Genomic DNA, 45787 nt, shown 5'->3' on the forward strand with positions numbered 1-45787 from the left:
AGATGTGTATAAGAGACAGCATTTGGAGCTTTTCAGCCCGGGGCTTTTCGGGCTTAATGCGGCGCTGATTATGAGCAAAACTGCATTATTGTTTGCGGGACAGGGCGCCCAGGTGGTGGGGATGGGCAAAGATTTGGCGGAGCAATATCCTGCGGCGCGGGGCTGGTTTGAGCGGGCCAATGCGGCGCTGGGGTATGATCTGGCTTCGATTTGTTTTGAGGGGCCGGAGCCGGAGCTGACCAAGACGGAGAACGCGCAACCGGGGATTTTTCTGGTGAGCTGGGTGGCGCTGGAGTTGTTGAAGGAGCGGTGCCCCGGGCTGCGTTTTGAGGCCACGGCCGGGTTGTCGCTGGGGGAGTTCACGGCGCTGACGGCCGCCGGGGCGATGGATTTTGCGGATGGTTTGCGGGTGGTGCGGCAGCGGGGGCGTTTTATGCAGGAGGCGTGCGATGCCACGCGGGGGGGGATGGCGGCGGTGATGGGGCTGGACGAGGCGGTGTGCCGGGAGATTTGCGCGGCGACGGGGGTTTCGATGGCGAATTTGAACTGCCCGGGGCAGATCGTGCTTTCCGGGGCGGCGGAGCAGATTGCGCAGGCGTGCGAGCTGGCCAAAGCGCGGGGGGCGAAGCGGGCGTTGCCGCTGGTGGTGGCGGGGGCGTATCACTCGCCGTTGATGGCGTCGGCGCAGCCCAAGTTGCGGGCCGAGCTGGAGCGGATTGCGCTGCGGCCGCCGGCGGTGCCGGTGATTTCCAACGTGACGGCCCTGCCGCATGGGAGCGTGGAGGAAATCCGGGCGCGGCTGGTGGAGCAGGTCACGGCGTCGGTGCGGTGGGAGGCGTCCATCCGATATCTGCTGGCGCAGGGTTTCACGCGGTTCATAGAGCTGGGGCCGGGGACGGCGCTGACGGGGTTTATGAAGCGCATCGAGAAGAATGCGGTGTGTTTGAACGTGGCGGATGTGCCGAGCCTGGAGGCGACGGTGAAGGCGTTGAGCCAATAGGGGGCGGGCGGCGGGTTGGTGGGGGGGTGGGGCAGGATTAGACAAACTTAATAAGCATTGACCGGGTCAGGGGCGCCGGTCATATTAGGCGGACCGGCCGCCCGCAGGTGCAATTGAATGTCGCGGCCCGGAAATGAGTCATAATAGTAGAACGTGAGCAATTTATATGGAATCGAATAAGAAGCATACCACGGCCGGCCCGATGACGCGCCGGAATTTTTTGAGACAAACCGCCACGATGGCCGGTGCGGCCGCGGCGGCGAGCTGGCTTAGCGGCCCGTTGTACGGGGCGGATGGGGTGGCGGGCGCCAACAGCCGGCTGGTGTTGGGCTTTATCGGGGTGGGCAACCAGGGTTATGGGAGTCATTTGCTGCCCATCTTGAAGGAGAAGGACAAATATAATGTGGCGGTGGCGGCGGTATGCGACGTGTCGAAGACGCGGCGGTTGCAGGCGCAGCAGGCGGTGGGGGAGGGTTGCAAGGAGTATGAGGATTACCGGAAATTGCTGGAGGACAAGAGCATTGACGCGATTGTGTGCGCCACGGTGGATCACTGGCATGCGCCGGTGACGATTGACGCGCTGAAGGCGGGGAAGCATGTGTATGTGGAGAAGCCGATGTGCCGGTATTTGCCGGAGGCGTTTGCGATATACGATGCGGTGAAGAGCAGCAAGAAGGTGCTGCAGGTGGGGAGCCAGGGGTGCTCGGATCAGAAGTGGCACGCGGCGGCCAAGTTGATCAAGGACGGGAAGATTGGGGCGGTGGTGATGTCGCAGGGTTCGTACATGCGGAACAATCCGAAGGGGGAATGGAATTACAACATCCAAAGCTGGGCGACGAAGGAGGATGTGAACTGGCAGCTCTGGCTGGGGCCGCAGATCAAGACGCGGAAGCCGGAGTTTGATCCGGATGATTATTTCCGGTGGCGCAAGTATTACCGGTATTGCGCCGGGTTGCTGGGGGATTTGTTCCCGCACAAGCTGCATCCGTACATGCTGGCGACGGGCAATCCGCAGTTCCCGTTGCGGGTGGCGGCGATTGGGACGCGGAAGGTGATGACGGACAAGCTCACGCCGGGGACGCCGATGCGCGATGTGCCGGAAATCATCCAACTGATAGCGGAGTTTCCGGATGGGATGGTGATGCACATCACCAGCAGCAGCGTGAACGAGCAGGGCACGCAGGAGATGATCCGCGGGCAGAAGGGATCGTTGTACATGGCGGGCAACCGGGTGGAGCTGAAGCCGGAGAAGCCGTTCACGGAGGAGATTGATCCGGAGACGGTGGGGCCGTTCCCGGCGGAGTCCATTCCGGCGCATCATCAGAACTGGTTTGACAGCATCCGGGCGAACAAGGAGCCCAACTGCGGGATTGAGCTGGCGGTGCGGGTGCAGACGGTGGTGTGCCTGGGCGAGATGTCGGACCGGCTGAGCACGATGTGCGTTTTCGACGAGAAGACGCGCAAGGTGATGGACGGGATGGGGCGGGAGCTGCCGATCATCAATTACGGGTGGAAGGACGGATTGTCCTGAGCCACGTGAAGCGGGTTTGAAACGGGTTCCGCCGGGCGCGCCGGCGGAACCTTTTTTATGCCGGGGTGAGACCTGAATTGACATATCCGGCGGTGCTGCTGGCGCGGGAGGCGATGGCCACGCGGTTTGAGCTGGTGCTGCCGGGCACGCCCACGCCGTCGCTGCGGGCGGCGGGGGAGGAGGCGCTGGGGGAGATTGCGCGGCTGGAGGGGCTGCTGAGTGTGTACCGGCCGACGAGCGAGATTGCGCATGTCAACGCCTGCGCGGCGCGGGAGGCGGTGCGGGTCAGCCCGCCGGTGTTTGCGGTGCTGGAGCGGGCGCGGCGGTGGCATGAACTGACGGGCGGGGCGTTTGACATCACGATTGGGCCGCTGTTGCGGTGCTGGGGATTCATGGGGGCGGAGGGGGCGATGCCGGAGCCGGCGGCGGTGGCGGCGGCGCGGGCGGTGACGGGGATGCAGTGGGTGGAATTGGACGCGGCGGAGATGACGGTGCGTTTTCGCAAGCCGGGGGTGATGGTGGATTTGGGGGGCATCGGGAAGGGGTACGCGCTGGATTGTGCCATTGAGCTGCTGCGCGAGGCCGGGGTGCGGGACGCGCTGCTGCATGGCGGGACCAGTTCGGTGTATGCGCTGGGCGCGCCGCCGGACACGGGGGCGTGGCGGCTGGGCATCGAGTCGCATCCGCTGCGGGCCGGGGGGCCGAAGATACCGCTGGCGGTGGTGGAGCTGCGGGATCAATCGCTGACGGTGAGCACCGTGTGGGGGAAACATTTTCAGCGGGAGGGCCGGACGTATGGGCACATTTTGGATCCCCGCACGGGGGAGCCTGCGGAGGCGGCCGTGGTGAGCGCGGTGCGGTGCGCTTCGGCCACGGACGGGGACGCGCTGGCCACGGCGTTGATAGTGGACGGCAGACAACGGCATGGGCAGTTGAGCCGCTGTGTGCCGGGGCTGCAGACGCTGGTGGCGTGGGAGGCGCCGGAAGGCGGGCGGTTGCAGGTGGCGGCGCACGGGCTGGCCCTGTTGCCGGACGTGGCGGCCGAGGTGGTGTGGCAGGAGAGTTGAAGGGGCCGATCATGATGAGACTGGCCATCAGCTTCTTGAGCCAGGGGCGCCGGCTGGCGGCGCTGCTGCTGGGCGTGGGGTGCCTGGGCCAGCCCGGCTTGTGGGCGGCGGAGGGACTGCCCGGGCCGTTTGTGACCAATCAGGCAGCGGCCACGTTGGAGGAGCTGGCGAAGCTGGATCCCCGCCTGGCGCGGGAGCTGGAGCAACTGAAAATCCGGCGGTGGGATCTGAGTGTGAACGTGGCGTTGGGCGCGGGTTACAAGGACAATGTGTTGCTGAGCCATGAGCGGCGCGAGGCCAGTCCATTTGTGCGGGTGGGAGCCGAGGCCACGCTGGTGCGGCTGCCGCAGAAGGGGTGGAGCTTTGCGGGGCTGGCGTCGTGGGAGGATTTGCGTTTTACGCGGCATGTGGCGGTGGGGCAGGAGCAGGCCGGCATGGCGGTGGGGGAGTTGAAGAAGGCGTGGGGCGAGGCGGGGCATGTGGCGTTGCGGGGGCAGTACATGTATTTGGATCAGGTGCTGGATTTGAGCGATGAGCAGGGGATTGGCCAGCCGCTGCCGGTGCGCCTGCACGCGCTGCAACCGCGGTTGATCGCGCATCGGGAGCTGGGGCGAAATTTTTTTGCCGAGGTGGAAGCCGGCGGGGGGCGGTACGAGTATGAGGCGCCAGTGGATGATTATTGGGAGGGCGGCCCGCTGGGGCGGGTGGGCTATCGTTACGGGCGGCGCTCGGAGCTCAGCCTGGCGTATGATTACAATAACCGGGGTTACGACAGCCGGCAGGTGACCGATGCGGCGGGCGTGGCGCAGGGCGGGCGGCGGCTGGAATTTGCGCAGCACCGGACGGTGTTGAACTGGCGGCATCATCTGGACGAGGAGCGGCGCTGGCGGGTGGGGATGCGTGTGCGGGTGGAGCGGTCGGTGGACAATGGGGCGGATTATTACGGCTATTGGAAATACGGTTTGCAGCCGCAGGTGCGGTATCAACAGGCGCGGTGGAATGCGCAGGCGGCGCTGCGCTGGATGTATTATCATTATCCGGTGCAGACGTTGGCGCCCGGCAGCGGGGAGCGTTATGAGCGATCGGAGCTGGAGGTGAGCCTGCGCGGGGAGCTCAAGCTGACGCGGGAAACGCGCCTGGAGTGGGAGTACCAGTGGGAGGGGAATTACTCGAATCTCAAATATACGGAGTACCAGGCGCACACGGTGTGGGCGGGGGTGGCGTGGGAGTTTTGAGGGCCAAGCGCGCGGCGGCGGCGCGGCCGCGCCGGACGAAGCGCGGGCGGCGGCGGGGGGATTAATCGGCGGGCCACACGCCGAGGGGGAGGATTTGTTCCTGGCGGGTGAGGAGGTTTTTCCAGTGCGCCATGACTTCGCCATTTGGCTGGGGGCGGACGGTGACGCCGAATTTGGCGCCCAGCTCGGTGGCGCGCTTCCATTGTTTGTCGGGCTTGGCGGGGGTGAGGGAGAACTCGACGGATTGGTTGAGGTCGCGCAACGCCTGGACCAGGCGGAGGGAAGGTTCGCGGAATTGCTCGTCTTCAATGACACAGACTACGTCCACCGGGGCGTGGAGCGCGGGCAGGCGGCGGCGGGCCTTCATCAGCTCGGCGACGACGACATCGCCCATGCCGAAGCCGAGGGCGGGGAGGTCCACCTTGCCGCCGCTGATGAGGCGGATCAGGTTGTCGTAGCGGCCGCCGCCGGCGATGGCGCGGAATTCGCCCTGGCGGTCGAAGGCCTCGAAGACGGGGCCGGTGTAATAGGCGAGGCCGCGGATGACGGCGTAGTCCACCTTGACGAAGGCTTCGCGGCCGCGGGCGCGCAGGTTGGCGAGGATGCCCTGCAGCTCCGGGGTAGGCTCGCCGCGCTGGATGAATTCCTGCACTTGGGGGAGAGAGAAGCCGAGGGCTTGCAATTTGGCGGCGCTGGTTTCGGGGGTTTCGCGCTCCAGTTTGTCAATGATCTGAAAGAACTCATATTCGCGCTCGGGGGCGCCGCCGGCGCGCTGGTAGAAATCGCGCCAGGCGTTGCGGCTGGAGAGGCGGATTACAAAATCCTGCTGCTGGAGACCCAGGGCGAGGAGGGTGTCAATGAGGAGCGCAATCAATTCGGCGTCGGCCGCGGGGTCGGCCTCGCCGATCAGGTCGGCGTTGAATTGAAAGTGCTCGCGGAGGCGGCCCTTTTGCTGGCGCTCGTAGCGAAAGAGCTGGGGGATGGCAAACCACTTGATGGGTTTTTTGTAGGCGCGGTGATGGGCCGCCACGAGGCGGGCGAGGGTGGGGGTCATTTCCGGGCGCAGGGCCACCTCGCGTCCGCCCTTGTCCACGAAATGATACAACTGGGCGACGATTTCCGCGCCGCTTTTGGCGGTGTACAGCTCGAGCGGTTCGAGCGGCGGGCCGTCGTATTCGCGGAAGCCATAGCGGCGGGCCACGGCGCGCCAGGTGTCGAAGATGTGGCGGCGGAGGTCGGCACTGGCCACCTCTGGATGGGGCAGCGGTTCCGGGTAGAAATCCCGGAAACCGGGCAAACGTTCAAACGCCTTGGACATAGCGCAGGGAGGCATGAAACCCAAAGGCACGGCGGGGTGGCAAACAAAAAAAGACTTCCCGGCGTTGCGCGCTGGCCAGATTTAGTTATAACACCGTGCCGGCTCAGGAGGGCTGTCGGGCATCCAATTCAGGGTTGGGCGAGGAAGGCAGTTCTTTTAATTGCAGCACCAGCTCCCGCATCTCCTTGCCCGGTTTGAAACGCACGACGAAGCGCGGGGGTATGGGCACATTGACTTGGGGCGTATTGGGATTGCGTCCCACCCGCGCTTTGCGTTTCTTCACCTCAAAAACCCCGAAATTGCGCAGCTCGACTTTTTCGCCCCGGCCGAGGACTTCAATGATCAGCTCCAGCGCGCGCTGGAGGGCTGCCATGACGTCCTGTTGCTTGAGGCCGGTGTCTTCGCTGATCCGCACTACCAGGTCACGTTTTGTCATACGTCGCGCTTCAGGGTTGGATGAGCAACGGTCATTAGACAGCCTAACTGCTTCACTATGAGACACTTTTATGTTGCGGTCAAGCAACATAAACAAATTTTTTTTTGACCTTAAGCCGGGCTGGTGCGAGGCCGCAAAAGAGTGCGGGGGTGGCGTGTGCGGGCCAGGAGGATTTGCCGCGGGGGTTGGGATTGGAGGTGGAGTCTGCCGAAGCGATTCGACTTTTGCGGGGGATTCGCCTAGGTTGGGGGCATGAAGATTTTGTTTGTGGGCGACATAGTGGGGCAGCCGGGGCGGCGGGCGGTGCGCGCGCTGGTGCCGAAGCTGCGGCTGCGCCACGGGGTGGACTTTGTGATTGCCAACGGGGAGAACGCGGCCGGGGGCAACGGCATCACGCCGGCGGTGGCGGAGGAAATATTTGAGAGCGGGGTGGACGTGATTACGTCGGGGGATCATGTGTGGGATCAGAAGGAGGTGCTGACGTTGCTGGACAAGGAGCCGCGGTTTTTGCGGCCGGCCAACTATCCGGCGGAAGTGCCGGGGCGGGGCTGGGGGGTGTATGAGGCGGAGGGCCGGCCGGCGGTGGCGGTGATGAATTTGCAGGGGCGGACGTTCATGCCGGCGCATGAGAATCCCTTTCGGCTGGCGCAGCAGGAGGTGTTGAATTTGCGGAGCCGGACGCGGGTGGTGGTGGTGGATTTTCATGCGGAGGCGACGTCGGAGAAGATTGCGATGGGCCGGATGCTGGACGGGCTGGCGACGGCGGTGCTGGGGACGCACACGCATGTGCCGACGGCGGATGAACAGATTTTTCCGGGGGGGACGGCGTTCATCAGTGATGTGGGATTCACGGGGCCGCAGGAGAGTGTGCTGGGGCGGGAGATTGAGCCGGTGATCCGGCGGTTTTTGACGGGGATGCCGCAGCGGTTTGAGGTGGCCCGTGGGCGCACGGCGCTGCATGGCGTGCTGGTGGAGGTGGAGGAGGGGACGGGCAAGGCGACGGCCATCACGCGGGTGGTGGAGCCGCTGGCGGTGGAGGGGGGGGCCTGAGATTATGCCGCGGAAGGTGCAAAGCCAGTGGGATTTTGGGGAGCTGTTTGGCCCGCAGCAGACGCGGCAGGTGTGGACGGTGAGCGAGCTGACGCAGCGGGTGAAGCGGCTGCTGGAGCCGCAGTTTGCCTCGATTTGGGTCAAGGGGGAAGTCAGCAATTTGCGCAGCCAGCCGTCGGGCCACATTTATTTCACGTTGAAGGACGCGGGGGCGCAACTGGCGTGCGTGCTGTTTCGGGGGGAGACGGGGGTGGCGCGGCAGGTGCTGGCGGACGGGCAGCAGGTGCTGGTGCGCGGGGAGCTGACGGTGTATGAGCCGCGGGGCCAGTATCAACTGGTGGTGCGGGAGCTGGAGCCGGTGGGTTTGGGGGCGCTGCAGGCGGCGTTGGAGCGGCTGAAACAAAAGCTGCAGGCGGAGGGTTTGTTTGAGGTGGCGCGCAAGCGGCGGCTGCCGGTTTATGTGTACCGGGTGGGGGTGGTGACCTCGCCGGCGGGGGCGGCGTATCAAGATGTGTTGAGCGTGTGGCGGCGGCGGTACGCGGGGATGGAAATTATTCTGGCGCCGTGCCGGGTGCAGGGGGAGGGGGCGGCGGCGGAAATTGCGGCGGCGATTGCGGGATTGAATGCGTGGCATGCGGCGCAGCCGGCGGGGTGCGGGCTGCACGCGTTGCTGGTGACGCGGGGCGGGGGGAGTCTGGAGGATTTGTGGGCGTTCAATGAGGAGGTGGTGGCGCGGGCCATTTTTCATTCGGCGGTGCCGGTGGTATCGGCGGTGGGGCACGAGATTGATTTCACGATCAGCGATCTGGTGGCGGATGTGCGCGCGCCCACGCCCAGCGCGGCGGCGGAGCTGTTGAGCGAGGGGATGTTTCGGGCGGGGCAGGCGGTGCCGGGGTATGCGGAGCATTTGCGGCGGAGCATGGGGAGGAGATTCATGCGTTTGACGGAGGCCCTGCAGCAGCGGGAGGCGCGGCTGGAGCGGTGTCATCCGCGGCGGCGGCTGGAGCAGCAGAGCCAGCGGCTGGACGATTTGCTGGAGCGGCTGTTACGGCAGCCGCGGCGGCAGTGGCAGGCGCAGCAGGCGCATCTGGCGCGGCTGGTGCAACAGGTGCAGCGGCAGCGGCCGGCGCGATGGCTGGCGCGGCGGACGGAGCAATGGACGGCGCTGCGGCAGCGGTTGAGCAGGGGCGCGGAGCAACAGGTGCAGGAGCGGCAAAGGCGGGTGCAGCAGTGGCTGGAGCAGTTGCGGCTGCTTTCGCCGCAGCACACGCTGGAGCGGGGTTACTCCATCACGCGGGATGCGGCGACGGGGCGCATTTTGCGGCGCGCCGACGAGACGGCGGCCGGGCGGGAGGTCATCACGCGGCTGGCGCACGGGGAGGTGGTGAGCCGGGTGGAAGAGACGCGCGCGGCGGAGCCGGCGGATCCCCTGCTGGACCATGCGACGCCGGAGCAAAGCGGCTGAGGGCGGGGCTCAGGCCACGGCGAAGCGCTGGATGTCGAGCTGGCCGCGCACCGGCTCGTAGAAGGGCTTGCCGCGGCGGATGCCCACGCGGCCGAAGCTGCCCTGGGCGCTGAAGAAGGCCTGCCAGTCGCCCTTGAGTTTGGGGGCGAGGTGGAGCGTTTTGGTGACGGCGTCATAGCGGGCGCCGGTGAGGCCCTGGAGGAGGGCGTAGGAGGACATGGCGCGGGCGTACCAGTGGCCGCACTCGTATTCGTTGAAGGGATTGCGGATGCGTCCATCGTAGCGGCGGCGGCAGACGCGGACGATTTCGAGGCCTTCCTCGACGAGGCCCATGAGCATGAGATGGGAGGCCACCTGGTATTCGATGCCGGTCCAGACCTCGTTGCTGTACACGAAGGGGAGGGAGAGCTCGCCGCCCTTGGGCCAGGTGCAGAGGAGCAGGCCGCCTTCGGCGCCGCAGGCGTAACTGGGGCGCTGGGGGTTGGGGTAATCGGTCAGGTCGTGTTTGAGGTTGTAGCGGTACACGGCCCGCAGATGGCTGGTGACTTTCCGGGGATCGAGCACGGGACCGACGCCGCAGACGCGGGCCAGCCAGTCGCCGAGGACGCCATCGGCGAGGCAGCCTTTGCCGTATTGGTATTTGGGGCCCTCCTTTTCGAGGAGCTGGAGGGCCTCGGGGGAGTAGTGGCCCACCATGCTTTTGTTTTCGACGGGGTTGCCGGCGCGGAGATTTTTCCACTCGATTTTCTGGATGAAGTACTCGCCGTCGAAGAGGTCGGTTTCGGTTTTTTGGCGGCCTTTGAGGAGGAGGTTTTCGTAGCGGGCGACGTTGTCGCCGAGGGCCTGGCCCATGAGGACGGCGGCCTGGAGGGCGCCGAGGTAGAAGCTGGTGCACATGCCGTTGGGGCCCCAGAACTCGATGTCGTAGGTGTTGTGGTGGGGTTCTTCGAGCACGCCTTTTTCGGCGGGGTCCCAGGTGGCGATGCAGTAGTCGAGGCTCTGGCGGATTTTGGGCCACAAGGCGCGCAGCCAGGCGGTGTCGCCGCTGAGGCGCCATTCGCGATAGACTTTCATGATGCCGCCCAACTGGCCGTCGGCGGCGGCGTGGAAGTCGGGTTCGACGGGGCGGACGGGCAGGGCGCTGCGGAAGGTTTGATGGCCGCGTTTGTCCTGGGAGAAGTTGTATTCGGTGTCGCGCAGGGAGCGCTCGAGGTCGGGGAAGAGGTGGGGGATGGCCTGGGCGTAATTCCAGACGTGGGTGCAGGTGCCATGGCAGCAGCCGCTGCCGTCGGAGCAGCCTTCCCAGCCCCAGAGGCGGCCATCGGCCTGGCGGAGGACGGTGGGGGATTTGAGGATGGTGAGGTTGGCGGCCACGGCCTCGAGGACTTCGGGCGGGAGGGTGCTGCTGTAGAAACATTCGGCGAAGGCCTCGGAGCCGCGGCGCAGGGAGTCATATTGGGTGCGCCAGAATGCAGCGACTTCCTCGACGCCTTGGAAGCGTCCGGCGTACCAGGGGCGGTAATAATCTTTGGGGGCGGGGGCGCCGGCAGGGTCCCTGCCGATGCGCTGGTTGGTGTGGCCTACGTACCAGGCCAGTTTGACGGTGATGGTGCGGGAGGCGCCGGGGGCGAGGGTGAAGGGGACAAACAAGGTGGCGCCGGGGCTGGGGCCGCCCTCGGAGACGGGGGGGCGGTCATAGGCGGCGGCGGTTTCGATGTCCTTCCAGGCCATGGTGAGGGCGTCCCACCAACCGCCGCGGAACCATGCATGATTGACCTTCACGTCCGGCTCGTCCACGACGGCGCAGAAGGCGCCCTCCTCCCAGGGGCGGTCGGCGGGGGCGCCGCCCCACAAGAGGAAGCCGCCGCGGATGGGTTTGATGGCCTGGGGGTTGTTGCCCACGACCATGAAATTTTTGGCGTTGAAGGAGAAGATTGCTTCGAGGGGCTGGCGGGGGGGATTGGTGAAACGATATTCGAGGCCGGCCACCGGGAGGCTGGAGCTGTCGGCATCGCCGGGGATGAAGGGGCTCCAGCCGGTCAGCTCGACGCGGAGGGGCATTTTGGGGTCGCTCAGGCTGACGGTGGCGAAGGGGAAACGCGCGGCAAAGGCGACGCCACGGAAACGCGGGAGGCCATAGGTGGCGCCGGGGGCGCCGTTGCCGGTGTTGCCGGCGCCGAAGATTTTCCAGCTTTGGACGGGGCCTTCGAGGACTTTGGCGAGGCCGGGGCGGCCTTTGACGGCGACGGCGGCGAAGAGGCAGGGCTGATGGAAGACCTCGGGGCGATGGCGTAGTGAGACATGGGAGAAGGCGCCCACGCCTTCGAGGCAGATCATGCCCGCGCCCATGCCGCCCATGGGGAAGGCCACGCGGCTGAGATTTTCGCCGGTGTACACGGTGTTGAAACGGCGGCTGCCGGCGGGGGCGGCGGGGGCTTTGAGGGCCGGGGCGGCGCCGGCCAGGGGGGCCAGGCCACCGGCGGCACTGACGGCGGCCGAGGCGGCGGTGAGGGCGAGGAATTGACGGCGTTTGAGGGATCCTGCCGTGGGGGAGGACGATGCTTGGAGGGTGCGCTTGTTCATGGGCATGGGCTTTTTTCTTTGCCTACCAAAAGCCCCTGGCGGTGCACAGAAAAAAATCGTCCCTTATTTCTTCCCGCCTGGTTACGGCGCGGCTCAGGCGCGGTTTGGGCCCTTTTTGTATTTAACCGGCGTGGCGGGCGGCCGGCGAATTCTCGATGTGGGCCCCGGGTTCGGCGGCAATACCGGCCAGGCGTTGAATGGCCGCCTTGAGGTACGAGTCAGCAAACAAGCGGTTTTTGCGCTGGCCGGCATCGGCGCCCCCCGGCCAGCGCACCAGGGCCTGGCGAATGGCCTGGAGGTTGGGAGGGCAACCTTCGCGCACCAACAACCAATCCACCGTGGCCAGGAGCTCCATGCCGAGAGGGGACTGGAAGCCGTCAATCCACTGATCCACATCCTCGAGCACGGGCTGGTAGCAGCGGGCTGGGGGACTGCGCAGGAAAGCGGCGACTTGCTCCGTTTTTTCCTCTGCAAAGGCGATGGTGTCGTACGGAGTACAATCCGCAATCCGCTTGTTGGCACGCAGATAACTTCCATCCAAGGCATCAAGAAGATGATTCAGACGGGGTGAGAAGGGGCCGTAGCGATCTGCTTGGAAGTCCAGCTTCAGCACATCGTCCAACCGGCGCTGGTGAAGGGCGCGGTGCAAGAACCAGGCGAGTTTATGAATTTCCAGCAAGGTGCACTCGATGCCCAAAACCCAATACCGCCGGACGGCATCGGCCAGGAGGGCACGGGGCACCGTAAGTTTCTCCACGCCGCGCGGCTTGGGCAGATTCTGATATTGAGCGGTTGGTTCAAACGCCACGACCTGCACGGTTGGCAGCGGGGCGAAAGCCTTTTCAATGAGGGGGCGCACCTGGTTCCAATCCAGGCCGCCCTGGCCACAGCCCAGGGGGGGGAGGGCGAGGGAGTGGATGTTTTTTTCGCGGATTACGCGCACGAGGTCGGCGAGGCCGGTTTCGATCCATTCCAGGCGCGAGGGTTTCCGCCAATCTTCCTTGGTGGGGAAGTTGATAATCCAGCGCGGGCCGGTTAATTCGCCGGTGGCGGTGACAAACATGCGACCGGGGCGGACCGCGCCGGATTTGCAGGCCTGGGCGTAGGCGCGGAAGTTGTCGGGATACCGATCCTTGAACATGAGGGCGATTCCCTTGCCCATCACGCCCCTGGTGTTGACGGTGTTCACCAGGGCCTCCACGTCAGCCTCGAGCAGATTGCCTTGTCGGAAGATGATCATGTAAAATACAAGTCAGGCCGCGCCTCGACCCGCAGGGATAAATTGAGCGCGGCCAGTTCATTTTGCAAGCGCGCTTGCGCCGCGGCGTTAAAGCACACCGCGCCCAGCAGGCCGGCAATGGGCAGGTGACGATAGATTAGGGCCTCGGCCTGGTAACGCTCTTTTTTACCGGGATCATCCGGGTTATTGCGGAAATTCCGGGATTGCAGGAGGGGCCAGTCCACCTTTGTCAAATCGTCAAGTGAATTGTAAAAAGTCGCGGTTTGCACATAGGCATGGCGGTCGGTGAACACAAAAGGGATATTCAACTGCGCCACCCGCCGCAGGGAGCTGACCAGGATGACGATTTCTTCGTTGGGCAGGATGGCCACGCCGCCATGGCCGGTGCGGATGTTATAGAGCATGATCGAGCAAGGCGTGAAGTAGAAGGGCACATAATCGGCCAGCGTGCCGTAAGGGGGGACCGGCACGTGCCGGTGCTGGCGGCGCGCAATTAAATCTGGATTGCCGATGACTCGATACTGCGGGTCGCGTGGCGCAGCGTTTTGACAATGCAAACCATGCCGCAGCAGCCAGGGGACATTGTCCATGTGGGTGATGCGAAAAATCAGCGCTTTGTCAGGGTTCAGTGCGCTCATGGGGTGGCCGGAGAAGTGGGAAGGTCGGCTTGGGAGTCAAGCTGGTTCCCTGCGCGGGAGTGCCACCCGGGAAAGCGCAACAAGGCGCCTTTCTTTTTGAAGGACACCCATGGCACTGGGACGGAGTGGCTGAACATGGACGGACTATGCATTTAACACCATTCGTTGGCGGCGCACAGGAAAAAATGTCCGGGGTGGGGCGGGGCAGGGGATTTTTTTTACCACGAATGGACACGAATGGACACGAATGGGCACGAATGGACACGAATAAAAATGAGCCCTGATGAATGATGGATACGGAGGCACACGAATCTTGGCGGAGGGAAACGAAGGGAGAAGGAAAAGCCGGCAGCGGCGGAAGGAAGGGGCATGAGCCGGAGGGAGCCGCAGGGGCAGGGGCTATTGGCGGGCGAAGAGGCGGCGGACGATTTCTTCGATGGGGGGTTCCTCGATGTCAATGTCCTTGACGGGCAGCTCGTCGAGGAGGGCCTTGCAAACGGGGATGACCTGGTCGCGGGGGACGCGCAGGCGGACGCGGGCGGCGGTCAGTTCCAACAGTTCGCCGTGGCGGGCGAGGTGGGCGGCGGGGGGCGGGCCGCCGGGGCCCAGTTCGATGGTGATGAGTTTGTCGGAGGCGTAGCGTTCCAGGACTTCCTCGAGGCGGCCGTCGAAGAAGAGGCGGCCGTGATCAATGATGATGACGCGCTCGCAGAGGGCCTGGATGTCGGCCATGTAATGGCTGGTGAGGAGGATGGTGGTGCGGGTGGTGGCGTTGTGGTGGCGGAGGAAGTCGCGGACGGTTTTTTGGGAGACGACATCGAGGCCGAGGGTTGGCTCGTCCAGGAGCAGGACGCGCGGGTGGTGGAGGAGGGCGGCGATCAGCTCCATTTTCATGCGTTCGCCGAGGGAGAGTTCGCGCACCATGACGGCGAGTTTGTCGGCCACGCCCAGGAGGGCGGCAAGCTCGCTGACGGTGCGCTCGAAGTCGGCGCGGTCAAGGCCGTAGATGTGGCGGTTGAGTTCGAAGGATTCGCGGGCGGGGAGGTCCCACCACAATTGATTTTTTTGTCCCAGGAGGAGGGCGAACTGGCGGCGGTAGCCATCGGGCCGGTCCCAGGGGACATAGCCGAGGACGCGGGCGGAGCCGGCGGAGGGGTAGAGGAGGCCGGCGAGCATTTTGAGGGTGGTGGTTTTGCCGGCGCCGTTGGGGCCGACAAAGCCGACCAGCTCGCCCTCCTGGATGGCGAAGGAGATTTCCTGGACGGCGCGGACGGTTTCGTACCGGCGGCGGAAAAGGCCCTTGAGCGCGCCTGCCAGGCCCGGCTCTTTTTTGTAGGTGCGGAAACTTTTGCTCAGGTTGTGGACTTCAATGACGGCGGCCACGCGCCCACGATAGCGGGGGGTGGGCGGGGGCGCAAGCGGCAGGCTGGGGGGCGGGGGGTGCGGGGCTTACTTGACCAGGCGGTACCAGTTGTCCCGCTGGCGTGGTTCGTAGCCCAGTTCCTCGATGAGGCGGCGCATGTCCTGCTCGGTCATGCGGAAGGAGGCGCCGGCCTGGCTGACGACATTTTCTTCGATCATGATGCTGCCGAGGTCGTTGGCGCCGTAGTGGAGGGCGACCTGGCCGATGTCGGGTCCCTGGGTGACCCAGGAGCTTTGGACGTTGGGGAAATTATCCAGATAGATGCGGGCGAGGGCCTGGGTGCGGAGGTACTCGTGCGCCCCGACGGTGGGGGCTTTGAGGACGGTGTTTTCGGGCTGGTAGGTCCAGCCGATAAAGGCGGTGAAGCCGCCGGTTTTGTCCTGTTGGGCGCGGAGGCGGTCGAGGTGCTCGATGCGGTCGGCGAGGGTTTCCACGTGGCCAAACATCATGGTGGCGGAGGTTTTGAGGCCGCAGCGGTGGGCGACATCCATGACGCGGAGCCAGTCGTGGCTCATGGCTTTGCGGGGGGAGATGCGCTGGCGGACGCGGTCCACGAGGATTTCGGCGCCGCCGCCGGGGATGCTGCCGAGGCCGGCCTGGACGAAGAGGGGGATAAGCTCCTCCACCGGTTTTTGGAAGACGGTTTCGAAGTGGATGAACTCGCTGGGGCTGAAGCCGTGGATGTTGATCTGGGGGAAGCGGCTTTTGATGTGGCTGAGCAGGTCGAGATACCATTGGAGGCTCAGGCTGGGGTGATGGCCGCCCTGGAGGAGGATTTGGGTGCCGCCGAGGGCCACGGTTTCGGCGACCTTGCGGTCCATTTCCGCGAAGGAGATGACGTAGGCGTCGGCGTCCTTTTCGGTGCGATAGAAGGCGCAGAACTTGCAATAGACGTTGCAGACGTTGGTGTAATTGATGTTGCGGTCAATGATGTAGGTGACGATTTCATTGCCGCGGCCGTCATAGGCGGCGGCCTTGGCGAGCTCGCGCCGGCGGTGGGCCAGCTCGCCCAGCTCGGGCAGGGGCAGGTGGTAGAGGGCCTGGGCTTCGGCGGGGGAGATGCGTTCGCCGTCCCAAACTTTTTGTTTGAGGCTGTCGGTGGCGGTGGCCGGAGCAACCATGGGGAAAGATAGCGGGTTATGGGGCAAAGACAAGGAGGGGGGCCGGGCGGTGTCAGAACAGGAGTTTTTGCTGCCAGGTCATCAGTTGGCGGCGGGCGGCCTCGCCATCGGTGGCGAGGGCGACGAGGGTGGCGCGGGGCGCGATGAGGGTGGGGTCAATTTGGAGCCGGGCCGCCAGGGCGTCGCGGCGGGCCTGAAGTTCGTTCATGAGCCGCCGCTGGTGGGCGGTCAGGCGCAGGGTGGGCCGGCGCGGGGCGGGGGCGGGGCATTTTTCGGGGGGCAGGTGGAGGGCCTTGTCCACGGCCTGCCGGAGGCGTTCACGCCGGGCGGGGCTGAAGCGGCGGGGGATGAGGTGTTCGTAGGGCTGGCCGGCGGAGGCCAGCGCGGCCAGGGAGATCATGCCGTCGGTGGAGAGGATGAAGAAGGGGGGTCGGTTGGCGGCGGTGGCTTCGTGCTCGCGCCAGTGCCAGACGGCGCGGAGGACGGCCAGGCCGCGGCGGTCGAGTTGGCCGCAGCCTTTGACGCGCCAGACGGTGTCGGCGTCGGCGGGCGGCTCGTGGGCGCTTTGTTCGAGGAGGCGGGCGCACATTTCGCGGTGCCACTCGAGCCGGCCGCGGGCCACGAGTTCGGCGCGGAGGATGTCGGCCAGGGGTTTGAGATGGCGCGAGTCATTGCGGGCGTACTGCTCCATGTGGGGGGGCAGGGGGCGGAGGGCCCAGTTGGCTTTTTGGGGGCCTTTTTCGAGGCGCACGCCGAGGTGGCGGGCCACGAGGTCGCTGAGGCCAAAGGCCTGATAGCCGAGGAGCCGGGCGGCGAGCATGGTGTCGAAGACGGCGCCGGGGAGGAAGTGGTAGGTGCGGCGGAGGAGGCGGAGGTCGTAATCGCAGCCGTGCATGATCAATTCGCGGCCATGGAGGGCCTCCCAGAGGGGTTGGAGGGAAAACCCGGCCAGGGGGTCCACCAGCACATCGCGCCCGGGGTAACTGATTTGAATGAGGCAGATTTTTTCGGGGTAGGCATGCAGGCTGTCGGCTTCCGTGTCCATGGCCACCCAGGGACTGGCCCGCAGCTTGTCCGCCAATTCCAACAACTGTGTTTCCCGCGCAATCAAAACAGGCGGATTATGCGGAAAGGGGCGGGATTTTGAGAAGAAAAAATCCGGGGCGTGGGGAGAGGCGGGGGCCGGCGGCGGCGGGGGGGCGAGCTTTCAGGATTGATGAATGGTGCCGGCTCTCCCCATAATGCTTCATGCCATACACCGGCTGCAGGCGGGTGTTTTTTTTGCTGTGGCTGCTGGCGGGGCTGTGGGCGTGGCCCGCGCCGGCGGCGGGGCCATTTGCGGTGCGGGTGTGGGAGACGGATGACGGGCTGCCGCACAATACGGTGACGAGTCTGGCCACGACGGAGGATGGGTATTTGTGGGTGGGGACGCTGAACGGGCTGGCGCGGTTTGACGGGCTGACGTTCAGGGTGTTTGACGGGGAGAACACGCCGGAGCTGGAGGGGGGTCGGGTGGTATTTTTGCGGGCGGATCCGGCGGGCGGTTTGTGGATTGGGCTGGAGTCGGGCGCACTGGTGGAGTGGCGGCAGGGGAGATTCCACGTGGTGCCGGTGGGGCGGACGGCGCCGGAGCGGCGGCTGGTGGGGGCGGGGCGGGATGGGCAGGGGGCGGCGTGGTTTTACACGCGCACGGGGGAGCTGTGGCGGTGGCAGAATGAGGTGCTGACGCCCTATCTTTTTGCCTGGGGCCGTGAGGATGTGGCGCGTTTTCTGGTGGCGGAAACCAACGGGACGGTGTGGGTAGGGGCCGCCGGGCGGGTGGCGTGGCTGGGGCCGCAAACGGGCAACAGCTCGCTGGAGCCGCGGGTGGCGGGGGAGGCGGCGGTGCAACAGCTTGATTTTCTGTGGCCCAGCCGGGGGGGCGGGTTGTGGCGGCTGGCGGATGGGCGGGTGACGTTCTGGCGCGGGGGCAAGCTGGAGCGCAACTGGGGGGCGTATCCGTGGCGCTCGGCGCCGGTGACGTCGGCGGCGGAGGACCGGCAGGGGCAGTTGGTGGTGGGGACCAAGGGGCTGGGGGTTTTCTGGTATCGGCCGGATGGTTCGGTGGCGTGGTTGAAACGGCAGGACGGATTGAACAATGAGACGGTGCTGGCGGTGTGCGTGGATCACGAGAACAATTTGTGGGTGGGCACCGACGGGGGGGGGCTGGCGCGGGTGCGGCGGCAGGGTTTCAGCACGCTGGAGAGCGCGGGGGTCTGGCCGGTGCAATCGGTGTGCGGGGATGGGGGCGAGGGGTTGTGGGCGGGATTCAACGGGATGGGGCTGCTGCATTGGACGCCGGGCGGGGCGCGGTTCTACGGGCGGCAGGAGGGTTTGACGCGGATGCAGGTGTGGTCTGTATTGCGCGATTCCCAGGGCCGGGTGTGGGCGGGGACGTACGGGGGCGGGCTGCTGGTGTGGCAGAGCAACCGTTTTGTGGCGGCGCCGCTGCCGGTCGAGGGGCCGGCGGTGGTCACGACGTTGTATGAGGATCGGCAGCGGCGTTTGTGGGTGGGGGGTCAGGGGGGGCTGGTGGTTTGGGACGGCCAGGCGGCGCGGCGTTACACGACGAATGAGGGTTTGTCTTCGGCGGTGATCACGGCGTTGGCGGAGGATGCGGAGGGGACGATGTACGCCGGCACGTATGGCGGGGGGCTGAATGTGTGGCGGGAGGGGCGGTGGAGCGCCGTGCGCAAAGGGCCCGCGGGATTGCCGGCGGACGAGATAGCTTTTCTGCACTGCGACAGCAGCAATGTGCTGTGGGTGGGGACGGTGAGCAGCGGGCTGGCGCGGTGGGACGGCCGGCAATGGAGCCGGTTCACGGTGCGGGAGGGGCTGGCGGGCAATGCGGTGGCGTATCTGGTGGAGGATGAGCAGGGGTATTTTTGGATTGGCTCGAGTGTGGGATTGATGCGCATTGCCCGCCGCGATTTGAACGAGGTGGCCGCCGGGCGGTTGAAGGTGGCGCCGTGCCGGACGTATGCCAAGGCGGACGGGCTGCCCAGCCGGGAGTGCACCAGCGGGTCGCAGCCGGCGGCGTGGCGAGGCCCCGACGGCCGGCTATGGTTTCCGACGACGCGGGGGCTGGCGGTGGTGAATCCGGCGCAGTTGCTGCCCAACACCCATCCGCCGCCGGTGCGGGTGGAGAAGGTGCTGGTGGACGGTCAGGCGGTGGCGGTGCCGGAGGGGGTTGGGCCGGTGGTGTTGCCGCCGCGCAAGAGCCGGGTGGAGATCCATTACGCCAGCCTCAACCTGGGCGCGCCGGAGCGCGCGCGATTCCGGTATCAACTGGAGGGGCATGATCCCGGGCCGGTGGAGGCGGGGGACAGCCGGGTGGCGCGGTATGTGGTGTGGCCGCCGGGGACGTATCGTTTTCGGGTGACGGCGTGCAATGAAGACGGGGTGTGGAATGTGGAGGGGGCGGCGCTGGCGCTGGTGGTGCCGCCGCCGTGGTGGCGGACGGTGTGGTTTGTCTCGCTGGCGGGCGGGGGGGCGGTGGTGACGCTGGTGCTGCTCATCCGGCATTTTTCGACGGTGCGGCTGCGGCGGCAGCTTGAGGGGCTGCGCCAGAAGGAGGCGCTGGAGAAGGAGCGGGCGCGGATTGCGCGGGATTTGCATGATCAACTGGGGGCCAATCTGACGCAGATCGCGCTGCTCAGCGAGATGGTGGAGGCGGACCGGGAGCAGCCGGAGGAGGTGGCGGGGCATGCGCGGCAGATAGCGCAGACGGCGCGGGAGACGACGCGGGGGCTGGATGAGATTGTGTGGACGGTGAATCCGGCGAATGACACGGTGGAGGGTCTGGCCAATTATCTGTGCAAGTATGTGCACGATTATCTGACGGTGGCGGGGGTGCCGTGCCGGCTGGAGGTGCCGGCGGCCTTTCCGCCGGCCGCCATGGCGCCGGAGGTGCGGCATCATGTGTATATGACGGTGAAGGAGGCGGTGACCAATGTGGTGCGCCATGCGCAGGCGCGGCAGGTGTGGTTTCGCATTCGCGTGGAGGAGGAGGCCACGCTGGTTATCGAATTGGAGGACGACGGGCGGGGATTGGATTTGGAGCGGGTGAAGCAGACCAGCCGCAACGGTTTGAAAAACATGCAGAAACGCATGGCCGAGGCGCAGGGGCAGGTGGAGTTTCTGCCGCGCGCCGGGGGCGGGACGTGTGTGCGGTTGCGGTGCAGGATGGGGCCATGATGCCGCGGAGGCCGCGCCCAGGATGGCGCGCAGACGCCCGCCGCTCCGCACGGGAATGCATGGCGCCGGGGGTCAAGCCCGGCAGCGGGTGGCTTGGTTTTTGGCTGGCGCCGGGGCCTCAGGGTTGCGGGCGGGCGGCACGCGGGGGGTCTTCCGGCAGGGCGGCGAGGGTGGTTTCCCAGCCGCCGCCCAGGGCCTTGTACAAGGCGGCCAGGGCGGTGGCCAGGCGGGTGCGGGCCTGGGCGAGCTGGCTTTCGGCGGCGAGCTGGGTGCGCTGGGCGTCCAGGACGGTCAAATAATCGGCCACGCCGGCGCGGTAGCGTTCTTCGGCGAGGGCGCGGGCTTCCACCGCTGCGCGGGCGGCGGCGGCCAGGCGTGCTTCCCGCTCGCGGGCGCGGCTGACTTCCACGAGGGCGTTTTCGGTGTCTTCCAGGGCGGTGAGCACGGCCTTTTCGTAATTGGCCAGCTCGGCGTCGGCGCGGGCGCCGGCGGCTTTGATGCGGGCGCGCACGCGGCCCAAGTCCAGGGCCGCCCAGGAGAGGCGCGGGCCGAAGGAGTAGGCATCGGCGCCGGGGCCGGTCAAGCCGGAGAGTTGATTGGCTTCGAGCGAGAGGCTGCCGATCCAGGTGACGCGGGGGAACAAGTCGGCGGTGGCGAGGCCGATGCGGGCGGTGGCGGCGGCGAGGGTGCGCTCGGCCATGCGGACATCGGGCCGGCGGCGCAGCAAGTCGGCGGGATTGCCCACGGGGACGAGCGCGGGCATGGGGGGCAGGGCGGCCGGGGGTGACAGCTCGGGTTCGAGGGCGGCCGGGGGTTGGGCGGTGAGGAGGCTGAGGCGGTGGATGGCGCGTTGGATGGAGGTTTCGAGGGCGGGGAGGAGGGCGAGGGTGCTTTCGTATTGGGATTCGGCGCGGCGGACGTCGAGGTCGGTGCCGCGGCCGGCGGCGACGCGGGCGCGGATCAGCTCGAGCGATTCGCGCTGGACTTCGGCATTGCGGCGGGCCACGGCGTATTCCTGCTGGGCGCCGCGGAGTTCAAAGTAATTGCGGGCGACTTCGGCCAGCACACTGAGGCCGACTGCCTGCCGGTAGGCTTCGGCGCCCTGGAGTTCGGCGGTGGCGGCCTCGACACTGCGGCGGACGCGGCCGAAGAGATCCATCTCCCAGGTGGCGTCGAAGCCGGCGTCAAAAAGCTCGTATTCGCGCAGGTGGCGGGGGAGGCCGCCGGCGGCGTCCTGGCTGCGGGTGCCGCGGAGGTAACCGCCGTCGGCCCGGACGGTGGGGTAGAGGTCGAAGGTGGAGTGCTGGCGGAGGGCGCGGGCTTCGCGCACGCGGGCGGTGGCGGCGCGGAGGTCCAGGTTGGTGGCCAGGGCGGTTTGGACGAGGCGGGTGAGGGCGGGGTCCTGGAATTGGCGCCACCATTCGAGGGGGACGGGCTCGGCGGGGAAGGCGGCGTCGGCGTGACGGTAAGCGGGCGGGGTGGCGAGCTTGGGGGTATGGTAATTCGGCCCCACGGTGCAGCCGGTCAGCCCCAGGGCCAGCCCCAGGCCGATGATCCCGAGGGCCAGGCCGTGGCCGGCGGCAGGGGCGGCGGGCGAGGCGGGGTGGAAGTCGGCGGCCTTGCTTTTTTCGCCGGTCCAGCGGCGGATGACGACGTAGAACACCGGGGTGAGGAAGAGGCCGAAGAAGGTGACGCCGAGGGTGCCCCAGAAGGTGGCGGTGCCGATGGCCTGGCGGAGCTCGGCGCCGGCGCCGTTGGCGAGCATGAGCGGGAGGACGCCGAAGGCAAAGGCGAGCGAGGTCATGAGGATGGGGCGGAGGCGGAGGCGGCAGGCCTCGCGGGCGGCCTCGAAGCGGGTGAGATTGCGGTCCTGCAACTGGCGGGCGAATTCGACAATGAGGATGGCGTTTTTGCAGGCGAGGCCGATGAGGGTGACCATGCCGATCTGGGTGAAGAGGTTGTTTTCCAGGCCGCGGGCCCAGACGCCGAGGATGGCGAACAAGAGGGCCATGGGGGTGATGAGGATGATGGCCAGGGGGAGGGACCAGCTTTCATATTGGGCGGCGAGCACCAGAAACACCATCAGGACGCAGAGCGGGAAGATGAGGATGGCCGAGCGGCCGGCCAACAATTCCAGGAGGCTCAATTCGGTCCATTCGATGGCCATGCCGGGGGGGAGGAGCTGGGCGGCCAGGCGGTTGAGGATCTGGATGGCGTCGCCGGAGCTGACGCCGGGGCGGGTGGCGCCGCTCAAATCGGCGCTGGGGAAGAGGTTGTAGTGGTTGATGAGGATGGGGCCGGTGGTGTCCTTGACGGTGATGACCGTGCCGAGGGGCACCATTTGGCCGGCGGCGTTGCGGACGCGCAATTCGGTGGCGTCCGAGGGGCGGGCGCGGAAGGGGGCGTCGGCCTGGGCGCGGACCTGGAAGGGGCGGCCGAAGAGGGTGAAGTCATTGACGTAGAGGCCGCCGAGGTACACGGAGAGGGCCTGCCAGATTTCCTGGAGGGGCACCTGGAGGGTTTTGGCCTTTTCGCGGTCCACCTCCAGGAGCACCTGGGGCACCTGGGCGCGATAGGTGGTGAGCACGTTGGCCAGGCGGGGGTCTTGATTGGCGGCGGCCATGAGCTGGAAGGCGGCGGCCTGGAGGGCTTGCGGCCCGAGGTTGGCGCGATCCTGGATCTGGAGTTTGAAACCGCCCACCGAGCCGAGGCCGTCCACGGGGGGGAGGTTGAAGGCGGCGGCGAAGCCTTCGTGGATGGAGGCCAGTTTGGGGCGGAGCTGGGCCAGGATTTTATCGGCGGTGAGGCCGGATTGCTGGCGTTGGGCGTAGGATTGCAGGCGGACGATGAGGGTGGAGGCGTTGGGCTGGCTGCCGAAGTTGAGGAAGGAGAAGCCGTCGAGCTTGATGACGGCCTCGACGCCGGGGGTTTGGCGGACCAGTTGATGCAATTTTTCGCTGACGACGGCGGTGCGCTCCTTGGAGGCGCCGTCGGGGAGTTGGAGGTAGCAGATCAAGGTGCCTTTGTCCTGCTGGGGGATGAAGCCACGGGGGGTGGCGAGGAAGCCGAGGTAGGTGAGGGCGAGCAGGCCGCCGTAGAGGAAGAGGGCGATGACGCCGTGGCGGATGACGAGGCTCAGGCCGCCGAGATATTTTTGGCGGAGGTTTTCAAAGAGGCGGTTGAAGCCCTTGAAGAACCAGCCGAGGGTGAGGTCGAGGAAACGGCTGAAGCGATCGGTGCGGGCGCCGTGGGGCTGGAGGAGGAGGGCGCACAGGGCGGGGCTGAGGGTGAGGGCGTTGAAGGCGGAGATGAGGGTGGAGACGGCGATGGTGAGGGCGAATTGTTGATAGAACTTGCCCTGGATGCCCGGGAGGAAGGCGGTGGGGACAAAGACGGCGCTGAGCACGAGGGCGATGGCCACGACGGCGCCGCTGATTTCGTCCATGGCGATGCGGGTGGCGGTGACGGGGTCTTTGCCTTCGGCGATGTGGCGCTCGACGTTTTCGACGACGACGATGGCATCGTCCACGACGATGCCGATGGCGAGGACGAGGCCGAAGAGGGTGAGGTTGTTGATGCTGAAGCCGAGGGCGGCCATGACGGCGAAGGTGCCGATGAGGGAGACGGGGACGGCGATCAGGGGGATGAGGGAGGCCCGCCAGGTTTGGAGGAAGAGGACCACGACGAGGGTGACCAGGATCATGGCCTCCAGGAGCGTTTGAAAGACCTCGTGGATGGAGGCGCGGATGTATTCGGAGTCATCGCGGGGGATGCGGTACTCGAGGCCCTTGGGGAAGCGGCGGCTCAGCTCGGCCATGGCTTTGCGGACGGCGTCGGCGGTTTCGATGGTGTTGGAGCCGGGGAGTTGGAAGACGGCCATGGCGACCATGGGGGTGCCGTCGAGGTAGCTGTCGAGGCTGTAATCGCGGGCGCCCAGCTCCACGCGGGCCACGTCCTTGAGGCGGAGCAGGCGGCCGTCGGCGTCGGTGCGGAGGATGATCTGCTCGAATTCCTGTTCGGAGGCGAGGCGGCCGCGGACCAGGGCGACCAGTTGCATGGGGGTGCCTTTGGGGGCGGGGGACTGGCCGAAGACGCCGCCGGCGACCTCGACGTTTTGCTCGCGGATGGCGGCGATGACGTCGCCGGCGGTCAGGTGGCGGGCGGCGAGTTTGGCGGGGTCGAGCCAGATGCGCATGCTGTACTCGCGGGTGCCGAAGATGAAGACATCGCCGACGCCGGGGAGGCGGGCGAGGACGTCTTTGACCTGGAGGTAGGCGTAGTTGCTGAGGAAGATGTCATCGAAGGTGCCGTCGGGGGAGATGAGGGTGACGACCATGGTCATGTTGGGGGAGCGTTTGCGGACGTCCACGCCCAGGCGGCGGACTTCCTCGGGGAGGCGGGGGAGGGCGCTTTGGACGCGGTTTTGGACCTGGACCTGGGCCTTGTCAATGTCGGTGCCGACCTTGAAGGTGACCTGGATGGACATGGAGCCGTCGGCGGCGCAGGAGGAGGAGAGGTAGAGCATGTTTTCGACGCCGTTGATTTCCTGCTCGAGGGGGGTGGCGACGGTGTCGGCGACGGTTTGGGCGTTGGCGCCGGGGTACTGGGCGCGCACGAAGATGGTGGGGGGCGTGATTTCCGGGAATGAGGCGATGGGCAGGCGCCACAGGGCCAGCAGCCCCACCAGGGTGATGAAGATGGAGAGGACCGATGCAAAGATCGGCCGGCGGATGAAGAAATGCGAAAATTTCATGGTGGCCTCCAGAAGACAGCACTCAGGACAACATTCAGGCCTTGCCGGCGGGCGGTTTGGCGGCGGGGGCGTTGGTGGGGGCGGCGGGCGGCTGGCCCGGCACTCCCACCTGGACTTTCATGCCCGGGCGCAACATGAGCAGGCCGCTGACGACGACGGAATCGTCGGGGGTCAAGCCGCTCAGGATGACGCGCTGCAAGCCCTGGGGGCGTCCGAGCACGACGGGGCGGGGCTGGACGGTTTGGTCCGGGCCGAGGACATAGACAAATTTGCGGGTTTGCTCGGCGAGGATGGCGCCTTCGGGGATGAGGAGGGCTTTTTCGAGCCGTTCCACCGGCAGGCGCAGGCGGGCGAAGGCGCCCGGCACGAGGGCGCGGTCGGTGTTGGCAAACACGGCGCGCAGGCGGAGGGTGCCGGTGGCGGGGGTGAGTTGATTGTCCAGGAAATCCACCTGGCCGTGATGGAGGAAATCCGGCTCGCCATCCAGGCGCGCCTCGCACGGCAGGGCGGGGACGCCGGCGGCGCCGGCCAGGGCGAGGCCGGCCTTGCGATATTGGAAATAGGCGCGTTCGCTCACATCGAAGCAGGCGTAAATGGGCGAGTGGGTGACGAGCGTGACGAGGACGGTGCCCGGCGCCTGGCCGCCGCCCTGGACGAGGTTGCCCACGGTGACGAGGCGCCGGCCGACGCGGCCGGCAATGGGGGCGGTGACGCGGGTGTAGTCGAGATTGAGTTGGGCGGTTTTGATGGCGGCCTCGGCGGCGGCCACGGCGGCTTCGGCGGCGGCCACGGCGGCCTGGGCGGCCTGGAGGGCGGCCTCGGCTTCGCGGACGGCCTTGGTGCGGAGGTCCAGTTCCTCCTCGGAGATGGCGCGGGCCTGCTGGAGGCGGGTGGCGCGCTGGAGGTCGTTGCGGGCCAGCTCGAGGCGGGTGAGGATTTGTTGTTGCTGGGCTTTGGCCTGCTCCACGCCGGCCTGGGCGCGGAGGCGTTCGGCCTGGGCGCGGGCGAGGTCGGCGGCGAAGGGGCGGGGATCAATGATTACGAGGAGGTCGCCGGCCTTGACTTCGGCGCCGTCGGTGAAATGGATGGACTCGATGTAGCCGGAGACGCGGGCGCGGACTTCCACGGCTTCCACGGCCTCGAAGCGGGCGGGGTATTCATCGTAATTGGTGATGGCGGTCAGGATTGGCCGGGCGACGCTGACGAGGGGCGTGAGGCCCTGGGGCGCGCCGGGCGGGGTTTTGGGGCGGCAGGCGGAGGCCAGCCCCAGGGCGGTGAGGAGCGCGAGCAAGGGGGTTGCGACGCGGGTTGAACGGTGGTTATACCAAACGGTAGTACGGGTTTGCATAAAGACTTTCTCCGGTGTGGTGGTGATGGTTAAAGCATGGTGCAAGGGGTTATGGCGCCGGTGGCGGGGGCGCCAGCGGCGCGCGCATGGCCGCGGCGAAATAGGCCACGAGGCGGGGCAGGACGGATTCCGTCTGCCGCAAATCAAATTGTCCCGCGCTTTCCTCCCAAAGCCGCTGGGGATGGCCCAGGAGGTAACCCAAGGCCCCCCACAAACAGATGGTGCGCCAGCTTAGTTCCTCGCGGGTGAGGTGGGGGCAGGCGAGGGCGAGGCGGCGCAGGAATTCCTCGCGGAGGTCCTGGTGGAGCTGGCGGAGCATGGCCTGGGTGCGGGAGCTAGGCTCGGAGACGATGCGGCCGATGAGGCGGACGGTGACGGAGGAGTGGGTGGTGCGGGCGGCGAGGCGGAGGGGGGGCAGGAGCATGGCTTCGAGGACCTCCTCGAGGGTGAGGGGGCGGCCGGCGGCCTGGCGGTCTTTGGCCTGCAAGAGGGCGTAGTGCTCGTCGCGGAGGGGGCCGAAGCGGCGGCGGAAGACGGCTTCGAGGAGGCCTTCCTTGCTGCGGAAGTAGTAATAGACGGTGGGGAGGTTGACGCGGGCGCGGGCGACGATGTCGCGGAGGGAGGCGCCCTCGTAGCCGAGTTCGGCGAAAGCGGCTTCGGCCGCATCGAGGATGCGTTTTTGGGGCGGGCGTCCGGTGCGCGGTCGGGCGTTCATACCTAACGTTTGTTTATAACGTTCGTTATAATTCATACCGCATGGGGCGGGGGTGTGCAAGCACTTTTTTTCTTTTTTAAGATTGCCCGCGCCGCCGCCGCAGGGCATGAAAGGCGGCGCGCGGGGCGACGCGGTGCAGCGGGCGCGCCGTCATGGACCATGAAATTGTGTTTGCTGGGATTGCCGGAGATCAAACCGGGCAGGATTAACATCAAAGATGCGCGGCTGGACGAGGCCGATCGGCTGGTCGAGGCCAAGAAGAAGACCTATGCCCAGGTGGAGGCGGTGGGGGAGGAGGGGCTGGCGACGGCGGAGGCGGTGCTGACGACGGCGGAGGGGCGGGCGGATTTGATTTTGCGGGATTTGGAGCTGGTGGAGACGCGGCTGGCGCGCGGCCCGGGGGAGGCGGAGGGGCGGGTGCTGGAGAAATTGAAGGGATTGTTGGAGGGCGAGATTTTGCTGCGGCAGGCCGGGCTGGCGGCGGAGGAATGGCAGGCGGTGCAGGCGCATCAGTTTCTGACGCAGAAACCGGTGATTGTGGCGAGCGAGGCGGAGCGTCAGGATCCCGAGGCCTTGATCGTGCGGGCCGTGCGCGAGGGGGGTTATATCAGCTTTCTGACGGTGGGGGGCAAGGAGAATCGGGCGTGGTTGATCCGGGAGGGGATTACGGCGTGGGAGGCGGCGGGGGTGATCCACAGCGACATTCAGAAGGGGTTCATCCGGGCGGAGATCATCAGTTACGCCGATTTCATTGCGGCCGGGGGGGAGACGGAGGCCAAGCGGGCGGGCAAACTGCGGCTGGAGACCAAGACGTACGTGATGCAGGACTACGATCTGGTCAACTTCCGCTTCAACAAATAGGGGGGAGGGAGGGGATGGGCGCGCAACTTTTTGGGATTCGCTGTGTATATAACCCTGTGGCAGACACACGGGCATGACGTTCCCACCGGTCACTGAAGTGTTGGCGGCGGCGCTGCAAGTGTCGCCGTCGCAAGTGGAGACGTGGCGGTCCATCTGGCTGAAGGCCGGAGAGGACGGCCATGCGGAGCCATTGCTGGATTTTTTGTGCCGGGAGCGGGGGATGGCGGAGGAGGCGTTTTTGCAGCAGTTGGCGCGGGTGCTGGGGCTGCCGTATCTGGATTTGCCGAAGGTGGACGTGCCGACGGAGGCGCGGAACAAGATATCCACGAAGGTGGCGTTTCAATATTTTGCGCTGCCGACGGCCTTTGCGAACGGGGTGCTGCAGGTGTGCGTGTGCAATCCGTTTGACGCGGCGATGCTGAGCGCGGTGCAATTTGACGCCGGGCTGCCGGTGAGCCTGGCGCTGGCGCCGCGGGCGGAGGTGGAGAAGGCGCTCAAGAAATACTACGGGGTGGGGGCGGCGACGCTGGACGAGGTGTCGGAGCAGGAGGAGGAGATACCGGATTTTGGGCCGTTGTCGGACAAGGAGATCACGGGGGACGATCAGGAGGCCAGCGTGATCAAGTTTGTGAACCAGGTGATCTGGGAGGCGTTCAAGGATCGGGCGACTGACATCCATTTTGAGCCGGCGGAGGATGAGCTGCGGATTCGCTACCGGATTGATGGGATTTTGCATCAGACGCCGATGCCGCCGCAGTTGAAGAAGTTCCAGGCCTCGATCATATCGCGCATCAAGGTGATGAGCGGGATGAACATAGCCGAGAAGCGGCTGCCGCAGGACGGGCGGATCAACGTGCGCATCAAGGGGGAGGAGCTGGACATCCGGGTGTCCACGGTGCCGACGGTGTATGGGGAAAGCGTGTCGCTGCGCCTGCTGACGCGGGGGAAGGTGTTTTTGGGGCTGGACAAGCTGGGTTTTTCGGCGGAGCAGGAGGCGCGGATTCGGGAGATCATCGTGAAGCCGCACGGGATCATGCTGGTGACGGGCCCGACGGGGTCGGGGAAGTCCACGTCGTTGTATGCGTTTTTGAGCAGCATCAATTCGGTCACCAAGCGCATCATCACGATTGAGGAGCCGGTGGAGTACGAGCTGAAGGGGATCAACCAGATTGCGGTGCGTTCGGACATTGGGCTGACGTTTGCGGTGGGGCTGCGGCACATATTGCGGCAGGATCCGAATGTGATCATGGTGGGGGAGATTCGGGATTTGGAGACGGCGGAGATTGCCATACGGGCGGCGCTGACGGGGCATCTGGTGTTCAGCACGCTGCACACCAATGACGCGCCGAGCGCGTTCACGCGGTTGATTGACATGGGGATTGAGCCGTTTCTGGTGGCGTCGTCGGTGGAGGCGGTGCTGGCGCAGCGGCTGGTGCGGACGATCTGCCCGCAGTGCAAGGTGGAGCAGAAGGTGGAGCGGGATTATTTGCGGAAGATTGGGTTTCCGGAGGAGCACATTGAGACGGCGGTTTTTTACCGGGGGGCGGGGTGCGAGGAGTGCCGGCAACTGGGATACCAGGGGCGGACGGGGATTTATGAGCTGTTGTTGGTGACCGAGCCGATCCGGCCGTTGATCATGAATCGGGCGCCGGCCACGGCGATTGCGGCGCAGGCCATTGCGGAGGGCATGCACACGCTGCGGCAGGACGGCTGGAACAAGGTGATGGCGGGGATCACCACCCTTGAGGAGGTGCTGCGGGTGACCCAGACGGAGGAGCACCGCAGCCTGATGGAGGAATCCCGCACGGAACTGCTGGCCCGCGCTTAAGTCTATGGCGATCCCCCCCAGCAACGTGTATCAGCCCGCCGGCCGGCGGTTGTTATGGCATTTTGCGGGGGCCGGCGGGGCCGCCGCCGAGTTGAAGCCGGCGCGGGAACTGCCGTTGAGCAGCCAGGAGCCGCCGCCCAAGGCCCTGGTGGCGAAGGGGTGGAGCGCTTTTTTGAGCCGGCGGATCAATCTGGCGTGGCTGCCGGCGGGGACGGCGTTTGTGCGGGCGGTGACGCTGCCGGTGATGCCGCGGGAGGAGCTGGTGGCGGCGGTTGAATTTCAACTGGAGAAACTTTCGCCCCTGCCGCCCACGCACATTGTGTGGAGTGTGGAGCCGCTGCCGCAGGTGGTGAACGGGCAGCAGACGGTGGTGGTGCTGATTGCGGCGCGGCAGCAGGTGGAGCAGGTGCTGGGGCAGTTGGAGGCGCAGGGGTATCTGGCGGACCGGCTGGAGGCGCCGGCGCTGGATTTGTTGATGAGCGTGCCGGGCCAGGCGGAGGGATTGTGGCTCTATCCGCCGCAGGAGGGGGCGGAGGCGTGCTGGCTGGCGGCGTGGTGGAGCGGGGGGCTGCTGCGGCATGTGGGGATGATGCATCTGCCGGAGGGGGAGCAGCGGGCGCAGGTGTTGCGGGATCAGCTCCGGCTCATGGCGTGGTCCGGGGAGGTGGAGGGGTGGCTGAGCGGGCCGTGGGCGTGGCATCTGGTGGCCGACAGTGTGGCGGCGGCGTTGTGGGAGCCGCTGGTGCGGGAGGTGGCGGGGGGGCCGGTCACGGTGGTGGCGCCGCCGCCGCTGAGCCGGCTGGCCGGGCAGACGGTGAAACGCGCGGCTGCGGCGCTGGCGGCCAAACTGCCGGGGCTGCTGCCGGCGGAGGTGGCGCAGCAGTACCGGGCGCGTTTGGTGGACGGGCTGTGGATGAGCAGCCTGAGCACGGTGTTTGCGGTGTATCTGGTGGTGGTGCTGGCGTATGTGGGCTACCTGGAATTTCTGGAGTACCGCCTGGCGCGGGTGGAGGCGCAGGTGGCGGCGGTGAGCGGGTCGTACACGAACGCGCAACAGATCAAGTTTCAGGTGCAGATCCTGCAGGAGCAGCAAAATCTGAAGTATGCCGCGCTGGAGGTGTGGGATGCGGTGGCGCGGACGCTGCCGCAGGAGTGCACGCTGCAATCGCTGAATTTCTCGCGGGAGCGGACGCTGACGCTGTTTGGCACGGTGACGGAGGGCAACAACCAGGCGGTGTTTGATTTCAACAACGCCCTGAAGCAGGTGGAATTCAACGGCCGGCCGCTGTTTGCGAAGGTGTCGGCGCCCTTTCTGGACACGCGGCAGGGGCGGTGGAACTTCACCTGTGAACTGAATCGTCTGGAATGAACCGGCTGTTTGATCAACTGAATTTGCGGCCGCAGGAGCGCCGGCTGGTGATGCTGGCGATGGTGGTGCTGTTTTTGGTGATCAACCTGTGGCTGGTGTTTCCGCGGTTTGATGACTGGCGGGAGCTGCGGCAGAAACTGAGCACGGCCCAGGAGACTTACGAGCGGCGGGCGGCGGAGGTGGCGAAACTGCCGCAGTACAAGGCGAAGCTGGAGCAGCTCCAGAGCGAAGGGCAGTTCATCCCGCCCGAGGATCAGAGCACCTCGTTGATGGAGATCATCAGCCGCGAGGCGGCGCTGGCCAACATCAGTCTGAGCAAGATTGCGCCGGGGGGCGGGGGGCCGATCCCCAACAATCCCTTTTTTGAGGAGCAGCGGGTGACCCTGAACGGCGTGGCGGCGGAGGGGGATTTGGTGAATTTTCTGCGCAACCTGGGCAATCATCCGGCGCTGCTGCGGGTGCGGGACATGACGCTGAAACCTGACGCCAGCGGCAGCAAGCTGGCGGTGGATTTGACCATCGCGGGCAATTATCCCAAGAAGGCCGGGCCGCGGCCGAAGCCGGGCTTTCGCACGCCCACGAATCTTCCGCAAAGTTAACCGCCCATGCGCATGAGCTTATGAAAGAGAGTTTTGTTGTTTCCGGGTTTTTGACGCGCCGGCGCCGGCTGCTGGGGCTGGTGCTGACGGCCGGGGTGGGGGCGTTGATGGCCGCGGAGCCGGTGCCCACGCCGCCGGCGTTGCCGGCGCTGCCGCAGTTGCCGGCGCCTCCGGCTGCGCCTGCGCCGGCGCCGACTCCGGCTCCGGTGCCGGCTGCGCCTGCCGCGGGGGCGTCCACCAATGCGGCGGTGGCGCCGCCGCGGCTGCCGCCCTCGTTGAACACCGGGGCGTTCACCAATCTGCCGATGGAGTTGCGGCTGAAGGCGCTGCGGACGGCGGGGCTGACCAATGAGGCCGAGCGTTTGTCGGGACTGCTGACCAATGTGCCCGCCGCCGGCGGCACCAATGCCGCGGGGGGGGAGGAGATTTTGCCGGTGAACACGATCCGGTTGCAGACCGCCTCCTTGAACGCGGTGCTGGATGTGTATGCGATTCTGGTGCAGCGGACGATTTTGCGGCCGTCGAGCCTGCCGGACGTGACGATCACGCTGCGCAACACCACGCCGTTGACAATTGCCGAGGCGGTGCGGGCCATTGAGGCGGTGCTGAGCATGAATCAGATCACGCTGATACCGGTGGGGGAGAAGTTTGTGAAGGTGGTGCCGCAGACGGTGGCGTTTCAGGAGGCCAAGCGGCCGAGCAGCCTGGATGAGGTGCATGAGATGGAGGATTTGGGGCCGTTTGTGACGGTGGTGCGGCAGATGACCAATGCGAAGCCGAGCGAGGTGGTGCAGGCGATCCAGCCGTTTGCGAAGATGCAGGGCGGCATTGTGCCGATTGACAGCAGCGGCATTTTGGTGCTGCGGGATTACGCGGACAACGTGAAGCGGATGATGGAGCTGCTGGACAAGATTGACGTGACGGTGCCGCTGGAGGTGGAGCCGGTGGTGATCCCGATCAAATACGCGCTGGCGGGCGACATCGCGCAGGTGCTGGGGCAGCTCACCTCCGGGACGGTGGCGAGCACGGGGACGGGGGCGGGGAGCACGCGGGGTTTGAGCCGGCCCGCCACGACGACGGGGCGCACCTCGCCCTTTGGGACGGTGCCCGGCCAGCCGGGGTTCAACCCCACCACGCCGGGGGGGACGACGGGCATTACGCCCACCACCAGTCCGGGGAGCGCGCAGAGCGCGTTCCAGGACCGGCTGCGCAGCATTGTGGCGCGGGCGGCGGGGACGGGGGATTTTCAGATTTTGGGGCAGGCCAAGATCATCGCGGATGAGCGGATCAACGCGCTGCTGGTGTTTGCGGACAAGCGGGATCGGGACATGATCACGAACATCATCAGCAAACTGGATGTGGTGCTGGCGCAGGTGTTGATTGAGGCGTTGATTGTGGAGGTGGGGCTGAATGACAACGAGGAATACGGCATCAGCTACCTGCAGCGGGCGGTGAGCAAGGGCAAGTTCACCGGGGCCGGGGCCATCAACAACGCGCAGGGCAATCCGTTTTTGGATCCCAACACCATTGGGGGGGTGGGGACCAACCTGGCCGGGGGCTTCACTTATTTTGCGCGGATCGGGGATCTGGACATTGCGGCGAAGGCGGCCGCGAGCGACGGGCGGATCAGCGTGCTGTCGCGGCCGCGGATTCAGACATCGCACGCGGTGGAGGCGAGCCTGTTTGTGGGGGAGACGCGGCCGTATCCGACGGGCAGCGCGTACGGCGGTTATTACGGGGCGTACAGCACGATTCAGCAGTTGCAGATTGGCATTGAGCTGTCGGTGCTGCCGCTGATCAATCCGGATGGGCTGGTGGTGATGGAGATCCGGCAGCGGATTCAGAACGTGGGCGAGCCGGTGCGCATAGAAAACGTGGGGGAGGTGCCGACGACGATTGACCGCACGGCGAACGCCAAGGTGGCGGTGCGCGACGGGGACACCATCATTTTGGGCGGGTTCATCAGCGCGGATCACTCGCGCAGCAAATCCGGGGTGCCGCTGCTCAAGGACATTCCCGGGCTGGGGGCCCTGTTCCGCTCCTCCTCCACGAAGCGCAACCGCAAGGAGCTGATTGTGTTCATCCGGCCCACCGTGCTGGAGAATCCCGAGGCTGCGGCGAAGCTGGCCGCCAACGAGCGCGCGAAGATTTCGCCGGTGAACGCGGTGGAAAAACAGTTTGAACGGGACGAAAGGGAGCGCACGCGCCAGTTGCTCGACGAAATGCAGCGCGACGAGAAGAAGAAGAAAGGGGCGCGCACGAGCGGCGAACCGGCGGCGAACAACCTGCAATCCTTCCCGCCGATGTGAGGGCCGGCCCTGGCGGGGGGCGAGGTCATCGGGGCGCGGGAGCGGGGGCGGCGCGGGTTCCGGCTTGTCCGCGCGTGGCCGGCCGCGCAGAATCCCGGCCATGCAACGTCAGATGATCCGGCTGTGGCTGGTGGGGCTGAGCCTGTGGACGATGGCCGCGGCCGCGGCGGCGCCCAACATCGTGTTGATTCTGGCTGATGATTTGGGGTGGTCGGATCTGGGGTGTTACGGGGGCGAGATTCGCACGCCGCATCTGGATGCGCTGGCGGCGGGGGGGGTGCGTTTTACGCGCTTTTACAACACCAGCCGGTGTTGTCCGACGCGCGCCTCGCTGCTGACGGGGCTGTATCCGCATCAGGCGGGGGTGGGGGCGATGAACCACGATGCCGGGCCGCAGCATCCCGGGTATCGGGGGACGTTGCAGCCGCAGACGGTGACGCTGGCGGAGGCGTTGAAGGAGGCGGGCTATCGGACGTTGATGGTGGGCAAATGGCATCTGCACAATCGGCTGGATGTGAAGCCCACCGATCGGGGTTTTGAAGAATTTTACGGGATGCTGGGGGGGTACAATTCCTTCTGGCATGAGTCGCCGCATTACACGCGGCTGCCGGCGGGGCGTCCGGTGCGTGTGTACACGGCGCCGGCGGGGGATCAGCCGGGGACCTTTTATGCCACGGATGCCTTTGCCGATTATGCGGAGGATTTCATCCGGCCGGCGCTGGCGGAGCGGAAGCCGTTCTTTCTCTATCTGGCGTTCAACGCGCCGCATTTTCCGCTGCATGCGCCGGAGGCGGACATTGCGCGCTATGAGGGGCTTTATTATGCGCAGGGCTGGGATGGCATCCGCGCGGAGCGCCTGGCGCGGCAGAAGCAGATGGGGCTGGTGCCGGCGGATTTGGCGTTGCCGCCGCGCAGCGAGGTGGTGCCCAAGCTGCACGCCCGGCCGTCGCCGTTTGCGGGGCGGCCGAATCCGGCGTGGGCGGAGTTGCCGGAGGAGCGCCGGCGGGATTTGGCGCGGCGGATGGCGGTATATGCGGCCATGGTGGAGCGGATGGATGGGGCGATTGGGCGGGTGATGAAAGTGATTCAGGCGGCCGGGGCGTGGGAGAACACGGTGGTCCTCTTTTTATCGGATAATGGGGCCTGCTGGGAATGGGATCCGTATGGGTTTGATGAGTCCAGCGGCCCGCAGAACCGTCTGCACCGCGGGGAGGAGTTGAAGCAAGTGGGCGGTCCCGGCAGTTACATCAGTTATGGGAGCGGCTGGGCCAATGCCTGCAACACGCCGTGGCGGTTGTACAAACATTTCAGCCACGAGGGCGGCATCCGGACGCCGTGCATTGTGCACTGGCCGCGGCAGTTGCGGCGGGGGGGCCGGCTCACGGATTTTCCCGGGCATGTGATGGATTTGATGCCCACGCTGCTTGCCGCCGCGCAGGCCCGGTATCCGGCCGAGCGGAATGGGGTGAAGACGCTGCCGCTGGAGGGGGTTAATTTGTGGCCGGCGCTGATGGGGCGGGTGAACCGCCGCGCCGGGCCGTTGTTTTTTGAGCATGAAGGCAGCCGGGCGGTGATGGAGGGGCGGTGGAAACTTGTGGCGCAGTGGGGCGGCCCGTGGGAGCTGTATGACCTGCAGACGGATGCGGTGGAAATGCAGGATTTGAGCCGCCAGATGCCGTATCAGACGCGGCGGCTGGCGGCGATGTGGGAGGGGTGGGCGGCGCGCTGCCACGTGAATCTGGCGCTGGCGGAAGCGGCGTGGGGAAGCGGCGGGGCCTCCGGCAGTCCGGCGGCCAGTCCGCAAATTGCGGGGCGGGCGTTGCGTATTCGGGCGGAAGTGGAAACCCAGGCGGCGGAGGGGGTCATACTGGCGCAGGGGGGCCGGCAGCAGGGCTATGCGCTGCATTTGCGCGGGGGGCGGCCGGTGTTCAGTGTCCGCATAAACGGGCAGGTGCATGCCATTGAGGCAGGGGAGGCCGTGGGGGGCCGGTTCCTTGTGGAGGCGCGGCTGGCGCGCGATGGGGCCATGACGCTGGCGGTGAATGGGACGACGGTGGCCGAGGGCCGGGCGGCGGGGGTGATCCCGGCGCAACCGGTGGATCCGCTGACGGTGGGAGAAGACACCGAGACGGCGGTGGGGGCTTATACGCCGCCGCATCGCCTGCCGGGCACTGTCAAAAACGTGGTGGTGGAAACCGAGTGAAGGAGGGGCGGCTGGCGCGGGGGCCGGGGGCGGGGGCGGAGTTTTTATTTACAGCCGGGGGAGGCAGGCCATAATTTGTGGCATGAACCGCAAACTGGTTTGGGTGGTCCTGGCCACATGCTGTTGGGCGGCCGGTCTGGAGGCGGCCGAGCGATATCCCAATCTGGCGGGGCAGAGCACGCTGCCGCGCGGCGCCGGTCTGGCCGCCAAGTTCAAGGCCGATGCCGGCGTTGGGACGCATGGGTCGGTGATCTTTGCCGAGGACTTTGAGCAGGGCGAGCTGGGGGCGCGCTGGGATGAGAAAGGGGCCGGGAAAGGTCGGGCGTTGAGCCTGGTGCCGCCGGGGGAGGCGCGGTGCGGTCAGCGATGCCTGAAGGTGGAGGCGCGGCTGGGAGAGAATCAGGGGGATGGGTTGACCAAGTGGTTTGAACCGGCGGATCCGGTGTTCATCCGGTTTTATGTGAAGTTTGATGGCAACTGCGATTATGTGCATCACTTTGTGACGCTGCGCGCCAATCGCGGCCTGCGGGGGGCGGATCGGTGGAGTGGTTTTGGGGGGGCGGGCTTGAAGCCGCGCGGGGACGAGCGGTTTTCCACGGCGCTGGAGCCGTGGGGCAACTGGGGCCGGTGGCCGGCGCCGGGGAAATGGAATTTTTACAGTTACTGGCACGAGATGGAGGTTTCGCGGGATGGCAAGTACTGGGGCAATTCGTTTCAGGCGGAGCCGCAGGAGGTGATACCCAAGAATCGGTGGATATGCGCGGAGTTCATGCTCAAGCACAACACGCCGGGGAAGCCGGACGGGGAGCAGGCGTTTTGGATTGACGGGCAACTGCTGGGGCACTGGCGGGGGATCAACTGGCGGACGTCGGGGGCGTTGCAGGCGAATGCGTTGACGCTGGAGAGCTACGTGACGGATCGCTGGACGAAAAATCCCACCAACACCGTGTATTTCGACAATCTGGTGATTGCCCGCGAATACATCGGCCCGGCGGGCGCGCCGTGAAAAAAGCAAGGGCCGGCCCGGGGGCCGGCCCGTGGCGCTCCGCGGTTGCGGCTCAGCGGCCGGGCGGGGCTTCAATCACGACAAACCGCATTACGCCATCGCGGTACACGCGCAGGAGCAGGCGCTGTCCGCGCGCCTTCTGGGCGGCGTCGAAGGCTTCGTCGGCATTGGCGACGCGCTGGCGGTTGATTTCCACGATGACATCGCCCGGCTGGAGGACGCCGGCGGCGGGGGAATCGGGGGCGACGCCGAGCACGACGGCGCCCTGGACATCGAGGGGCAGTTCAAACTGGCGGCGGGTGCGGGCATCGGGGTTGCCCAAGTCCACGCCGCGGAGGGCATCACCGCCGCTGCGGCGGCCGGGCAGGCTCCAGCCGCCCGCGCGGGCGAGGCCATCGGGCGGGAGCTCGCCGAGTTTGGCGGTCAGGGATTGCTCCCTGCCGTCGCGCACGACTTTGAGGGTGACTTTGCTGCCGGGGGCGGTTTGGGCGACCATGAGGCGCAGGTGGCGGCTGTCGGTGACTTTGCGGCCGTTAAACTCGATGATGACGTCGCCCTCTTTCAGGCCGGCGTCGGCGGCGGGCGATTTGGGGCTGACCTCGCCCACCAGGGCGCCCTGGGCTTCTTTGAGTTTGAATTCTTTGGCCAGGGCCTCGGTGACCGGCTGGATGATCACGCCGAGGTAGCCGCGGGTGACCTTGCCGTCGGCGATGAGGCGTTCCATGACGTAGCGGGCGAGGTTGATGGGGACGGCGAAGCCGACGCCCTGGTTGCCGCCGCTGCGGCTGAGGATGGCGGTGTTGATGCCCACCAGGCGGCCTTCGGCGTCCACCAGGGCGCCGCCGCTGTTGCCCGGGTTGATGGAGGCATCGGTCTGGATGAAATCCTCGTAGTCCACGATGCCCATGCCGCCGCGGCCCTTGGCGCTGACGATGCCGGCGGTGACGGTTTGCCCGACGCCGAAGGGGTTGCCGATGGCGAGCACCAGGTCGCCCACCTCGACCTTGTCGCTGTCGCCGAGGGTGATGGCGGGCAGCTTGCCGTTGTCCACCTTGAGGACGGCGATGTCGGTTTGGGGGTCCTTGCCGACGACGGTGGCGTTGAGCACGGTTTTTTCGTCGGCGAGGGCCACCTTGATTTCATCGGCGCCGTCCACGACGTGGTTGTTGGTGAGGATGTAGCCATCCTCGGTGACAATGACGCCGCTGCCGAGGGACTGTTCGCGCCGTTCGCGCGGCAGGCGTTCGCCGCCCCAGGGGTCGCCGAAAAAGCGGCGGAAGAAGGGGTCGTCAAAGAAGGGCATGACCATGACGGGCTCCTTGACGCGCTTGGTGGTGTAAATGTTGACCACGCTGGGCGCGGCCTTTTTCACAATGGGCGCCAGGCTGGTGGCGGCCTTGACCGATGGGGACAACGGCGCCTCGTTGATGGTGACTTTGGGCGCTGCGGCGGCCATCGCCCGGGACATGAGGGGCGAGTGCGCGAGCGCCAGATACATCAAAGCCACTGCTGCCAATGCTCCAATAGCCCACCGCCAGGTTTTCATAGTTACAGTCTCCATTTTTTTGTTTTACGCCGGCGAGAGCGCGCGGCGTTTTTTTATACGTTTAGACCCATGGGCCCTGCTGCTGCTCAACCAATGTGCCGCCCGGTTTGAGGCGGGCGGCCTTGGCGGAGGAGGAAAGGCGGACCGCGTGGGCCGCACACGGTCCGCCGATGGCCCTTAGTTGACCTTGACTTCGATCTGTTTTGGACGGGCCTTTTCGCTCTTGGCCAGGTGCACCCGCAGCACCCCATCCTTGAACTCCGCCTCCACCTTGCCCTCTTCGGCGTCGTTCGGGATGATGAAGCTGCGCTCGAACCGGCCGTAGCTCCGTTCCACCCGATGGAATCGGCGGCCTTTCTCCACCTTTTCGGCCTTGCGTTCGCCGGAGATGGTGAGGGTGCCGTCTTCCACCGTGACCTTCACGTCGTCCTTCTGGACTTCCGGCAGTTCCACCTTGATGAGGTACTCTTTGTCGTCCTCGAGGATGTCCACCGCCGGCGCCCATTCAGGCAGCGTGAGGGTTTCTTCCGAGGCCGTCAGGGAGCTGCGACGAAAAGGCGCCAAGTCAAAGACCGAAGCCAAACGTTTCTGCAACTCCTCCATTTCTTTGAACGGATTCCAACGAGTCAATGCAGTCATAGTCTGTTCCTCCGTCTTTTCCTGGCGGATTTCATCTCAGCTACCAGACCGGCTCCGCCAAACCGATTTGGCAACCGAGTCCAGCCCCGCCTGCCTCCACTCGGAGCGGCGGATTGAACTCGCTTGAGACATCAACAAGAAGCGTACCAAGGCAAGGCGGGGTGTGAGTATTTTATAAGTGACTTAAAATCAATGGATTATGAAAAAATCGTGGTTAAATATGGGTTGGGCATGCGTATCAGTATGTCGCTCATTTGTAGCAAAATGACACTTTTTAGGTGCTTTTGTGGTTGGGGTTAATATGTGTCATTGTGCGTCTGGTCAGCGGTCAATGAGTGCAGCCGAAGCCGGTGGGTGGCTTTGGGGAGGAGGCGCGTGGCGTTGCTGTTTTGGGGTGGCCTGCCGAGAAGGTGGCGGCAGTTTTTTGCGGTTAAGACTGCGGGCCGGCGCAACAGGGGGAAGGGACGGCGTCGCAGACTTCGGGGTATTCGAAGATTTTGCCCTCGTAATTGCGGATGATCACTCGGTCATGGTTGTGACTGAGGATGTACTCCGGGTTGATGGGGACCTTGCCGCCGCCGCCGGGGGCATCGATGACATATTGGGGCACGGCGTAGCCGGTGGTGAAGCCGCGCAGATGATTCATGATTTCGAGGCCGCGGCGGACGCTGGTGCGGAGGTGGGCGGAGCCGGCGATGAGGTCGCACTGGTAGAGGTAATAGGGCCGGACGCGGCAGATGAGGAGCTTGTGGAGGAGGGCTTTCATGACCGGCACGCTGTCGTTGACGCCGCGGAGGAGCACGGATTGGTTGCCCAGCGGGATGCCGGCATCGGCGAGGCGTTCGAGGGCGGCGCGCGCCTCGAGGGTAAGCTCGCGGGGGTGGTTGGTGTGGATGCTGATAAAGAGGGGGTGGAATTGGCGGAGCATGGCGCACAATTCCGGGGTGATGCGCTGGGGCAGGAAGATGGGGATGCGGGTGCCGAGGCGCAGGAATTCCACGTGCGGGATGGCGCGGAGGCGGCTCAGGAGGGCCTCGAGTTTTTCATCGCTGAGGAGGAGGGGATCGCCGCCGCTGAGGAGGACATCGCGCACTTCGGGGTGCTGGCGGATGTATTCGATTTGGCGGTCGTATTCGGGGTGGAAATCGTAGCCGGAGGCGTTGCTGACGAGGCGGGAGCGGGTGCAGTAGCGGCAGTAGGCGGCGCAGCGGTCGGTGACGAGGAAGAGGACGCGGTCGGGGTAGCGGTGGACGAGGCCGGGGACGGGGGAATGGGCGTCCTCGCCGCAGGGGTCGGCCATTTCCCAGGGGGCGGTGTGGGTTTCCTCGAGGCGAGGGATGAGCTGGCGGCGGATGGGGCAGTTTTCGTCTGCGGGGTCAATGAGGTTGAAGAAGTAGGGGGTGATGGCCATGGCGAGCTTGGAGTTGGCCAACTGCACGCCGGCGCGCTCCTCAGGGGTGAGGGTGGGCATAAGGAGTTCCAACTGGCGCAGGGTGGTGATGCGATGCTTGAGCTGCCAGCGGAAGTCGTTCCACTCCCGGTCAGGGACATCGCGCCAGAAACCGCGGCCAGGGGACGTGAAGGCCTTATACTGCAAAAAAGCGTTTGCGGCCGCGCCGGTACAGCCGGGGTCGTCCGCCTCATTTGACCTAGACATGGCAAAGACAATAATAGGACGGGGTGAGCGGGTGTCAAGTTGGGGTGGTGCGGCACCAGGCCAAGAGGGCGACGCCGGCGACGGCGATGAGGCCGCCGGCGAGGGAGCGTGGGGAGACTTTTTCGCCTTCGAGCCAGACGGCGAGGGGGATGATGACGACGGGCATGGTGGCGACGATGGGGAGGACGATGCCTGAGGGGGTGGTTTTCAAGGCCCATTGGAAGCAGCCGACGCCCAGGAAGGGGCCGGTGAGGGCGTTGAGGATGACCCAGGCCCAACTGCCCTGCCATTTGTTGCGCCAGTGGGCGAAGGCGGCGCCGGGGGGTTCGTCCCAACGGCCGAGGAGGTGCTTGCGCTTGACCACCAGCAAGGCGACGGCGGCGACGAGCATGCCGCCGAGGCTGCGCTGGAAGGCGGCGCTGAGGCCGTCCACGGATTCGCCGGCGGCGGCGGCGACGGCGAAGGCGCGGCGGCTGATGACGGCGCCCATGCCCTGGCCGAGGGCGGCGAGGACGCCGCTGGCGAGGCCGAGCCAGAACACGCGGCGGGGCAGGTGCAGGCGTTCGCCGGGCGCCAGGGCGAGGGCCACGCCGCCGAGGATGAGGGTGCTCAAGGCGATTTCGGTGGGGGAAAGGCGGGTGCCGAGCCAGGCCCATTCGGCGAGGGCTGCCATGGGGGCGGCCAGGCAGTGGACGAGCAGGCTGGTGAGGCGGGAGCCGAGGCGGGGGAGGGCTTGAAAGAGGGCGACGTCGCCAACACCGAAGCCCACCAGGCCGCTGAACCAGAAAAGAACAAAGGCGGCGCTGGCGGTGCCGGTGCCGGCGGAGGCGGCCCAGAGGCCGAGGAAGAGGCAGGCCAGGGCGAGGCGCCAGAAATTGGCCTCGGTGCCGCCCATGAGGCGGGCCGAGCGGGTGGCGGCGATGGCCGAGAAACAAAAGAGGACGGTGGCGAGAGCGGCGGCCAGCATGGCGCGGTGAGGGAGAGGTGAAGCCGCCGCGTCACCGGCGGGGGGCGTGGGTCATCCCAGGGCGGCCAGGCGGCGCTGGCCTTCGGCAAAGAAGTCGAGATAGTAGATGAGGCGCGCCTTCATTTCCTGGCGGGGGATGATGGCGTCAATGAGGCCGTGTTCGAGGAGGAATTCGGAGGTTTGGAAGCCGGGGGGCAGCTCGGCCTGGGTGGTGTCGCGGATGACGCGGGGGCCGGCGAAACCGATCATGGCGGCGGGTTCGGCCAGGATGAGGTCGCCGAGGCTGGCGTAGCTGGCCATGACGCCGGCGTAGGTGGGATGGGTGAGGATGCTGATGTAGGGGAGGCGGTTTTTGGCGTGGTAGGCGAGGGCGGCGCTGGTTTTGGCCATTTGCATGAGGCTGAACATGCCTTCATACATGCGGGCGCCGCCGCTGGTGGAAATGATGATGAGGGGCAGGCCGCGGTCGGTGGCGGTTTCGATGAGGCGGGTGAGTTTTTCCCCCACGACGCTGCCCATGGAGCCGCCGAGGAAATTGAAGTCCATGACGCCGAGGGCGACATGGTGGGGGCCGATGCGGCCGATGCCGGTGACGACGGCCTCTTTGAGGACGCCGTCCTTCATGTTGGCGGCGAGTTTGGAGGTGTAGGAGGAGACGCCGGTGAATTTGAGGACGTCCACGCTGACCATGTCGGCGTCCATTTCCTCAAAGGAGCAGGTTTCGACGAGGGAGTGGATGCGTTCGCGGGCGCCGATGGGGAAGTGATGCTGGCACTTGGGGCAGACCTTGAGGTTGTTGTCGAGCTCCTTGTCGTAGATCATGTTGGAGCATTTGGGACATTTGGTCCAGAGGCCTTCGGGGATTTCCTTTTTGCGGGCGCGGCCGGTGCCCAGTTTGGGCTTGCGGATGAAGGTGGTTTCGCTGCTGGGCGCCAGCGGGGTGACAGCCGGCGCGACCGCCTCGGTCAAAGCCGGATTTTTGATGATGGTGGTGGTGGCCATACTGCTATGTCTGGGTTTGGTCACAACGTCCTTATCTGCCCCGGGCCAGGGTCCAGGCGCATACGGCCTCCGCGCCGGCCTGCCTTAAGGCGGTGGCGGCGGCGTTGAGGGTGGCGCCGGTGGTCATGACATCGTCCACGAGCACCAGCCGGGCGCCCGCCAGCCGCACGCCTGCGGGGACGGCAAAGGCGCCGCGCAGGTTGGCCGCCCGCTCGGCGCGGGTGAGCCGTGTCTGCGAGACAGTATGTTTGACCCGTTGCAAGACCCGGGTGTTCAATGGGAGGGCGGTGGCCTGGCTGAGGAGCCGGGCCAGCCGCCCGGCCTGGTTAAATCCGCGTTCGCGTTCTTTGATGGGATGGAGGGGCACCGGCACGATGGCCTGCCAGTCGCCCGCGCGCAAGGCGGGCGTGGCGGCGGTGGTGAGCCATGGGGCCAACCGCGGCTCCAGCCAGAAGGCTTGACGATATTTCCATTGATGGATGATTTTGCGCACCGGGCCGTCAAAAACCATTACGGACCTGGCGTAATCGAACTGCGGCGGTGTCGCCTGGCAATCTGCACAGATAAACGCGCCGGTGATATTGCCTGCAAAAGGCTGCCCGCACACGTCACACCACGGCGGGCCCAAGGGTTGTGCCTGGGCGGCACAGGCGGAGCAGACGTAGCCGTTGGGGTGTCCGGCCTGCGCGTTGAGGCACACCTGACAAAGCTCAGGATAGAAGAAAGCGAGGAGGGCATCAAGAGCGGTTTTAGGAAAAGCGCGCACAAAGTATCCGTCCTAACTATGTTTGAATGGTTACTGATGATTGGTTGTGGTTGCGCGCGCCGTATCTGGTGGCCCAGTAGCAGACGGCGATGAGGACTGGCACCGTCACCCAGCCGTCGAGCAGTTTCTGGCTGCCCCAGAGCCAGGTTGAGCTTTCCGGAGCGGTGCGGGTGAAGAAGCCGGCGGTTTTGAGCCAGAAGATCCAGCCGGCATGCAGGCCGACGGAGGCATAGAGGGTGCCGGTGGCGTGGTAGAGCCAGGCGAGGATGGCGCCGGCGAGGGTGAGATTGATGAAGCCGGGCACCAGTTGTTGCAGGTTGGTGAAGCCGGCAAACAACTGCGGCAGTGCGCGGAGGCCGGAATCCCAGGCGACGGCATCCTGCCATTGCACGCGGCCGAAGAAGTGGACCAGGCCGAAGAGGGCGCTGCTGGCCAGGAGGGCGGTGCGGAGGGAACAGGTGCGGCGCAGGGCGCCGAAGATGGCGCCGCGGAAGAGGGTTTCCTCGAGGACGCTGACCACCACGGCGGCGGAGAGGGCGTTGAAAAGATGGCGGGCGATTTGGGCGGCGCTGCGTTCGGCATCCCACAGCCGTCCGCCCAGGGCCAGTCCCAGACCCAGGGCCAGCGCCAGGCTGGCGAAGCCCAGGCCGAGGCCCCAAATCAAATGGCGGCCCTGTCCGCGGGGAGAGGACCAGCCGAGGTCCTGCCAGGAGCGGATGTGGAAGGCGCGGGCGAGGGGCCAGATGCCCAGCAGGGCGAGGGCGAGGAAGCAGCGGGTGAGGTAGCGGGAGAACGGCTGCTGACTGAGACGTTGGAAGAAGCCGGAATCGGCGGCCAGCGCGTGGACCAAGGCATGGAGCCAGGGGGCGAGCAAAGCCCCGCCGAGGATCACCCCGATCAGATAGAGCGCCAGGGCCGCGAGCGGACGCATGGCCTGAACTCTAAACCGGCGTGCGTGGCTGCCAAGCGTTTTTCCGCGCGGGCGGGGGCGTTGGGAAGTGATTGGGGCGGTGGGGGGGCGTTGCAGCAAGGATTGGGGCGCGTGCGGGAGGGAGGCGGGGAGGGGATTGTTATTGAATGGGGGCGGAGGGGGAGTATATTGAGGGGTCTAACGGTGGTTACCAACCGTCACGTATGCTGGTACATCTCTTGAAATCGAAGATTCATCGGGCGCAGGTCACCGGCGGCAGCCTCGAGTATGAGGGGAGCCTGACCATTGCGGAGGATTTGATGGAAGCGGCCGGGTTGTATCCGTATGAGAAAATTTTGTGCAGCAACATGGCCAACGGGAGGCGGTTTGAGACGTATGTGATCAAAGGGCCGCGCGGTTCGGGGCAGATTGTGCTGAACGGGGCGGCGGCGCATTGTGGCAAGCCGGGGGACCGGCTGACGATCATGAGTTTTACGGAAGTGGAGGCCGCGCAGGCGGCGCAATGGCATCCCACGGTCATCGTGCTGGGGGACAACAACCGCATCACCACCCGGAAATAAGGATTGCCCATGGCTTGGACTGCCGCACAAATCGCCGCGCATCTGCAGGGGGAGGTGGTGGGCGATGCTGGTGTTGTTCTGACTGGTTTTGCGCCTGCGAAGGCCGCGAAGGCGGGGGATTTGACGTTTGCCGAGAATGCGGAGTACTTCGAGGCTGCGCGGCAGAGCGCGGCCAGCGCCATCCTGGTGGCGGAGGAATATCCGGCGGGGGAGAAGACGCTCATCAAGGTGAAGAATGCGCGGGTGGCGTTTGCGCGGGTGCTGCCGTTGTTTTTTCCGGAGCGGCGTCCGCCGGCGGGGGTGCATCCGACGGCCGTGGTGGGGGCGGGGGCGCAAGTGGATCCGACGGCGGCGGTGGGGCCTTATCTGTCTCTTATACACATCT

At 66.1% G+C, this 45787-nt stretch carries 31 protein-coding genes and 6 pseudogenes; 16 read left to right on the plus strand and 21 right to left on the minus strand.

The genetic code is table 11. The features are described 5' to 3' along the window. Positions 1–70 precede the first annotated feature (70 nt). The 4 genes and pseudogenes from fabD (at position 71) to N3J91_11610 (ending at position 4833) form a co-directional block, all read left to right on the plus strand. A complete protein-coding gene (gene fabD / locus N3J91_11595; GenBank protein MCX8157072.1) occupies positions 71–1000 on the plus strand; it encodes an ACP S-malonyltransferase in 930 nt (309 codons plus the stop codon). A 202-nt stretch (positions 1001–1202) separates the two neighbouring features. Beyond that, positions 1203–1631: pseudogene (locus tag N3J91_11600) on the plus strand (Gfo/Idh/MocA family oxidoreductase). 965 nt (positions 1632–2596) lie between these two features. Continuing rightward, on the plus strand, positions 2597–3598 hold the full coding sequence (locus N3J91_11605; protein ID MCX8157073.1) for an FAD:protein FMN transferase: 1002 nt from the start codon (positions 2597–2599) through the stop codon (positions 3596–3598). A gap of 11 nt (positions 3599–3609) precedes the next feature. Beyond that, on the plus strand, positions 3610–4833 hold the full coding sequence (locus N3J91_11610; protein ID MCX8157074.1) for a hypothetical protein: 1224 nt from the start codon (positions 3610–3612) through the stop codon (positions 4831–4833). Between the two features lie 61 nt (positions 4834–4894). On the opposite strand, the gene N3J91_11615 is transcribed toward N3J91_11610, so the two are convergent. Both N3J91_11615 and N3J91_11620 read right to left on the minus strand, forming a co-directional pair. Then, positions 4895–6151 (minus strand): ATP phosphoribosyltransferase regulatory subunit, encoded by a 1257-nt coding sequence (locus N3J91_11615; GenBank protein MCX8157075.1) that lies wholly within the window; start codon positions 6149–6151, stop codon positions 4895–4897. A 103-nt stretch (positions 6152–6254) separates the two neighbouring features. Beyond that, complete coding sequence (locus tag N3J91_11620; protein ID MCX8157076.1) at positions 6255–6587, minus strand: integration host factor subunit beta; 333 nt, start codon at positions 6585–6587, stop codon at positions 6255–6257. Positions 6588–6839: 252 nt separating this feature from the next. On the opposite strand from N3J91_11620, the gene N3J91_11625 reads away from it, so the two are divergent. After that, positions 6840–7637: a TIGR00282 family metallophosphoesterase gene (locus N3J91_11625; GenBank protein ID MCX8157077.1), complete on the plus strand. Its 798-nt coding sequence runs from the start codon at positions 6840–6842 to the stop codon at positions 7635–7637. Between the two features lie 4 nt (positions 7638–7641). Further along, complete coding sequence (xseA, locus tag N3J91_11630; protein ID MCX8157078.1) at positions 7642–9102, plus strand: exodeoxyribonuclease VII large subunit; 1461 nt, start codon at positions 7642–7644, stop codon at positions 9100–9102. Between the two features lie 9 nt (positions 9103–9111). Here the strand turns inward: xseA and N3J91_11635 are convergent, their stop codons facing one another. From N3J91_11635 to N3J91_11660, 6 genes are all read right to left on the minus strand, one after another. Continuing rightward, positions 9112–11685: a non-lysosomal glucosylceramidase gene (locus tag N3J91_11635; GenBank protein MCX8157079.1), complete on the minus strand. Its 2574-nt coding sequence runs from the start codon at positions 11683–11685 to the stop codon at positions 9112–9114. 121 nt (positions 11686–11806) lie between these two features. Beyond that, complete coding sequence (locus tag N3J91_11640; protein MCX8157080.1) at positions 11807–12925, minus strand: macro domain-containing protein; 1119 nt, start codon at positions 12923–12925, stop codon at positions 11807–11809. Then, positions 12922–13563: a DUF4433 domain-containing protein gene (locus N3J91_11645; GenBank protein MCX8157081.1), complete on the minus strand. Its 642-nt coding sequence runs from the start codon at positions 13561–13563 to the stop codon at positions 12922–12924. The genes N3J91_11640 and N3J91_11645 overlap by 4 nt, the downstream gene beginning before the upstream one ends. Before the next feature lie 399 nt (positions 13564–13962). After that, positions 13963–14946 (minus strand): ATP-binding cassette domain-containing protein, encoded by a 984-nt coding sequence (locus N3J91_11650; protein MCX8157082.1) that lies wholly within the window; start codon positions 14944–14946, stop codon positions 13963–13965. A 66-nt stretch (positions 14947–15012) separates the two neighbouring features. Further along, the gene (gene mqnC, locus N3J91_11655; protein MCX8157083.1) at positions 15013–16107 is read right to left on the minus strand and encodes a dehypoxanthine futalosine cyclase; all 1095 of its coding nucleotides are present in this window, start codon (positions 16105–16107) and stop codon (positions 15013–15015) included. Between the two features lie 52 nt (positions 16108–16159). Continuing rightward, entirely contained in the window at positions 16160–17218 is a 1059-nt protein-coding gene (locus tag N3J91_11660) for a ribonuclease D (protein MCX8157084.1), read from the minus strand. 137 nt (positions 17219–17355) lie between these two features. Here N3J91_11660 and N3J91_11665 point away from each other — a divergent pair. Continuing rightward, positions 17356–17535 (plus strand): annotated as a pseudogene (locus tag N3J91_11665) (hypothetical protein). A gap of 184 nt (positions 17536–17719) precedes the next feature. Here the strand turns inward: N3J91_11665 and N3J91_11670 are convergent. Further along, a pseudogene (locus tag N3J91_11670) lies at positions 17720–17950 on the minus strand (hypothetical protein). 260 nt (positions 17951–18210) lie between these two features. On the opposite strand from N3J91_11670, the gene N3J91_11675 reads away from it, so the two are divergent. Beyond that, entirely contained in the window at positions 18211–20343 is a 2133-nt protein-coding gene (locus N3J91_11675) for a histidine kinase (GenBank protein ID MCX8157085.1), read from the plus strand. Between the two features lie 118 nt (positions 20344–20461). On the opposite strand, the gene N3J91_11680 is transcribed toward N3J91_11675, so the two are convergent. The 4 genes and pseudogenes from N3J91_11680 to N3J91_11695 form a co-directional block, all read right to left on the minus strand. Continuing rightward, complete coding sequence (locus tag N3J91_11680) at positions 20462–21910, minus strand: efflux transporter outer membrane subunit (protein MCX8157086.1); 1449 nt, start codon at positions 21908–21910, stop codon at positions 20462–20464. Between the two features lie 51 nt (positions 21911–21961). After that, positions 21962–25096: pseudogene (locus tag N3J91_11685) on the minus strand (multidrug efflux RND transporter permease subunit). 34 nt (positions 25097–25130) lie between these two features. Next, a complete protein-coding gene (locus tag N3J91_11690) occupies positions 25131–26444 on the minus strand; it encodes an efflux RND transporter periplasmic adaptor subunit (GenBank protein MCX8157087.1) in 1314 nt (437 codons plus the stop codon). A gap of 49 nt (positions 26445–26493) precedes the next feature. After that, positions 26494–27159: a TetR family transcriptional regulator gene (locus N3J91_11695; GenBank protein MCX8157088.1), complete on the minus strand. Its 666-nt coding sequence runs from the start codon at positions 27157–27159 to the stop codon at positions 26494–26496. Between the two features lie 600 nt (positions 27160–27759). Here N3J91_11695 and N3J91_11700 point away from each other — a divergent pair. Beyond that, positions 27760–28020: pseudogene (locus N3J91_11700) on the plus strand (DUF933 domain-containing protein). Between the two features lie 73 nt (positions 28021–28093). Beyond that, positions 28094–29848, plus strand: a complete 1755-nt coding sequence (locus N3J91_11705; protein MCX8157089.1) for a GspE/PulE family protein — start codon at positions 28094–28096, stop codon at positions 29846–29848. Positions 29849–30066: 218 nt separating this feature from the next. Here N3J91_11705 and N3J91_11710 read toward each other — a convergent pair. Then, positions 30067–30306 (minus strand): annotated as a pseudogene (locus N3J91_11710) (OmpA family protein). Positions 30307–31213: 907 nt separating this feature from the next. Here N3J91_11710 and gspM point away from each other — a divergent pair. The 4 genes from gspM (at position 31214) to N3J91_11730 (ending at position 37334) form a co-directional block, all read left to right on the plus strand. Next, entirely contained in the window at positions 31214–31816 is a 603-nt protein-coding gene (gspM, locus tag N3J91_11715; GenBank protein ID MCX8157090.1) for a type II secretion system protein GspM, read from the plus strand. A gap of 20 nt (positions 31817–31836) precedes the next feature. Further along, positions 31837–34125 (plus strand): hypothetical protein, encoded by a 2289-nt coding sequence (locus tag N3J91_11720; GenBank protein ID MCX8157091.1) that lies wholly within the window; start codon positions 31837–31839, stop codon positions 34123–34125. A gap of 100 nt (positions 34126–34225) precedes the next feature. Next, a complete protein-coding gene (locus N3J91_11725) occupies positions 34226–36328 on the plus strand; it encodes an arylsulfatase (GenBank protein ID MCX8157092.1) in 2103 nt (700 codons plus the stop codon). Between the two features lie 82 nt (positions 36329–36410). After that, entirely contained in the window at positions 36411–37334 is a 924-nt protein-coding gene (locus N3J91_11730) for a hypothetical protein (protein MCX8157093.1), read from the plus strand. A gap of 52 nt (positions 37335–37386) precedes the next feature. Here the strand turns inward: N3J91_11730 and N3J91_11735 are convergent, their stop codons facing one another. From N3J91_11735 to N3J91_11765, 7 genes are all read right to left on the minus strand, one after another. Continuing rightward, positions 37387–38880, minus strand: a complete 1494-nt coding sequence (locus N3J91_11735) for a DegQ family serine endoprotease (protein MCX8157094.1) — start codon at positions 38878–38880, stop codon at positions 37387–37389. Between the two features lie 177 nt (positions 38881–39057). Continuing rightward, positions 39058–39519, minus strand: a complete 462-nt coding sequence (locus N3J91_11740; GenBank protein ID MCX8157095.1) for an Hsp20/alpha crystallin family protein — start codon at positions 39517–39519, stop codon at positions 39058–39060. A gap of 430 nt (positions 39520–39949) precedes the next feature. After that, positions 39950–41176 (minus strand): KamA family radical SAM protein, encoded by a 1227-nt coding sequence (locus tag N3J91_11745; protein ID MCX8157096.1) that lies wholly within the window; start codon positions 41174–41176, stop codon positions 39950–39952. 34 nt (positions 41177–41210) lie between these two features. Continuing rightward, the gene (locus tag N3J91_11750) at positions 41211–42143 is read right to left on the minus strand and encodes a DMT family transporter (GenBank protein MCX8157097.1); all 933 of its coding nucleotides are present in this window, start codon (positions 42141–42143) and stop codon (positions 41211–41213) included. Positions 42144–42194: 51 nt separating this feature from the next. Continuing rightward, positions 42195–43145 (minus strand): acetyl-CoA carboxylase, carboxyltransferase subunit beta, encoded by a 951-nt coding sequence (gene accD / locus N3J91_11755; protein ID MCX8157098.1) that lies wholly within the window; start codon positions 43143–43145, stop codon positions 42195–42197. A gap of 31 nt (positions 43146–43176) precedes the next feature. Further along, the gene (locus N3J91_11760) at positions 43177–43911 is read right to left on the minus strand and encodes a ComF family protein (GenBank protein MCX8157099.1); all 735 of its coding nucleotides are present in this window, start codon (positions 43909–43911) and stop codon (positions 43177–43179) included. A gap of 16 nt (positions 43912–43927) precedes the next feature. Further along, positions 43928–44842, minus strand: coding sequence for a CPBP family intramembrane metalloprotease (locus tag N3J91_11765; GenBank protein MCX8157100.1), 915 nt, complete (start codon positions 44840–44842; stop codon positions 43928–43930). A 203-nt stretch (positions 44843–45045) separates the two neighbouring features. On the opposite strand from N3J91_11765, the gene N3J91_11770 reads away from it, so the two are divergent. Then, complete coding sequence (locus N3J91_11770; GenBank protein ID MCX8157101.1) at positions 45046–45402, plus strand: aspartate 1-decarboxylase; 357 nt, start codon at positions 45046–45048, stop codon at positions 45400–45402. Between the two features lie 9 nt (positions 45403–45411). Beyond that, the coding region (locus tag N3J91_11775; GenBank protein MCX8157102.1) for a UDP-3-O-(3-hydroxymyristoyl)glucosamine N-acyltransferase at positions 45412–45787 on the plus strand (376 nt) is incomplete at its 3' end.

Source organism: Verrucomicrobiia bacterium (assembly GCA_026414565.1).
In the GTDB taxonomy this organism is placed as follows: Bacteria; Verrucomicrobiota; Verrucomicrobiia; order Limisphaerales; family Fontisphaeraceae; genus Fontisphaera.

Coding starts and splice junctions, on each gene's coding strand:
- fabD (MCX8157072.1), top strand. CDS start 71: ATGAGCAAAACTGCATTATTGTTTGCGGGACAGGGCGCCCAGGTGGTG.
- N3J91_11610 (MCX8157074.1), top strand. CDS start 3,610: ATGATGAGACTGGCCATCAGCTTCTTGAGCCAGGGGCGCCGGCTGGCG.
- N3J91_11615 (MCX8157075.1), bottom strand. CDS start 6,151: ATGTCCAAGGCGTTTGAACGTTTGCCCGGTTTCCGGGATTTCTACCCG.
- N3J91_11620 (MCX8157076.1), bottom strand. CDS start 6,587: ATGACAAAACGTGACCTGGTAGTGCGGATCAGCGAAGACACCGGCCTC.
- N3J91_11625 (MCX8157077.1), top strand. CDS start 6,840: ATGAAGATTTTGTTTGTGGGCGACATAGTGGGGCAGCCGGGGCGGCGG.
- xseA (MCX8157078.1), top strand. CDS start 7,642: ATGCCGCGGAAGGTGCAAAGCCAGTGGGATTTTGGGGAGCTGTTTGGC.
- N3J91_11635 (MCX8157079.1), bottom strand. CDS start 11,685: ATGAACAAGCGCACCCTCCAAGCATCGTCCTCCCCCACGGCAGGATCC.
- N3J91_11640 (MCX8157080.1), bottom strand. CDS start 12,925: ATGATCATCTTCCGACAAGGCAATCTGCTCGAGGCTGACGTGGAGGCC.
- N3J91_11645 (MCX8157081.1), bottom strand. CDS start 13,563: ATGAGCGCACTGAACCCTGACAAAGCGCTGATTTTTCGCATCACCCAC.
- mqnC (MCX8157083.1), bottom strand. CDS start 16,107: ATGGTTGCTCCGGCCACCGCCACCGACAGCCTCAAACAAAAAGTTTGG.
- N3J91_11690 (MCX8157087.1), bottom strand. CDS start 26,444: ATGCAAACCCGTACTACCGTTTGGTATAACCACCGTTCAACCCGCGTC.
- N3J91_11695 (MCX8157088.1), bottom strand. CDS start 27,159: ATGAACGCCCGACCGCGCACCGGACGCCCGCCCCAAAAACGCATCCTC.
- N3J91_11705 (MCX8157089.1), top strand. CDS start 28,094: ATGACGTTCCCACCGGTCACTGAAGTGTTGGCGGCGGCGCTGCAAGTG.
- gspM (MCX8157090.1), top strand. CDS start 31,214: ATGAACCGGCTGTTTGATCAACTGAATTTGCGGCCGCAGGAGCGCCGG.
- N3J91_11720 (MCX8157091.1), top strand. CDS start 31,837: ATGAAAGAGAGTTTTGTTGTTTCCGGGTTTTTGACGCGCCGGCGCCGG.
- N3J91_11725 (MCX8157092.1), top strand. CDS start 34,226: ATGCAACGTCAGATGATCCGGCTGTGGCTGGTGGGGCTGAGCCTGTGG.
- N3J91_11730 (MCX8157093.1), top strand. CDS start 36,411: ATGAACCGCAAACTGGTTTGGGTGGTCCTGGCCACATGCTGTTGGGCG.
- N3J91_11735 (MCX8157094.1), bottom strand. CDS start 38,880: ATGAAAACCTGGCGGTGGGCTATTGGAGCATTGGCAGCAGTGGCTTTG.
- N3J91_11740 (MCX8157095.1), bottom strand. CDS start 39,519: ATGACTGCATTGACTCGTTGGAATCCGTTCAAAGAAATGGAGGAGTTG.
- N3J91_11745 (MCX8157096.1), bottom strand. CDS start 41,176: ATGTCTAGGTCAAATGAGGCGGACGACCCCGGCTGTACCGGCGCGGCC.
- N3J91_11750 (MCX8157097.1), bottom strand. CDS start 42,143: ATGCTGGCCGCCGCTCTCGCCACCGTCCTCTTTTGTTTCTCGGCCATC.
- accD (MCX8157098.1), bottom strand. CDS start 43,145: ATGGCCACCACCACCATCATCAAAAATCCGGCTTTGACCGAGGCGGTC.
- N3J91_11765 (MCX8157100.1), bottom strand. CDS start 44,842: ATGCGTCCGCTCGCGGCCCTGGCGCTCTATCTGATCGGGGTGATCCTC.
- N3J91_11770 (MCX8157101.1), top strand. CDS start 45,046: ATGCTGGTACATCTCTTGAAATCGAAGATTCATCGGGCGCAGGTCACC.